A 53,874-nucleotide genomic window follows, 5' to 3' on the forward strand; every position below is an offset into this window, starting at 1 on the left:
CTCGCCGCGCCGCTGGGTCGATCTCGGCTGCGGCACCGGTCATTTCAGCCGGGCCCTGGAACGCCGCTTTGGCGCGGCCGAGGGCCTGGCTGTGGACATCGCCGAAGGCATGCTGCGGCATGCCCGCGCGCGCGGCGGCGCCAGCCATTTCATCGGCGGCGACGCCGAGAGGCTGCCGTTGCGCGACGGCAGTTGCGACCTGCTGTTCTCCAGCCTGGCCATCCAGTGGTGCGCCGACCTCCCGGCGGTGCTGGCCGAGGCGCGGCGGGTCCTGCGGCCGGGCGGCGTGCTGGCGTTCAGCAGCCTGTGCGTCGGTACCCTGGGCGAGTTGCGCGACAGTTGGCGGGTGGTGGACGGCTTCGTCCACGTCAATCGCTTCCGCGCCTTCGCCGACTACCTGCAACACGCGGCCGGCAGCGGTCTGCTGCCGCTGACCCTGCGCCACGAGGACCGGGTCCTGCATTTCCCCGACCTGCGCAGCCTGACCCACGAACTCAAGGCGCTGGGCGCGCATAACCTCAACCCCGGGCGGCCCGACGGCCTGACCGGGCGCCAGCGCATCCGCGCGCTGGTCGCCGCCTACGAGCGTTTCCGCCAGCCCGAGGGGCTGCCCGCTACCTACCGCGTCGTCTTCGGCGTGCTGCGCAAGGATTCCTGAACCATGCCGGCGTTCTTCGTCACCGGTACCGACACCGAGATCGGCAAGACCACCATCGCCGCCGGCCTGCTCCACGCGGCCCGGCGTGCCGGCCTGAGCACCGCCGCGGCGAAGCCGGTGGCCTCCGGCTGCGAGCCCACGGCGCAAGGCCTGCGCAATGGCGACGCGCTGGCGTTGCTCGGCCAGTGTTCGCTGGCGCTGGCCTACGAGCAGGTCAACCCGCTGGCCTTCGCGCCGGCCATCGCCCCGCACCTGGCGGCGCGCGAGGCCGGCGTCGAACTGAGCGCCGCACGCTTGCACGAGGCGGTGCGCGAGGTGCTGGCGCTACAGGCCGATCTCACCTTGGTGGAGGGCGCCGGCGGTTGGCGCGTGCCGTTGCAGGGTCGCGAGAACCTCTCCGACCTGGCGCGCCTGCTGGCGCTGCCGGTGGTGCTGGTGGTCGGCGTGCGCCTGGGCTGTATCAACCATGCGCTGCTCAGCGCCGAGGCGATCCTGGGCGACGGCCTGGCGCTGGCCGGCTGGGTGGCCAACGTCGTCGACCCGGCTACCTCGCGCCTGGAGGAGAACCTGGCGACCCTCGCCGAGCGCCTGCCGGCGCCCTGCCTGGGCCGGGTACCGCGCCTGGAGGAAGCCACTCCCGCGGCCGTGGCCGCGCACCTCGACCTGCGGCCCCTGGGTATCGGGCTATAAACAGCGGGCCGTCCATAACCAACGGGCGGTACCCAGCGCCGGCCAAGTCTGCTTGAATAGAAGCCACTTGCTATCGTAGCGGCGCGTGCGCGTCCCCAGGAGTAGAGGGTGGAAATTTCCGGCAACGCTTTCGTCAGTGGCCTCAATGCGGTGCAGTCGGGTAGCGCCCGCGTCGCCCAGGCCGGCAGCGAGATCGCCCGCAACACCGTGGAGGCCCGTTCGCCCCAGGCCGAGCAGATGGTCGAGCTGACCCGCGGCAAGCTCGAGGCGCAGAGCGGCGCCCGGGTCATCGAGGTAGCCGACGAGACCCTCGGCACCCTGATCGACACCCACGCCTGACTCCCTGGCGGCCGGCAGCGGTCGCCCCCGACTCTTTCTTTTCCGACTGTCACCCGGCGGCCCCTGAAGCCTGCCGGGCGCTTCGCCATGGGCTTTACTGAGAGAGACGAAAGCGCTTTGGATGGTCGTTGCAGCCAGTGATTTCGGGCATGACCGAGCGGTCGGTTCGGATGCTTGACAAGGGATTGGCGTAAACGTATGTTTCAAACGCCTGTTTGAGAGTCGGGACGCATGAGTGCGTCCGGCAAGGCGACCGGGAGCGATCCCGCACTGCGACCGCAGACTCTGGACATCCGTCCGGTCGCCGATTAACCAGAACCCTTCGTAGAGGTTGACTGCTATGCCTGATTACAAGGCCCCCTTGCGTGATATCCGTTTCGTTCGCGACGAGCTGCTGGGCTACGAAGCGCACTACCAGAGCCTGCCGGGCGCCGAAGACGCGACTCCCGACATGGTCAACGCCATCCTCGAGGAAGGTGCGAAGTTCTGCGAACAGGTGATCGCTCCGCTGAACCGCGTCGGCGACCTGGAAGGCTGCACCTGGAGCGCCGACGGCGTGAAGACCCCGACCGGCTTCAAGGAGGCCTACCAGCAGTTCGTCGAAGGCGGCTGGCCGAGCCTGGCCCATGACGTCGAGCACGGCGGCCAGGGGCTGCCGGAATCCCTCGGCCTGGCCATCAGCGAGATGGTCGGCCAGGCCAACTGGTCCTGGGGCATGTACCCGGGCCTGTCCCACGGCGCCATGAACACCCTGCATGCCCACGGCACCGCCGAGCAGCAGGCGACCTACCTGACCAAACTGGTCTCCGGCGAGTGGACCGGCACCATGTGCCTGACCGAGCCGCACTGCGGCACCGACCTGGGCATGCTGCGCACCAAGGCCGAGCCGCAGGCCGACGGCAGCTACAAGGTCACCGGCACCAAGATCTTCATCTCCGCCGGCGAGCACGACATGGCCGACAACATCGTCCATATCGTCCTGGCCCGCCTGCCCGACGCCCCGCAGGGCACCAAGGGCATCTCGCTGTTCATCGTACCGAAGTTCCTGCCCAACGCCGAAGGCAACGCCGGCGAGCGCAACGCGGTTTCCTGCGGTTCCATCGAGCACAAGATGGGCATCCACGGCAACGCCACCTGCGTGATGAACTTCGACGCCGCCACCGGCTTCCTGATCGGCCCGCCGAACAAGGGCCTGAACTGCATGTTCACCTTCATGAACACCGCTCGCCTGGGTACCGCGCTGCAAGGCCTGGCCCATGCCGAAGTCGGTTTCCAGGGCGGCATCGCCTATGCTCGCGAGCGTCTGCAGATGCGCTCGCTGACCGGTCCGAAGGCGCCCGAGAAGCCCGCCGACCCGATCATCGTGCATCCTGACGTGCGCCGCATGCTGCTGACCATGAAGGCCTTCGCCGAAGGCAATCGCGCGATGCTGTACTTCGCCGCCAAGCAGGTCGACATCGTCCAGCGCAGCCAGGACGAAGAGCAGAAGAAAGCCGCCGACTCGATGCTGGCCTTCCTCACGCCGATCGCCAAGGCGTTCATGACCGAAGTCGGCTTCGAGTCCGCCAACCACGGCGTGCAGATCTTCGGTGGCCACGGTTTCATCGCCGAGCACGGCATGGAGCAGAACGTCCGCGACAGCCGCATCTCGATGCTGTACGAAGGCACCACCGGCGTTCAGGCCCTCGACCTGCTGGGTCGCAAGGTGCTGATGACCCAGGGCGAGGCGCTGAAGGGCTTCACCAAGATCGTGCACAAGTTCTGCCAGGCCAACGAAGCCAACGAAGCCGTCAAGGAATTCGTCGCTCCGCTGGCGCAGCTGAACAAGGAGTGGGGCGACCTGACCATGAAGGTCGGCATGGCCGCCATGAAGGATCGCGAGGAAGTCGGCGCCGCTTCGGTGGACTACCTGATGTACTCCGGCTACGCCTGCCTGGCCTACTTCTGGGCCGACATGGCGCGCCTGGCCGCCGAGAAGCTGGCCGCCGGCACCGGCGAGGAAGCCTTCTACAAGGCCAAGCTGCAGACCGCGCGCTTCTACTTCCAGCGCATCCTGCCGCGTACCCGCGCCCACGTCGCCGCCATGCTGTCCGGCGCCAACAACCTGATGGAGATGGCCGAGGAAGATTTCGCCCTCGGTTACTGATGGCACGGGCCGCTGGCGGCCCGTTCCCCAGGTGAGAAAGAGCCCGCCCTTCGGCGGGCTTTTTCATGCCTGCGATCCGCTGCATCCTGGCCTTTCGACCTCGGGGTTATGGCGTTGCATTCAGCGTCCGCAGCGTGATTGTAGGCGCCCGCCCGGCGCAGTAGCTTCGAGGGATTCGCGCCTGTGGGGCGCCCCTGCCGAGGAGAACAGAGATGCCGGAATACAAGGCTCCGCTGCGCGACATGCGCTTCCTGATCGATGAGGTATTCGACTTCCATGGGCGCTACCAGGCGCTCGGCGCCAGCGACGCGACCCCGGACATGGTGGCGGCGATCCTCGATGAAGGGTCGAAATTCTGCGAACAGGTTCTGGCGCCGCTGAACCGCTCCGGCGACGAAGAAGGCTGCCACTTCGACAACGGCGTGGTGACCACGCCCAAGGGCTTCAAGGAAGCCTATGCACAGTACGTCGAGGGTGGCTGGAACGGTGTCGCCAGCGATCCCGCGTACGGCGGCCAGGGCCTGCCGCACTCGCTGGGTCTGCTGCTCAGCGAGATGATCGGCTCCAGCAACGTCTCCTGGGGCATGTACCCGGGCCTGACCCGCGGCGCCATGTCGGCGATCCACGCCCACGGCAGCCAGGCGCAGAAGGACCTCTACCTGGCGCGGATGACCGCCGGCACCTGGACCGGCACCATGTGCCTGACCGAGCCGCACTGCGGCACCGACCTGGGCATCATCAAGACCCGCGCGGTGCCGAACGCCGACGGCAGCCATGCGATCAGCGGGACGAAGATCTTCATCTCCGCCGGCGAGCACGACCTGAGCGAGAACATCGTTCACCTGGTGCTGGCCAAGTTGCCCGATGCGCCGGCCGGGACCAAGGGTATCTCGCTGTTCATCGTGCCGAAGTTCCTCCCCGACGCCGCCGGCGAGGCAGGCGTGCGCAACGCGGTTTCCTGTGGCTCCATCGAGCACAAGATGGGGATCAAGGCCTCGGCCACCTGCGTGATGAACTTCGACGGCGCCACCGGCTACCTGATCGGCGAGCCGAACAAGGGCCTGCACTGCATGTTCACCATGATGAACCACGCCCGCCTGGGCACCGGCATGCAGGGCCTGTGCCTTGGCGAGACCAGCTACCAGGGCGCCGTGCGCTATGCCCGGGAACGCTTGCAGATGCGCTCGCTGACCGGGCCGAAGGCGCCGGACAAGCCGGCCGACCCGATCATCGTGCACCCCGACGTACGGCGCATGCTGCTGACCATGAAGGCGTTCAACGAAGGCAACCGCGCGCTGGCCTACTTCACCGCCCAGTTGCTCGACACCGAGCACCTGTCGCAGGACGCCGCCGAGCGCGAGCGGGCCGCCGACCTGCTGGCCTTCCTGACGCCGATCGGCAAGGCCTTCATGACCGAGACCGGGCAGGAGGTGACCAACCTCGGCATGCAGGTCTACGGCGGCCACGGCTACATCCGCGAGTGGGGCATGGAGCAGTTGGTCCGCGATTGCCGCATCGCACAGATCTACGAAGGCACCAACGGCATCCAGGCCCTCGACCTGCTTGGCCGCAAGGTACTGGGCAGCCAGGGCAAGCTGTTGCGCGGTTTCACCAAACTGGTCCACCAGTTGTGCCAGGCCCAGGCCGAGCATCCGCAACTGAAGGGACAGGTCGCGCAACTGGCGGCGCTGAACGCGCAGTGGGGCGAACTGACCCAGCAGGTGGGCCTGGCGGCGATGAAGAATGCCGACGAAGTGGGCGCCGCCTCGGTGGACTACCTGATGTTCTCCGGCTACGTGACCCTGGCCTATTTCTGGTTGCGCATCGCCCTGGTGGCGCGCGAGAAGCTGGATGCCGGCAGCGGCGAGGCCGCGTTCTACGAAGCCAAGCTGGCCACCGCCGACTTCTACTTCAGTCGCCTGCTGCCGCGCACCGCGGCGCACGCCGCGGCGATCCAGGCCGGCGCGGCGGGCCTGATGAGCCTGTCGGCGGAGCAGTTTTCGCTCTAGCGGCTGCCGGGGCAGGGGCGCGGCGCTTCTTCCCCCGGTTTCTCCCCCACCCGCCGGGCCCGTCGGACTCCCGGCGAACTCGCTCGAGCCCGCGAAAAGCGGGCTTTTTCATGCCTGTCGCATAGAAGACCGATATAGACTTAATGGTCACGACGTGACGCTACAAGTCCGAAATGTTGGTGGTGTAGACTCGGCCGCGGCACGCCTTTCGTGCCTCCATTTTGTTGCCGCTGGCCCCCGGCCGGCGATCGGTACGATCGAGGATTCCCCCACATGGCTGATTACAAAGCTCCGCTGCGCGACATGCGCTTCGTCCTCAATGAGGTGTTCGAGGTCTCCCGGCTCTGGGCGCAACTGCCGGCGCTGGCCGAAGTGGTCGACGCCGAGACCGCCGCGGCGATCCTCGAAGAGGCCGGCAAGGTCACCGCCGGTACCATCGCCCCGCTGAACCGTCCGGGCGACGAGGAAGGCTGCCAGTGGAACGCTGGCGCGGTGAGCACCCCGGCCGGCTTCCCCGAGGCCTACCGGACCTACGCCGAAGGCGGCTGGGTCGGCGTCGGCGGCGATCCGGCCTACGGCGGCATGGGGATGCCCAAGGTGATCTCGGCGCAGGTCGAGGAACTGGTCAACTCGGCCAACCTGTCGTTCGGCCTGTACCCGATGCTGACCGCCGGCGCCTGCCTGGCGCTCAATGCCCATGCCAGCGACGAACTGAAGGACAAGTACCTGCCGAACATGTACGCCGGCACCTGGGCCGGTTCCATGTGTCTGACCGAGCCGCATGCCGGCACCGACCTGGGCATCATCCGCACCAGGGCCGAGCCGCAGGCCGACGGTTCCTACAAGATCAGCGGGACCAAGATCTTCATCACCGGCGGCGAGCATGACCTGACCGAGAACATCATCCACCTGGTGCTGGCCAAGCTGCCCGACGCCCCGGCCGGGCCGAAGGGCATCTCGCTGTTCCTGGTGCCGAAGGTGCTGGTCAACGCCGACGGCTCGCTGGGCGAGAAGAACAGCCTGGGTTGCGGCTCCATCGAGCACAAGATGGGGATCAAGGCCTCGGCCACCTGCGTGATGAACTTCGACGGCGCCACCGGTTGGCTGGTGGGCGAGGTCAACAAGGGCCTGGCGGCGATGTTCACCATGATGAACTACGAGCGCCTTGGCGTCGGCATCCAGGGCCTGGCCACCGGCGAGCGCTCCTACCAGAGCGCCATCGAGTATGCCCGCGAGCGTATCCAGAGCCGCGCGCCGACCGGCCCGGTAGCCAAGGACAAGGCCGCCGACCCGATCATCGTGCACCCCGACGTGCGCCGCATGCTGCTCACCATGAAGGCGCTGAACGAAGGCGGCCGCGCCTTCTCCAGCTACGTCGCGATGCAGCTGGACACCGCCAAGTACAGCGAAGACGCGGTCACCCGCAAGCGTGCGGAAGAGCTGGTGGCGCTGCTGACCCCGGTGGCCAAGGCATTCCTCACCGACATGGGACTGGAAACCACTATCCATGGCCAGCAGATCTTCGGCGGCCACGGCTTCATCCGCGAATGGGGCCAGGAGCAACTGGTGCGCGACTGTCGCATCACGCAGATCTACGAAGGCACCAACGGCATTCAGGCGCTCGACTTGGTGGGACGTAAGGTGATCGGCAACGGCGGCGCCTTCTCCCGTCACTTCACCGACGAGATCAAGGCCTTCGTCGCTTCCGCCGACGAGGCCCTGGGCGAGTTCAGCAAGCCGCTGGCGGCCGCCGTGGAGAACCTGGAAGAGCTGACCGCCTGGCTGCTCGACCGCGCCAAGGGCAACCCCAACGAGATCGGCGCGGCGTCGGTCGAATACCTGCATGTGTTCGGCTACACCGCCTATGCCTACATGTGGGCATTGATGGCGCGCACCGCGCTGGCCAAGCAGGGCGAGGACGACTTCTACGCCAGCAAGCTGGGTACCGCGCGCTTCTACTTCGCCCGCCTGCTGCCGCGCATCCATTCCCTGAGCGCCTCCGTGCGCGCCGGCAGCGAGTCGCTGTACCTGCTGGACGCCGAGCAGTTCTGAGGCCTGGCGCCTGAGACGGAAAGCCCCGCGATGCGGGGCTTTTTTCTGGGCGCCGGGGGCTCGGCGCGCGGGACGGGTGGGGGTGGATATCCGCTTGCGGCTATCCGCCATTCCCAGGGTTTTCTCGGGGCCGTGATGGGACAGGGTGATCGGCGGATAACGCCGTTGGCGTTATGCCCTAGGGCTCCTCGCGCAGGGTGGGCGGTAGGGCGAATAACCGCTTGCGGTTATCCGCCATTCCCGTGGTTTTTCTCGTGCCGTGAGGGGACAGGGTTGTCGCGGTCCGTCGCGGAGGATACGGGGATATCCGTTGATGGCGTCTCGCCCGAGCCTCAGTGCGAGGTTCCCTCCGCATAGCCGATCTTGTTGCCGACGTTGTACTTGCCCGACGGCTTGTTCATCGGCAGTCGCTTCACTTCCTCCAGGCTGTGCGCGTCGTAGACCACCAGCGCGCCGTCGCGGTCCCAGACGCTGAGCAGGGCGTAGCGGCCGTCGCGGGTGAACTCGACGTGGCCGGCCACCTTGCCCGGGCTGGGGCGCAGGCGATGGGCGATTTCCAGGGTCTGCTTGTCGATCAGCAGGATCTCGTCGTGTTTCTTGCCAAGGAAGGTATCGGTCCAGGCGTAGGGCGAGTCGGCATGGCTGCGCATGAAGAAGCCGGGGCCGTCGGTGACGATTTCCTTCAACGGCTTCCAGTTTTGCAGGTCGATCACCGAGATCACCCCGCGGCTGATGTTCGGCGTGGCGAACACCCAGCGCCCGTCGCGCTTCCAGTAGATGCCCGAGCCGAGGTGCGGCATGCCCGACAGCGGGATCGAGGCGACCCGCGCGCCGCTGTCCAGCTCGATCACCTCGCCGCCCCTGGCCTGCCGCGAGCTGCCCAGCAGGTAGCGGTAGTCGGGGCTGAAGGAGAAGTCGTCGAGGTAGTCGGCCACCGCCAACCGTTTCGGCGCGACCGGCTTGCCGTTGGCATAGGGCAGCTCCCACAGCTCGTGGACGTCCTTCAGGGCGACCACGAAGCTGTGCCGCGGCGGTGCCGTGTATACCGCGCTGACCCGCGAGGCCTGGCCCTGGGCGTCGGCCGCCGGGATGACCTGCACCAGGGACAGGTCGCGGGCGTCCAGCAGCACCAGGTTGCCGGGCAGGTAGTTGCCCACCAGGACCCAGCGCCCGTCGTCGCTGACCGCCAGGTTGCGCGTGTTGAGGCCGGCGCGGACCTCGGCGACCACCTTCAGGTTGTACAGGTCGTAGAGGGTCACCCAGCCGTCGCGCGAGGCGAAGTACACCAGGCGCCCGTCCGGGGAGAACTTCGGACCACCGTGCAGGGCGTAGCGCGATGGGAAGCGGGCGATGGGCTCGAAGCGATCGCCGTCGAGGATGGTCACGTGGTGGTCGCCGGATTCCACAACCACGAACAGGTTCAGTGGGTCGGCCTCGAAGCGCGGCCTGGACGGCAGGGTGGCGAGGGGATGCGGCTGAACCTGGCTGGCCCGGATGTCCTCGGCGCTCCACTGCGGTTCGCGCGGCGGCGCCTGGTAGAGATAGGCGACCAGGGCGTCCGCCGCGGCGGCGTCCAATTGACCGGCAAAGCCGGCCATCTGGGTTGCCGGGCGTCCGTGCAGGATCACCTCGCGGGCCTGCGCCGGCTTCAGCCGCGAAAGGCTTTCCGGGAGCAGGGTCGGGCCGCTGCCGCCGAGCCGCCCGGCGCCGTGGCAGGCCTGGCAGTGCTGGCGGTAGAGCGCTTCCCCCGGCGCTTCGCCGGCCTGTGCGAGGGCGCCGAGGAGCAGGCCGAGGGCGAGGCCGATCAGGCGCATGCGACGGCCTCGCGGCTGACCGGCGAGCCGGCGCCCAGGTATGACGGATGCGCCATCGCGCGCTCGGCGAAGAGCGCCACCACCTGGCCGACGACGATCAGCGTCGGCGGCTTCAACTGGTAGCGCCGCGCCAGCGCCGGCAGCTCGGAAAGGGCGCCGCGGGTCACCTGCTGGCCCGCCTGGGTACCCTGGCTGACCAGCGCCGCCGGGGTGTCGCTGGCGAGGCCGTGCTCGACCAGGCGCGCGGCGATCTCGGCGAGGTTGCCCAGGCCCATGTAGAACACCAGGGTCTGCTTGCCGCGCGCCAGGCCGGCCCAGTCGAGGTCGAGGCGGCCGTCGTTCTGCAGGTGGCCGGTGACGAAGGTGCAGGACTGGGCGAGGTCGCGGTGGGTCAGCGGGATGCCGGCGTAGGTACTGCAACCGGAGGCGGCGGTGACGCCGGGGACCACCTGGCAGTCGACGCCGGCCTCGAGCAGGCGCTCCAGCTCCTCGGCGCCGCGACCGAAGATGAACGGGTCGCCGCCTTTCAGGCGGACCACCCGGCGTTGCTGCCGGGCCAGGCGCACCAGCTGCTCGTTGATTTCTTCCTGCGGCAGGCTGTGGTGGCCGCAGCGCTTGCCGACGTAGATGCGCTGGCAGCTTTCCGGCAGAAGGGCGATCAGCTCGCGGGCGACCAGGCGGTCGTAGACCACCACCTCGGCCTGTTGCAGCAGGGCCCAGGCGCGCAGGGTGAGCAGGCCCGGATCGCCGGGGCCGGCGCCGACCAGGGCGACGCTGCCGGCAGGGAAATCGACATCGAGGAGGGACGGCGGAATCACGGTAGTGTTCATGAGGCTTTCCTTAGACGGCGTGCAGCGCGATGCGCTCGAGGCCGATTTCCTGATCGCTGAGGTAGCAGCCGGGGTCTTCGCCCCAGAGTTCTCCGCCGGCCCAGGCGCGGGTGCGGGTGTTGCCGTTGCAGATGTCCAGCCAGCGGCATTGGCTGCAGCGCCCGACCACCGGTCGCGGGCGCTGGCGCAGTTGCAGGAGCAGCGGGTCGGGGCGCTCGAACCAGAAGTCGGCGAAGCGCTGATGGCGGATGTTGCCGACGCTGTGGTGCCACCAGTAGCTGTCCGGATGCACCTCGCCGGTGTTGTCGATGTTGGCGATGCCCTCGCCCGAGGCGTTGCCGCCCCAGTCCAGCAGCAGCTCGCAGAGACGCGCCAGTTGCTGCGGGCGGCGGCGCTTGAGCCAGTCGAGGAGAAGGATCGCGTCGGCGTCGTTGTTGCCGGTGACGAAGTCGCTGTCGCGCCCCTGCCGGATGTCCTCGTCGGCCCGTTCGAAGAGCAGCGCGAGGGCCTCGCGGGTGCGCCGGTGGTGGGCGTCGAGGGCGCGGCTGCGGCGGCCGCGGCCACTGTAGTTGAGGTGCGAGAGGTAGAACTTCTGCACGTCGAGTTCGCGCATCAGGTCGAGCAGTGCCGGTAGTTGCGCGGCGTTCTCCTCGGTCAGGGTGGTGCGCATGCCGACGCGGATATCCGCCTCGCGGCACAGGCGCATGGCCGCCAGCGCGGCGTCGAAGCTGCCCTGCTTCTGGCGGAAGCGGTCGTGGGTCTCGCGCAGGCCGTCGAGGCTGATGCCGACGTAGTCGAAGCGGGCCTCGGCGACGCGCTGGATGTTGCCTTCGTCGATCAGCGTACCGTTGCTCGACAGCGCCACGAACATCCCGGCCTGGCGCGCATGGGCGGCGATCTCGAAGAGGTCCGGGTGCATCAGCGGTTCGCCGCCGGAGAGGATCAGCACGCGCACTCCGGCGGCGCGCAGGTCGTCGATGCCGCGAAGGATTTCCGCGGTCTCCAGCTCGCCACGGAAGTCGCTGTCGGCGGAGGTGGAGTAACAGTGCTTGCAGGTCAGGTTGCAGCGCCGCAGCAGGTTCCAGATCACCACCGGGGCGCGCCTGCCGCCGGCGCGGCGCGGCGTCGGCGCGTCCTCGGCGAGGCTGCGCAGGTAATGGCTGATCCTCAGCATGGACGTTCCTCCTTCTGCGCCAGGCGCAGGCCGGTCTTCTTCAGGATGCGGCTGCTCACCAGCATCTCGTCGGCGCGACAGTCCTCGCCGAGCAGCAGGCGGATCTGCTGGCGGTAGCCTTCGATCTCCGCTTCGCTGCGGCCGTGGACCATGGCGAACAGGTTGTAGCGCCACTGCGGCAGATGGCGCGGGCGCCGGTAGCAATGGCTGACGAAGGACAGCCCGCCTACCAGCCGGCCGAGGCGTTCGATGCGTTCGTCGGCGACGTCCCAGACGGTCATGCCGTTGTGCCGGTAGCCAAGGCGATAGTGATTGGGCACCGCGGCGATGCGCCGGATCACCCCGGCGTCGCGCAGGCGCTTCAGCAGCGCCAGGGTCTCCGCCTCGCTCAGCCGCAGTTGCGCGGCGATCCACGCCCAAGGGTCGGCGACCAGCGGCAGGCCGGCCTGGGTCAGTTCGATCAGGCGGCGGGCGAGCAGGGCGTCAGAGGGGGAAATGCAGGCCGACATGGTAGGTCGCCTCCTTGGGCAGGTCGAGTACCGCCAGCCCGCTCTCGCGCTCCAGCCGTGCAAGGGTCTCGGCGACCTCCGCCGGGCTGTCGCAGGCGACCACCAGCCACATGTTCAGGGCGTGCTCGCGACGGTAGTTGTGGGCGACCTGCGGCCAGCCGGCGAGCAGCGCGGCGATCTCTTCGAAACGCGCCTCCGGCACGCTCATGGCGGCCAGGGTGAAGGCACCGCCGAGGGGCTCGATATCGAACAGCGGACCGAAGCGGGTCAGGGTGCCGTCGTCGAGCAGGTCGTCGAGGCGGCGCAGGATGTCTTCCTCGCGGCAATCCAGCTCGGCGGCGAGCAGCGCGTAGGGATGCGGCTCCAGCGGCAGGCCGTGTTGCAGGCGGTTCAGCAGGCGCCGGTCGAACTCATCCATGGCGGCGCTCCAGGTCGGCCGGCGGCGCGGTGTAGCGGCCGCCGCACTGCTTGTAGGCGCGCAGGCTGAACAGCCAGCGGTGCGGTGTCTGGCGCAGGGCGTGGCGCTCCAGCAGGGCCTCGATCTGGCGTTCCACTTCGCCGCGCTCGCGGCCGTGGATCATGCAAAACAGGTTGTATGGCCACATCGGCAGGCGACGCGGGCGGCGGTAACAGAGCGAGACGATCGTTTCGTGGGCGAGGGCGCGGCCGACGGCGTCGACCTCCGCGTCGGCGACGTCCAGCACCAGCATGGCGTTGGCGGTATAGCCCAGGGCGCGGTGGTGGAGGATCACTCCGAAGCGGCGGAACAGGCCGTCTTCGTCCCAGCGGCGGACCTGTTCCAGCACTTCGTCTTCGCCGGCGCCGATGCGTTCGGCGAGCACCCGGTAGGGCCGGCTGGCCAGCGGCAGGCCCTGTTCCAGCAGGTAGCGCAGGTGTTGCCGCTGCGGCGCGGAGAGGGGTTCGACGGGGTTCATCGGCTGGCCTCCAGGGGAAACGCGAGGTCGATGCAGTAGGCTTCCTGCATCGGCAGGTCGAGGGGTTGCAGGCCGGTGTCGGCGGCGATCTCCGCCAGTACCCGGTCGAGTTGCGCGCGGTCGCCGGCGGTGAGCACGAACCACAGGTTGTAGCGGTGTTCGCGCTGGTAGTTGTGGTTGACCTCGGCGTACTGGCTGATGCGCTCGGCGACCCGTTGCAGACGCTCCTCGGGCACCGCCAGGGCAGCCAGGGTGCTGGCCCCGGCGCGTTGGTGGCGGAGCACCGGGCCGACCCGCGACAACGCGCCGTCGGCTTCCAGGCGACGCAGCCGTTCGAGCACCTCGGCTTCGCTGCAACCCAGGGTCTCGGCCATCCGCCGATAGGGTTCCGCGCAGATCGGCAGGCCTTTCTGGTAGCGGGCGAGGAGGCGGCGGGAGAGGTCGTCCATGGTGCCTCCTAGAGTCCGATGTGCTGGGCGCGGTGGCTGAAGAAGATGCCGCTCGGGCTGCGGGCCGGAAGGCTGCCGATGCGCTTCAGGCGGTACGGGTCCCAGACCTGCAACTGGTCGGCGTCGCGCACCGAGATCCAGACCTGGTCGCCGCGCCCGCTGAATTCCATGTGCAGTACGCCGGGGCCAGGGCGTAGGGTTTCGATCACTTCGTGGGTCTCGCTGTCGATGACCTGCACCTTGTCGTTGTCCGGGTAGGCGAAGTTGACCCAGATCTGCCGGTCGTCCGGTCGAGTCATGACGAACACCGGCTGGCCGGCGACGTCGATGGCGTCGGTCTGCTTCCAGTCGCGCGCGTCGAGCACCAGCACCTGGTGATGGCCGACCGCCGGGACGAAGGCCTGGTCGCTGGCGATGGTCCAGCCCTCCAGGTGCGGCATCTTGTACACCGGCAGCTTGCGTTGGCCGCGGCCGTAGTCGCCGAGTACGCGCCTGACGCCGCGCTCCGGGTGCCAGAGGTCGAGCTGGGCCATGCCGTCCTCGCCGAACAGCCCGGCCATGTAGTAGCGCCCGTCGGGGCTGATGAGGGCGTCGTAGGGTTGCTTGCCGATATCGCGGAAGCGGGTCAGGTGCGGCGTGTCGCCCTGGCTGAAGTCGGCGATCCAGATCTCGCCGCTGTCGAACAGGCTGAACACGAAACGCTGCCCCGGCGCGTCGACCAGGCCGACCACCCGGGAGTTCCTGTCCTGGCCGGGGAGGCGGGTGGCGGGAATCTCGGCGACCAGCTCCAGGGTGCGGCTGTCGAACACCTTGACCCCGCCCGGCTCGTAGTTGGATACCGCGACCAGCCGACCGTCCTGGCTGATCGCTCCGCCGATGCTGTTGCCGCCCTGGATCAGGCGCTTGTCGATGCGCTGGGCCAGCAGGTCGAGCTTGGTCAGGCCGCCGTCGCGACCGAATACGTAGGCGTAGCGCTGGTCGCGGGAGAAAACCAGGGAGGCGTGGGACAGGTCGCCGAGGCCTTCGACCCGCGCCAGCGAGGTCTTCGCCGTGCCGTCGAGGATCTGCACGCTGCCGTCGGCGCGTTCGATCAGCACGCCGAGGTCGCCGCTGCCGCGCAAGGGCGGCTGCTGGCTACAGCCGGCGAGCAGGGCGAGGAAAAGCGGCGCGAGGGGACGCAGGTTCATGGGGCGATCTCTCCTTCGATCAGGCGGTCCACCAGCCAGCCGGCGTCGTCTTCGCTGAGCAGGCCGGCCCAGGGGGGCATCGGGGTTTGCGGACGGCCCATGAGCACGGTGGCGACCAGCGATTCGCGCGGCTTGCCGCGCAGGGCCTCGGGGGTCAGCGCCGGGCCGAGGCCGCCGGTCAGGCGCAGGCCGTGGCAGGAGCCGCAGTCCTGCAACAGCAGGTGACGCAACTGGGCCTGGCGACGGGCATCGGGATGCTCGTCGGCCAGGCCCGGAAGAGGACAGGCGAACGTCAGCGCGAGGGCCAGCCACAAGGCGTGGCTGGCGGCGCGCCGGAAGTCCGGAGGGGCGTTCATTTCTGCGACAGGACCCACTTCGCCAGGGTCTGCGCCTCGTCGTCGCTGACCGCGTTCGGCGGCATCGGGATCGGGCCCCAGACGCCCTGGCTGCCGTTCTTGATCCGCTGCGCGAGTTCCGCTTCGGCGCCGGCCTGGCCGGCGAACTTGGCGGCGACGTCCTTGTAGGCCGGGCCGACCATCTTGGTGTCGATGGCATGGCAGGCCACGCAGCCCTTGTTCTTGAACAGCACTTCGGGGTCTTCGGCCCAGGCGCCCTGGGCGAGCAGGGTGCCGGTGGCGAGCAGCGAAAGCAGTGCGTACGGTTTCATCACGGTTCCTCGTAGGGGGGAGCGTGCGGGGCGTGCCCCGCACGCGGGTCTCAGTACACGTCGTGCTGGGTGTTGTAGACGTTGAACTTGCCGGTCGGGGTGATCAGCCGCGGGTCCTTGACCACGGCCTTGAGCTTCAGGGTCTTGTCGTCCACCACCACCAGCGCGGAGCTGTCGTTCTTGCCGTTCCACACCGAAAACCAGACTTCATCGCCGCGCTTGTTGTACTCGGGCTGCACCACCCGCTTGGCGCCTTCGCCGAGATCGGCCCATTCGGCGATCGGCAGCACCTGGTACTTGGCGTCGAGGTTCTTCAGGTCGAACACCGCGACGCTCTGGCTGATCCTGGCGTCGGGGTTGAAGGTGGTGTCGACGTAGAGGTGCGAGGACTTCGGATGGGTCTTGATGAACAGCGAGCCGCCGCCTTGGCCCTGTAGTTCGGCGACTTTCTTCCAGGCGTACTGCGGATGGTTCTTCGGATCGGTGCCGATCAGCGAGATGCTGCCGTCGCCCAGGTGGCTGGTGCTCCACACCGGGCCGTACTTGGGATGCACGAAGTTGGCGCCACGCCCCGGGTGCGGGGTCTTGCCGACGTCGACCAGGGCCGACAGGCGACGGTCCTTGGAATCGATCACGGCAACCTTGTTGGAGTTGTTGGCGGCGGTCATGAAGTAGCGGTGGCTGCTGTCCCAGCCGCCGTCGTGGAGGAACGGCGCCGCACCGATGCTGGTGACGGTGAGGTTGTCGATATCCTTGTAGTTGACCAGCAGGACCTTGCCGGTCTCCTTCACGTTGACGATGAACTCGGGGTGCTCGTGGGAGGCGATGATCGCCGCCACGCGCGGTTCCGGGTGGTAGGTCTGGGTGTCTACGGTCATGCCGCGGGTGGAGACGATCTGCTTCGGCTCCAGGGTCTCGCCGTCCATGATCGCGAACTGCGGCGGCCAGTAGGCGCCGGCGATGGTGTAGCGGTCCTCGTAGCCCTTGAACTTGGAGCTTTCCACCGAGCGCGCCTCGATGCCGATCTTGATCTCGGCGACCTTGGTCGGCTCCTTGGCCCACAGGTCGATCATGTCGATCCGCGCGTCGCGGCCGATCACCAGCAGATAGCGGCCGGAAGCGGACATCCGCGAGATATGCACGGCATAGCCGGTATCGATGACCTTGACGATCTTCTTGCTGTCGCCGTCGACCAGGGCGATCTGCCCGGCGTCGCGCAGGGTCACCGAGAACAGGTTGGGCAGGTCGAGGTCGTTGAGCTGTTTCTTCGGCCGGTCCTCCGGCTTCACCAGCACCTTCCACGATTCGCGCATCTCCGGCATGCCCCACTCCGGCGGTTGCGGCGGGGTGTGCTGGATGTACTTGGCCATCAGGGTGATCTGGTCCTTGCTCAGCTCGCCGGAGCTGCCCCAGTTCGGCATGCCCAGCGGGGTGCCGTAGGTGATCAGCGCTTCCAGGTATTGCTGGCCGCGTTGCTGGGTGATGTCCGGGGTCAGCGGCTTGCCGGTGGCGCCCTTGCGCAGGACGCCGTGGCAACCGGCGCAGCGTTGGAAGTAGATCTGCTTGGCCTCGTTGAACTCGCTTTCACTCATGTCGGGGGCACCGTTGGTGCGCACCACGTGAGCGGGATCGACGGCGGAAGCGGCACCCTGGTATTGCTCGGCGGCTTTCATGTCGTCCTTGGCGTGAGCGGTGGCCAGGCCCAGCAGCGTCAGCGAGGCGAGCAAGGTGCCCACCAGTGGCTTGCCAAATGGCATGGTCTATCTCCTCAGGAGCCCTGCGAGGCGCTCCCTTAGCAGTGTTTTGGGGGTGGCTGCGTCGGGAACTCCCGGGAATTCATGGCGCGAAAGGATCATAGAAAGCAGGGTCTTTACCCTTGCTTGACCGGAATCAAGATTGCGTTGCTTTGCGCTTGTGGCACCTTCCAACTGTGAATAGCGTGCGGTCCTAATCCCTAGCGCAGGAGTAGGACATGCGGGACGCGACACCCTTCTACGAGGCCACCGGCCATGAGATCGAAGTCTTCGAGCGCGCCTGGCGGCACGGCCTGCCGGTATTGCTCAAGGGCCCCACCGGTTGCGGCAAGACCCGCTTCGTCCAGTACATGGCGCGGCGCCTGGAACTGCCGCTGTACAGCGTCGCCTGCCACGACGACCTGGGCGCCGCCGACCTGCTCGGCCGCCATCTGATCGGCGCCGACGGCACCTGGTGGCAGGACGGCCCGCTGACCCGCGCGGTGCGCGAAGGCGGCATCTGCTACCTGGACGAAGTGGTGGAGGCGCGCCAGGACACCACGGTCGCCATCCACCCGCTGGCCGACGACCGCCGCGAGCTGTACCTGGAGCGCACCGGCGAGACGTTGCAGGCGCCGCCTTCGTTCATGCTGGTGGTGTCCTACAACCCCGGCTACCAGAACCTGCTCAAGGGCCTGAAGCCCAGCACCCGGCAGCGTTTCGTCGCGTTGCGCTTCGACTACCCGGCGGCGCAGCAGGAGGCACGCATCCTGGTCGGCGAGAGCGGTTGTGCCGAGGCCCTGGCGCAGCGCCTGGTGCAGTTGGGCCAGGCGCTGCGGCGGCTGGAGCAGCACGACCTGGAGGAAGTCGCCTCGACCCGCCTGCTGATCTTCGCCGCGCGCCTCATCGGCGACGGCATGGACCCGCGCGAGGCGTGCCGGGTGGCGCTGGCCGAACCGCTCTCGGACGACCCGGCGACGGTGGCGGCGCTGATGGACATCGTCGATCTCCATGTCGCCTGATACCGTCGAGCGGCGCCTGCCCGGCGACCTGGCGATGTGGTTCTTCATCCTCGCCGAACTCAGCGTGTTCAGCCTGCTGCTGCTGGCGTTCGCCGGCGCCCAGGCCTGGCAGCCGGAGCTGTTCCGTGCCGGCCGGGAGCAACTGGATAGCCGCTGGGGCCTGTTGCTGACCGTGGCCCTGCTCAGCTCCGGCTGGCTCGCCGCGCTGGCGGTGCATGCGGTGCGCCGCGGACGGCCGCGCCAGGCGAGCGGCTGGTTGCTGGCGGCGCTGCTGCTGGCGCTGGTCTACGTCGGCCTGAAGCTGCACGAGTACGGGCGGCTCGCCGATCTCGGCCTGGACATCGAGCACGACACTTTCTTCACCCTCTACTGGTGCCTGACCGGCTTCCATTTCCTCCACGTCCTGCTCGGCCTGCTGATCCTCGGCTGGCTGGCGCAGGCCTGCTGGCGCCGGTGTTATACGCCGCAGGCTTGCTCGGGACTGGAGTCGGGAGTGCTCTACTGGCACATGGTCGACCTGGTCTGGGTGCTGCTGTTCCCGCTGGTCTACGTCCTGCAATGAGGTGCCGATGCGAACCCTGACCCTCTGCTGGCTGGCGTTGCTGGCGCTGGCCGTGACCGGTGTGCTGCTGGGCGGCGCCGGCGACTCTCCCTGGCTGTTGGCGGCGGTGCTGGCCTGCGCGGTGGCCAAGGGCTGGCTGATCGGCGAGCGCTTCATGGAGCTGGCCCATGCCCCGGCGCTATGGCGCCGCCTGCTGCTGGCCTGGCCGCTGCTGATGGCCCTGGCGGTGGGCGCTGCGCTGTACCTGGCGCGGATGAATAACTGAGTAAATCGTTCGGGAATCTTGATTGCCATCAAGCGGGTTCGCCGCCGCCGCTTCCTAGAATCGCCGCACCACCCATTCCAGGAGGCCGCATGTCCGAGACCTTTACCAAAGGCATGGCCAGGAACATCTATTTCGGCGGGAGTGTGTTCTTCATCCTGCTGTTCCTGGCCCTGACCTACCACACCGAGAAGACCCTGCCCGAGCGCACCAACGAGGCCGCGATGAGCGCCGCGGTGGTGCGCGGCAAGCTGGTCTGGGAACAGAACAACTGCGTCGGCTGCCACACCCTGCTCGGCGAGGGTGCCTACTTCGCGCCGGAGCTGGGCAACGTGGTCGGACGCCGTGGCGGCGAGGAGGGCTTCAACACCTTCCTCCAGGCCTGGATGAAGATCCAGCCACTGAACGTGCCGGGCCGCCGCGCCATGCCGCAGTTCCATCTCAGCGAAGGGCAGGTCGACGACCTGGCCGAGTTCCTCAAGTGGAGCTCGAAGATCGATACCAACCAATGGCCGCCGAACAAGGAGGGTTGATGATGTCGCCCAATGGCTCCCTGAAATTCGCCTCGCAGGCGGTCGCCAAACCCTACTTCGTGTTCGCCCTGATCCTCTTCGTCGGGCAGATCCTGTTCGGCCTGATCATGGGCCTGCAGTACGTGGTCGGCGACTTCCTGTTCCCGGCGATCCCCTTCAACGTCGCGCGCATGGTGCACACCAACCTGCTGATCGTCTGGCTGCTGTTCGGCTTCATGGGCGCTGCCTACTACCTGGTGCCGGAGGAGAGCGACTGCGAGCTGTACAGCCCGAAGCTGGCCTGGATCCTGTTCTGGGTATTCGCCGCCGCCGGCGTGCTGACCATCCTCGGCTACCTGCTGGTGCCCTACGCCGGCCTGGCCAGGCTCACCGGCAACGAACTGTGGCCGACCATGGGCCGCGAGTTCCTCGAACAGCCGACCATCAGCAAGGCGGGCATCGTGATCGTCGCCCTGGGCTTCCTGTTCAACGTCGGCATGACCGTGCTGCGCGGGCGCAAGACCGCCATCAGCATGGTCCTGATGACCGGCCTGATCGGCCTCGCCCTGCTGTTCCTGTTCTCCTTCTACAACCCGGAAAACCTCACCCGCGACAAGTTCTACTGGTGGTGGGTGGTGCACCTGTGGGTGGAAGGCGTGTGGGAACTGATCATGGGTGCGATCCTCGCCTTCGTGCTGGTGAAGATCACCGGGGTCGACCGCGAGGTGATCGAGAAGTGGCTCTACGTGATCATCGCCATGGCGCTGATCAGCGGCATCATCGGCACCGGCCACCACTACTTCTGGATCGGCGTGCCCGGCTACTGGCTGTGGCTCGGCTCGGTATTCTCGGCGCTGGAGCCGCTGCCGTTCTTCGCCATGGTGCTGTTCGCCTTCAACACCATCAACCGCCGCCGCCGCGACTATCCGAACCGCGCGGTCGCACTGTGGGCCATGGGCACCACGGTGATGGCCTTCCTCGGCGCGGGAGTGTGGGGCTTCATGCATACCCTGGCGCCGGTCAACTACTACACCCACGGCACCCAGCTCACCGCCGCCCACGGCCACATGGCCTTCTATGGCGCCTACGCGATGATCGTGATGACCATCATCTCCTACGCCATGCCGCGCCTGCGCGGGATCGGCGAGGCGATGGACAACCGCTCGCAGGTCCTGGAGATGTGGGGCTTCTGGCTGATGACCGTGGCGATGGTGTTCATCACCCTGTTCCTCTCCGCGGCCGGGGTGCTGCAGGTCTGGCTGCAACGGATGCCGGCGGACGGCGCGGCGATGACCTTCATGGCCACCCAGGACCAGCTGGCGATCTTCTACTGGCTGCGCGAAGGCGCCGGGGTGGTGTTCCTCATCGGCCTGGTCGCCTACCTGCTGAGCTTCCGGCGCGGCAAGGCGGCCGCCTGAGATGGCCTTCGCCGTCGAGCTGGAGGAATGGGTCGGCGCCCACTGGCACCGCTTCATCACCCGCCATGCCAGCGGCGAGTTCGAGGCGGCGCGGGTGACCCTGGAGAGCATGCGGCGTCCGCTCGGCATGCTCTTCCGGGCGCTCGGCGGCGCACCGGGGGTAGCCCTCGAGGCGACCCCGGCGCGCCGCCTGCTGCTACGCCGCACCTGGTTGCAGCGGGTCGCCGGGACCTGCGAGCAGGCCCCGGTGTCCTGGTTCAACGGCGACAGCCTGCGCCTGCCGGAATCCCTCGCGGTCTATCCGCAGGCCGAGCTGAACCGTGAACTGTATCGCTGGCTGGCGCTGCTGGCGGCCAGCGCCGGGCCGCTGCGGCACTGGGCCCAGGACAACCAGCGCTGGGCGCGGCAGTTGCTCGACGCCTATCCGGCGCTGCGCCCGCGCTACGCCCGGCTGGTCGCCGCGCATCTGCGCCAGCGCCCGTCGCTGGACGATTGCCCGGCGGCAGACGCCGAACTGGAAATCGCCCTGCGCCGCGCGCTTGCCGAGCCGGGCAGCGTCGAGCGCTTCCCGCGAGTCGAGCGGGCGCCCTGGCCGGTGCCGCTGTGGCTGTATCCCGGCGAGCGCTGGACGCCTTCCGCCAGCGCGGAGGACGGCGAGGAAGCGGCCGCCGGCGCCGGCAAGCGCCAGGTCGCCCGCAGCGGAGCGCGCAAGCGCGCCGAGCGCGTCGAGGAGCGCGACAGCGAGCGCAACCTGCTGCTGTTCCGCCTGGAAAGCCTGCTCAGTTGGTCGGAGCACCTGGCCCTGGACCGCTGTAGCGACGACGAGGACGACCCGGACGGCGCGCGCGTCGCCGAAGACCTCGACTACCTGTCGCTGTCGCGCCAGCGCACGCAGAAGGGCGGCGGCCTGCGCCTGGATCTCGACCTGCCGGCCGCCGACTACGATGACCTGCCGCTCGGCCCCGGGCTGAAGCTGCCCGAGTGGGACTATCGGCAGCAGCGCCTGCTGAGCGACCACGTGCTGCTGCAACCGATGCGGCCGCGCGGCGCGACCAGCGCCAGCCTGCCGGCGCACCTGGAGAAGACCGCGCTGCATCTGCGCCGCCAGTTCGCCTGCCTGCGCGACGGCCGCCAACGCCTGCGCCAGCAGCCGCAAGGCGACGAGATCGACCTCGATGCCTGGCTCGACTTCCAGGTCGAGCGGCGGCGCGGCGGTTCCACCCAGCCAGGCCTGTTCCTCGAACAGCGGCCGCGCCGGCGCGACCTCGCCTGCCTGTTGCTGGCGGACCTGTCGATGTCCACCGAAGCCTACCTCGACGACCAGCGGCGAGTGATCGACAGCATCGTCGACAGCCTGCTGCTGTTCGGCGAGGCGTTGCAGGCACTGGGCGACCCCTTCGCGCTGTACGGGTTTTCCTCGGTGCGCCGGCAGCAGGTGCGCTGGCAGGTGCTGAAGGACTTCGACGAAGGCTACGGCGGCGAGGTCCGCGGTCGCGTGCTGGCGCTCTCGCCGGGCTACTACACGCGGATGGGCGCGGCGATCCGCCGGGCCAGCCAGGTGCTCGGCGGGCAGCCGCAGAAGCGTCGCCTGCTGTTGCTGTTGAGCGACGGCAAGCCCAACGACCTGGACCGCTACGAGGGCCGCTACGGCATCGAGGACACCCGCCAGGCGGTGATCGAGGCGCGCAGCCAGGGACTGGTGCCGTTCTGCATCACCATCGACAAGGAGGCGGCGGACTACCTGCCCTACCTGTTCGGCGCCGACGGCTTCGCGCTGGTCGAGCGCGCCGGGCAGTTGCCCGAGCGCCTGCTCCAGCTCTATCGGCGCCTGCGCCGCTGAGATGCCTCAGGGAGCATCGCGCGGCAACCAGAGCATCATGCCCAGGCAGAACAGCGCCAGCCCGACGCAGAACCAGGCGAAGCGCCGCTGCCGGCGACCCTGGAGCTGGCGCTGGGAAGCGCTGGGCAGTGGCATGCCGCACTGTTCGCAGGCGCTTTCCGCGCCTTCGGTTTCATGGAGGCAATACAGGCATTGGCGCATGGGCGTTCTCGCGGGCTCGACCCCGCCAGCTTGCCGGTGGACGGGCCGTGGCGCGCTTGACCGCGATCAAGCGGCGGGGCTGTTCACTCGAAGCACTCCAGGCGTTCGCGGTCGAGGATGCTGATTTCGCGGCCGTCGAGGCGGATGATGCCCTCGTCGCCGAGGCGGTGCATGATCCGCGAGAAGGTTTCCGGCTGGATCGACAGGTGACCGGCCACCAGTTGCTTGGCCACCGGGATTTCCACCCGGCAGTTCTCCCCCGGCGCGTGGGCGGCGAGGGTCAGCAGGTAGCGCACCACGCGGTGGGTGGCGTTCTTCAGGGAAAGCGTCTCGATCTCGTCGATGCGCTGGTGCAGGCGGGTGCTGAGCTTGGCCAGCAGGGCCAGGGCCAACGGGGTGTTGTCCTGCAACTGGCGCAGGTAGGCCTTGTTGGAGAAACGGAACAGCTGGCTGGGCACCACGGCCTGGGCGGTGGCCACGTAGTTCGGGGTGTCCATGAACATCATCGCCTCGGCGAAGGTGTTGCGTTCGTTGGTCACTTCGAGAATCTTCTCCTGGCCTTCCGGGGTCAGCCGGTAGATCTTCACGCAGCCGGAAATCAGGTAGTAGAAGGCGTGCGCCGGCTCGCCCTGGCGGAACACGTAGGCGCCCTTGTCGAGGTTGACCAGGTCGCTGCTGGCGAGCAGTTCCTGAAGCTGGACGGGAGAAAGCGGTTCGAACAGGTGGTGGCTTTGCAGCAACTGCTGGTGGACGCGCTGGAATTCCATGCTGGGAAGGCTCGCGATGATGAGGGGACTGGCCACTGTAGCGGGCCCGGCGCAGATCATCTTGACGCACGGCAAGCTCCCGGCGGCTGGGTGTTGCCGTCGGTCCGGCGAGCGGAACTATTACAGCGTGTAAGCCAAGGCTTACAAACGGCGGTGGTTTTGGCTGCTTTCTCCCCCTCGCAGAGATGCGTAATCTTCAAACCGTCAGGACATTGCGCAGGAAGCGCCAAAGACAATACGGAAACTCAGGGAATCCACCATGGATGGTGGCGTAGCACGGATGTCAGGATAGAGGTCTGCAAAACCCCGCCCAAAAGGCGGGGTTTTTTATTGCCCGAGGAAAACCGCGTCGCTCAGACCACGCCTTCCAGCAGCGAGCGCAGCAGCTCGACGCTGGCGTGCTGGCGTTGCGCGTCGCGGTAGACCAGGCCGACCTTCAGCGGGATGCGCGGTTCGCTGAGCGGTTTCCACAGCAGCCGCTGGTTCGAGTGCATCTGCCGTGCCTTGCCCGGTAGAACGGTGGCGAAGCGGGTCTGCGGCAGGCTGTCGAGAATCCCGCTCATGTGGTTCAGTTCCGCCTGCACCCGCGGCCGCCGGCCGATCGCGGCGAGTTGCTCCTGCCAGATCTGGCGCGCGCGGAACTCTTCGCCGAGCAGCAGCATCGGCAACTCCGCGGCCTGGGCCAGGGACACCTTTCTGAACTCCTTCAACGGGTGTTCCTCGGGGATCACCAGCTGCAATTCGTCCTCGTACAGCTCGACGCTGTGCAAGCCCGGCTGGCGCGGCGGCAGGAAGCCGATGCCGATATCCAGGTTGCCGGTGAGCAGGCGCCGCTCGATGTCGATTCCCGACAGTTCGTAGATCTGCACCCGCAGGTGCGGCTGCGCGGCGTGCAGGCGTTCGACCATGTACGGCACCAGGCTGGCGTTGACCGTCTGCAGTACGCCGATCGCCAGGCTGCGCGGGGTCTGCCCGCGGAATACGCGCATCGCCTCGCGGGCCCTTTCCAATCCCTCCAGCAGCGGTACCGCATGGTTGTACAGGGTGTGGGCGGCGACGGTCGGCAGCAGGCGCTTGCCGCTGCGCTGGAACAGCGAGACGTCGAGGTTCTGCTCCAACTGGCGGATCTGCTGCGAGAGGGCCGGTTGCGACAGGGCCAGGCGTTCGGCGGCGCGGCCGACGTGGCCTTCCTCGTAGAGCGCGACGAAATAGCGGAGTTGGCGAAAATCCATAAGCTGTTCTTATCGATAAAACTGGAAAATCGAAATGGAGTGGGTCCCGCGTGAGGCACTAGTCTAGCTGCATTGGCGGTACATCGGGTGGTCGCGGAGCAATGGAGCAGATAGTCGTAAACGGTGTTTTCATAGGTAAAGTCGAAGAAACCTGGGGCGGATTGGTCAGCGCGATCGACAAGCTGCCGGTCGAGCAGGAGTTCTGGCTGGGCCACGATGGCCTGCCCGGCGACGAACAGGCCGACATCCGCCACCACGGCGGCCTCGAGCGCGCTCTTCATCACTATCCCGCCGAGCACTACCGCTACTGGCGCAAGCGCCACCCGCTGAACCGCTGGCAACTGCCGGCGTTCGGCGAGAACATCTCGACCTACGGCATCACCGAAGCCGAGGTCTGCATCGGCGACCAGTTCCATTGGGGCGATGCCCTGCTGGAAGTCAGCCAGCCGCGTTCGCCCTGCTATCGCCAGGGCCAGCGCTGGAATCTTCCCGAGCTGCCCGACGAATTGCAGAGCGGCGGCCGCTGCGGCTGGTTCTATCGGGTCCTGCGCAGCGGCATGGTGACTCCCGGGGACCAGCTGAAGCTGGTCCAGCGGCATTACCCTGAACTGACCGTCGCCCGCCTGTTGCAGTGGTATTTCGGCGATCCCCTGGAGCCTCTCGGGTTGCGCCAGATGATGGCCTGCGACGCGCTATCCCAGCGTTGGCGCAAGACAGCGGCGAAACGCCTGTCCAGCGGCGTGGTGGAAGACTGGGGGCCGCGCCTGCACGGGCCGTCGGATTACCGGGAGCATGCCTCTTGAGCGACTACCTGATCACCTTGAGCCAGTCCGGCCGGCTGTTGGCCAGCATGACGGTGAGCGCCGCGCGCTTTGCCGAGGTGCGCGAGCTGATGCGCCAGCGCTTCCCCGCCGGCGACGGCTTCGAACTGCGCTTCGAAACGCGCCGGGAAAAGCGTCGGCTGCTGGAGCAGGGGCCACAGGGCGTGCGCCTGCTGGCGGTGGAGTACATGACCGAGGAACTGAAAGATGGCTGATGCGCTGGATAGCCTGCGCCTGATGCGCACCCAGGAACGGCCCGCGCAGGTGTTCGTCCGTGGCCAGGGCTCGTGGCTGTGGGACAGCGACGGACGCGCCTTCCTCGACTTCACCCAGGGCCTGGCGGTGAACTGCCTCGGCCACAGTCCCAGCGTGCTGGTCCAGGCCCTGGCCCGGCAGGCGCGGGAACTGGTCAGCGCCGGCCCCGGCCTGCTCAACCGGCCGGTGCTGGCATTGGCGCAGCGCCTGTGCCTGGCGACCGGCAGCGACCAGGCCTACTTCCTCACCAGCGGCGCCGAGGCCAACGAAGCGGCCATCGCCCTGGCGCGCAAGTGGGGCCGCCTGCATCGCGGCGGCGCGCAACGGATCGTCAGCACCGTCAACAGCATCCATGGACGCACCCCGGGCACCCTGACGGCTTGTGGCAAGCCGGCGCAGCATGGCCTGGAGGGATTCGCCAGGGTGCCGTTCAACGACCTCGACGCCATGGCCGCGGCCATCGACGAAGAGACGGTGGCGGTGATGCTGGAGCCGGTGCAGGGCGATGCCGGGGTGATCCCGGCGACCCTCGACTACCTGCGTGGCATCGAGCGGCTGTGCCGGCAGCGTGGCGTCCTGTTGATCCTCGACGAGGTGCAGACCGGCATCGGCCGCTGCGGCGCGCTGCTGGCGGAGGAACTGTACGGGGTACGCGCCGACATCGTTACCCTCGGCAAGGGCCTCGGCGCCGGGGTGCCGCTGTCGGCGCTGCTGGCGCGTGGCAACGCCTGTTGCTTCGAACCGGGCGACCAGCTTGGCACCCACCATGGCAACGCGTTGATGACCGCTGCCGGGCTGGCGGTACTGAATACCGTGCTGGAGCCGGGTTTCCTGGAGCAGGTGCGCGAGCAGGGCACTCACCTGCGCGATGGCCTGGCCCGTGTCGCGCGTCGCTATGGGCATGGTCCGCTGCGCGGCCAGGGACTGTTCTGGGGGCTGCCGCTGATCGGCCAGCGCGCGCCGGCGGTGGTTCGCGCGGCGTTCGGCGAAGGCCTGCTGATCAACGCGCCGCAGCCGCATTGCCTGCGTTTTTCCCCGGCGCTGACGGTGAGCCGGGCCAACGTCGATGAAATGCTGCGGCGACTGGAGCGGGCCCTGGCCCGGGTCGCCAACCGACACGAGGAGGTGGCCTGATGCGCGCCCTGGTATTGCAACACGTTCCCTTCGAAGGCAGCGCGCGGATCGGCGACTGGATCGGCCGCCACAGCGAGCACGAGCACGTCTGCTACCTCTACGCCGACGCCCACCTGCCTGCGCTGGACAGCTTCGACCTGCTGGTGGTGATGGGCGGGCCGATGAGCGTCCACGACGAAGCGCAATATCCCTGGCTGGTGGCGGAGAAGCGTTTGATCCGCGCGGCGCTGGATGCCGGCAAGAAGGTCCTCGGCATCTGCCTCGGCGCGCAGCTGCTGGCCCAGGCGCTGGGGGCTGCGGTACGCCCGGGACGCCAGGCGGAGATCGGCTGGTGGCCGCTGCACAGGTACAGCCAGGCGCTGGGCTCGCCGCTGGGCGAGCGCCTGCCGGAACGGCTGATGGCGTTCCACTGGCACGGCGAGACCTTCGACCTGCCAGCCGGCAGCGTGCCGCTCTATGGTTCGGCTGCCTGCGCCAACCAGGGCTTCATCTGGAACGAGCAGGCTATCGGCCTGCAATGTCACCTGGAAAGCACCGCGGAGAGCATCGAGGCGCTGCTCGATGCCTGCCCGCAGGACCTGCAACGGGAAGGGGCGGTGCAGAGCGCCGGGAGGATCCGCCAGGGTGTCGCGCATTGCCGCGAGGTGGCGCCGGTGCTGTTCCTGTTGCTCGATTACCTGGCGCATCGGCCGGCGGAGATCGCACGCCGGGCCTGATCGCCAGAAAGATTCCTCTGTCCTCGCATGCGCCTCCGGACGTCGTTTTGGTCCTGTGGGGCGCTTTTTTTATTCTAGGCTGCGTGCTTTCCCAACCAGGGCTCCAGTAGTGCCAGGTCGCGACGCAGGCTTTCGGCGAACAGGTGCAGGCGGGTGGGGTTGTCCAGCTCGCCGGGCTGGATGCCGACGAAGGTGAAGGTTTCGTCGTGCTCTCGGGCGGCGACATTGATACTGACGGTGCCGTCGTAGTGCATCCGGCACTGGCAGTCGTAGCCTTCCAGCGCCTGGTTCAGGCTGCGCTGGATCTCGCCGAGATCGGGGTGCTTGTTCTTGCTCATCGCATCGCTCATGCAAGGGGATGGGGCTTTCTTCTCGTGCAGGGCGAGTCGGGTGGATGCGTCGACGACCTCGGGACCGAGGGGCGGCGTAGCCTCCCGGCCGGCGCGGCGTCTGGGCTTCCCGCCCGGACATTGCTTCCTGTATCGCCAGGGTAGGGGTGCCTCCGCTATCGTTTCGCGATGCAAATGCACTAGCACCGCTAGTGCAATCGTCACGCGTGCGCGGTCAGGGCGGGCGGGCATCCTTGCTGCCCCCGGAAAATCGCTCCATCCAAGAGGAACAGCATGAACGACCAGGTACTGCGTACCCAGACCGACCGCCGCCAGTTGCAGCAGATCATCGCCGGCCTTACCGAAGGGGTGATCCTGATCGAGCCGGACCAGCGCATCCTCTGGGCCAACGAGGCGGCCCTGGCGATGCACGGCGTCGATTCGCTGCAAGGCCTGGGCGCCGATACCGGCGAGTATCGCGAGCGCTTTCGCCTGCGCTACCGCAACAATCATCCGCTGCAGGAGGGCCAGTACCCGGCCGAGCGCCTGGTGGCTGGCGAGTGCTTCAGCGACGTGGTGGTGGAAGTGTTTCCCGCCGCCGACGAGGACACCCGCTGGGTGCACCGCGTGCGCGGGTTGGTGCTGACCACCCCCGAGGACAAGCCCGACTGCCTGGTGCTGATCCTCCATGACGCCACCGAGTGGGCCAGCGCCGAGCAGCGCTTCGAGAAGACCTTCAATGCCAATCCGGCGCCGGCGGTGATCTGCCGGCTCAGCGACTACCGCTACGTGAAGGTCAATGTCGGCTTCCTGGAAATGACCGGCTATGCCCGCGACCAGGTGATCGGCCGTTCGGTGTACGAGCTGGACGTACTCGACCAGGCCGAGCGCCGCGAACTGGCGGTGGAGCGCCTGGGCGCCGGCGAGACCATCCCGCAGATGGAGGCGAGCCTGCGGGTGGCGGAGGGCGGACGCAAGTGCGTGGTGGTCGCCGGGCAGCCGATAGAGGTCGGCGAGGAGGCCTGCATGCTCTTCACTTTCACCGATCTCGAACCGCGGAAGAGGGCCGAGGAGGCCTTGCGCAAGAGCGAGGAGCGCTTCGCCAAGGCCTTCCGCATGGCACCGGTGCCGAGCCTGGTGCTGTGCGGCGACGACCTGCAGGCGCTGGATATCAACCAGGCCTTCAGCGAAACCTTCGGCTACCAGGCCGAGGAACTGCTCGGCGAGTCCACCGTCGCCTGCGGGCTGTGGCAGGACGGCGGCGCCGAGCGCCTGGGCGAGCTGCTGGCGCAGAGCGGCAGCGTGCGCAACGTCCAGCTGCGCCTGCAGCACAAGGATCGCAACGGCCTGGACTGCCTGGTCTCGGCCGAGGCGGTGAGCCTCAACGAGCAGGACTGCGTGCTGGTGGCCTTGCTGGACATCAGCGACCGGCGGCGCACCGAGATGGAGCTGGTGCACGCCATCGAGACGGTGATGCAGGACGCTTCCTGGTTCAGCCGCACCCTGATCGAAAAGCTCGCCAACGTGCGCCGCGCCAACGCGCCGGGCACCGGCGCCGAACTGGCCGACCTGACCGCGCGCGAGCGCGAGGTGTTCGACCTCATCTGCCAGGGCCTGGCGGACAAGGAGATCGCCAAGGAACTGGGCCTGGCGCCGAACACCGTGCGCAACCACGTGGCGACCATCTACGCCAAGCTCGATGTCCACAGCCGTGGCGAGGCCATCGTCTGGGCACGCGAACGCGGATTCGCGCCGGAGCCGCGCAACGGCAACGGGCGCAAATAAACGAAGAGGGTACGAATGCACCAGGGCGGCTGGTGCATTCGTACCTGTCGCCCGCTCCCGTCGGCGCCGACACTGGCGCAGCACGCCCGGCATGCCCCCGCCCGTGGTCGTGCACCTTTTCTCCGCGGTGCGAGCCGCGCCGTCCGCACGTCTGTTCCCCTCGCCAGTTTCGCTCTGGCGGGGGGCTTCCCGCCTCCTTTCGAATATTTGCCCCTCTGCCTCTGCTGGTGCGCGACGGCATTCTGCCGGCCGTTTGCGAATGCTCGGGACTGGTGTCGTGAAATTTTAAATGTTATTTTTCATGAAAAATAACCAATATAATTTCACGGAGGTCGCGATGTTCCTGCAATCCAACGAGCATGTCGGCACTTACTACGCCGCCGTCAATCCCGAACTGATCCAGCCGCGCCAGGCCCTGGAGGGCGACCTCGACTGCGAGGTGCTGGTGGTCGGCGCCGGTTTCAGCGGCTTGCACACGGCGCTGCGGCTGGTCGAAGGCGGACGCCAGGTATGCGTCATCGAAGCCAGCCGGATCGCCTGGGCGGCCTCCGGGCGCAACGGCGGGCAGGCGCTGCCCGGCTGGTCCAGCGACCTGCCGCCGCTGGAGGCCGACCTCGGCTACGAAGGCGCACGCCGTCTCTGGGACGGCATGCTCTGGGCGGCCGGCGAGATGCGCGAGTTGCCGCAGCGACATGGCTTCGACTGCGACTACCGGGTCGGCCACCTATGGACGGCGATCCTGCCGCGCCGGGTCGGCCTGCTCTACGACTGGCAGGCCGAGGCCAACCGTCGCTGGGGCTACGAGGGGCTACGCTTCGTGGCGAAGGACGAGTTGCCCGAATGGATCGCCAGCGAGCGCTATCTTGCCGGTCTCTACGATCCCCACGCCGCACACCTGAATCCGCTCAAGCTGGCGTTCGGCCTGGCCGCCGCCATCGAGCGCGCCGGCGGGCGTATCCACGAGCGGACCCGGGCCCTGAACTATCGCGAGGAGGGCGACGGCTACCGGGTCCGTACCGAGCACGGCGAGATCCGCTGCGCGGCGCTGGTGCTGGCCTGCAACGCCTACATCGACGGGCTGGACAGCGAGCTGTCGCAACGGATGCTGCCGGTGGGCACCTATCAGGTCGCCACTGAGCCGCTCGGCGAGGAACGGGCGAAGTCGTTGCTGCCGCGCAACTGCTGCGTGACCGACAACCAGTTCGTCCTCGACTACTTCCGCCTGACCCCGGACCACCGCCTGCTGTTCGGCGGCGGCTGCACCTACCTGGGCGGCATGCCCAGCGACATCCGCGCCGCCACCCGGCCCTATCTCGAACGGGTGTTCCCGCAGTTGCGCGGGGTGGCGCTGGAATACGCCTGGGGCGGGCATATCGACTGCAGCATGCGGCGCACCCCGGACATCGGCCGGCAGGGCAACCGCTACTGGCTGCAAGGCTACTCCGGCCACGGCGTGCTGCCGAGTCTGGCGGCGGCCAGGGCGGTCAGCGACGCGCTGCTCGGCGACGACGAGACCCTGGCGCTCTACCAGCGTCTGCGCAATCCGAAGTTTCCCGGTGGCCAGCGCTTCGCCGCGCCGCTGGAAGCCCTGGGCAAAGCGTATTACCGTTTGCGCGACCTGTTCTGAGAGGGCCCGGAGCCGAGATGAGCGAAGTAGCCGACGACCTGGCGGAGATCGCCAGCCTGGTGCGCGAATTGCGCAAGCGCAAGGGCATCACCCTGCAGGCGCTGGCCGACGGCATTCGCCGTTCGGTGGGCTTCGTCTCCCAGGTCGAGCGCGGCCTGTCGCGGCCGGCGGTGGACGACCTGGTCGCCATCAGCCAGGTGCTCGGGGTGCCGGCGACCTACTTCTTCTGCTCGCCGAAGACCCAGGCCTCGCCCTGGGTGACCCGTCCGGGCGAGCGTCGGACCCTGGCCTACGCTCGTGGCGCCAGCGACAACCTGGTGTCGCCGCGTCTTGGCGGCGCCTTCTTCATGCTCGAAACCTGCCTTGAAGCGGGTGCCGACAGCGGCGAGCGCGACCTGCTGGACAGCTCGGAGCAGGGCGGCTACGTGCTCGAAGGCGAGCTGACCCTGTGGCTGGAGGACGAGGAGCTGCGCCTGCAGGCCGGCGACGGTTTCCAGATTCCCAGCCATATGCGCAGCCGCTATGCCAACCGCAGCCAGGCGCCGGTCAGGGTGCTCTGGGTATACGCCTGACGAGGCGCGTTACCCTGTCGTTTGCCGGATAGCGGCGAAGACTTCCGGCATCGGCGAGAACCGTCGCCGACCGATGAAAAAAGCCCGAGGCACAGGCCTCGGGCTTTTCGTCACCAGCGTCCGGAGGCGCCGCCGCCGCCGCTGGAGCCGCCGCCACCGCGGAAGATGCCGCCACCGCCGCTGCCGCCTCCCCCACCGCCGCCGCGACTATTGAGGATGGCGCTGAGAATGGCCATCAGCACTTCGCCGGGAAGCAGGAACAGGGCGTAGATGAACAGGGTCGGGGCCAGTACGCCGAGACTGTCGTCCGCCGCGCGGTCGACGTTCTGCCACAGGCCCATGCTCAACAGCCAGGCCAGGCCGGCGACCGCCGCGCTGCAAAGCAGGAAGCGGCCGATGCTGCGCCGCCGCATCCACTGCAACGGCAGCAGGCGTCCGAGCAGGGCCACGGCGAGCAGGACCGCCACATAGACACCGAGGTAGACCGGGTTGCCCCAGAGCTGTCCGCTCAGGCCGCTCTTCTTCTTCGGCTCCGGCGGGGCGCTGTCATACACCTCACCCTCGTCGACCGGCGCCGGCAGGGCCCGCGGCGGCGTGGCCTCGGGAACCGCCGGCAAGGCGTCGACGGGAGCGCTGGCGGTAGCGCTGTCCGGGTTCTTCTCGGCATCGATCAGTTGCACCAGGCTGTCCACGCCGGCCTGGATGCCGCCATAGAAGTTGCCCTGGCGGAACTGCGGCGTGATCTGCTCGCTGATGATCCGTCCGGCCTGGACGTCGGTGATGGCCCCTTCCAGGCCGTAGCCGACCTCGATGCGCAGGGTGCGGTCGTTCTTCGCCACCAGCAGCAGGACGCCGTCGTCGACCTTCTTCTGGCCCAGCTTCCATTTCTCGAAGGTACGCACCGCGTACTCCTCGATGGAATCGTCGCCGGTGGTCGGGACCAGCAGCACCGCGAGCTGCGCGCCGCTCTTGGCTTCCAGGGCGGCGAGCTGTTGCTCCAGGTGCTGGCGCTGGTCGCCGGAAAGGGTCGCGGTGAGGTCGGTGACCCGCGCCGTCAGCGCGGGTATCGGTGGCACATCGGCCCAGGCGACCAGGCTGGCGAGCAGCAGCCCGGCGCCCAGTAGCAGCCGGCGCATGGCTTACTGCGCCGGTTGCGGGTTGCCGAAATCGACTTTCGGCGCGGTGGAGATGGCCGCTTCGTTTTCCACGCTGAAGTTCGCCTTGGGCTTGTAGCCGAACAGCTTGGCGGTGATCACGCCGGGGAACTGGCGCAGCAGCACGTTGTATTCCTGTACCGACTTGACGTAGCGGCCGCGAGCGACGGCGATGCGGTTCTCGGTGCCTTCCAGTTGGGTCAGCAGGTCCTTGAACAGGCCGTCGGCCTTCAGTTGCGGGTAGTTCTCGGTGACTACCAGCAGGCGCGAAAGCGCCGAGCTCAGTTCGCCCTGGGCCTTCTGGAAGCGCTGCACGGCCTGCTCGTCGTCCAGTTGGTCGGCGTTCAGCTGCACGCTGCCGACCTTGGCCCGGGCCTCGGTGACCTGGGTCAGGACCGACGCCTCATGGGAGGCATAGCCCTTCACCGTGCTGACCAGGTTGGGTACCAGGTCGGCGCGCCGCTGGTACTGGTTGAGCACTTCCGACCAGGCGGCTTTCACCTGTTCGTCGCCGGCCTGCATGGCGTTGTAGCCGCAGCCGCTGAGCAGCAGGGCGAGGACGGGAAGGAGGGCATTTCTGAGGAATCGAGGCATGGTGGTACTCATCCGGGTTGAGAAAGCTCGATTGTAGACCAGCCAATGGCCAGCACGTTCCTTGTGCCGGCACGGATATCGGCGCTGTCAGGCGGTGCGGCGGCCGAACGCCAGCTTGGCCGCCAGGGCCAGCAGGCAGAACACGAACAGCGCCAGCGACCAGACCGCCATGGACTGGCCGAGCAGGGTCCAGACCACTTCGCCGCACAGCCCCTCGGGCTGGAAGACCTGCGGCAGCCAGGTGTCCAGCGGTATCCATTCGGGGAAGCCCATGAACATCTTGCAACTGCCCATGCCCTGGGCAGCCAGTCTCTCTTCCGCGACCAGCGACCAGGCGTGGTAGATCCCGCCCAGGCTGGCGGCGAGCATGCCCAGCGCGGCGATGCCGCCGGCGATCCGCGAACGCGGGGCGAGGCTGCCGACGATCCCGGCGAGCACCAGGCCGAGCACGTCCAGGCGAATGAAGATGCACAGCGAGCAGGGCGCGAAGCCGCGCACGTGCTGGAGGTAGAGTACGAAAGCGAGGATCAGCAGGCCGCCGATGGCGACCGCGGGCCAGAACAAGCGGTTGTCGAGGGGCTTGAGGAGAGCGCTCAAGGCAGGGATTCCTGTGTCGTTGATAAGGGAGGCCGGGCCGGCACTGTGCGGCGCTGGCCGATGGTAGTCCATCAGGATTGCCCGAAGATTAAGCCGTTTGACGTAACGATGTCTGCTGCATGTTTCTCCGCTTTCGTAGGAGCTTTCAGGGAAAAACGCCGCAACGGGGTGAGCATCTGGAGGCTCCGCCGGGATAGACTATCTTGGTCTATACCAAAAGGACCATCATGCTAGCCACCAGCCTGGTGCTGTGCGCCGCCGTTCTCCACGCCACCTGGAACACCCTGGTCAAGTTCAGCAGCGACCGCTTGCTGGTCGTCGCCTGCATGGACGTGGTCGGCGTGCTCTGCGCCATCCTGCTGTTGCCCTTCGTCAGCCTGCCGCCGGCCGAAGTCTGGCCCTGGCTGCTCGGCGCCACCGTCCTGCAACTGCTCTACCGGGTACTGCTGATCGAGGCCTACAAGGTCGGCGACCTGGGCCTGGTCTATCCGCTGATGCGCGGGCTGTCGCCGCTGGTGGTGCTGGGCCTGACCCTGGCGTTCGGCGGCGAGCAGCTCAGCGGCCGGCAGATCCTCGGCATCCTGTTGATCCCCTTCGGCATGCTTTGCCTGCTCTGGGGCGGCGGCGGTTCGCGCCTGCCCTGGCGGACCCTGCCGGTGGTGCTGCTGATCGGCCTGTGCATCGGCGGCTACACCTGGAGCGACGGCAACGCCCTGAAGCGCTGGCCGTTGGTGCTGGACTACCTGGTCTGGCTGACGCTGCTCTCCGGCCTGCCGTTCCCGCTGATCGCAGCCGGCGCGCGAACCCGCGCCTTCGCCCGCTTCTGGGCGCTGGAGTGGAAGCTCGGCCTGGCGGTCGGGGTCTGCGTGTTGGCCAGCTACGGCCTGGTGCTGTGGGCCATGCAGCTGGGGTCGATCGCCGAAGCGGCAGCGTTGCGCGAGACCAGCGTGCTGCTGGCGGTGCTGTTCGGCATGCGCTTCCTCAACGAGCCGTTCGGACTGCCACGCCTGCTGGCGTGCGGCCTGGTGCTGGCCGGAATGCTGCTGATGAAGCTCTGAAGGAGCTGTGCCTTTACAGAACGAGCGGCGCCAGCTTGAGTTGCAGTTCCACAACTACAAGGAACTGCCATGACCATCGCTTTCTGGTGCGTGCTGATCGCGATCTTCCTGCCTTACGTCTGTACCTCCATCGCCAAGTTCGGCGGGGAGGGCTACGGCGGTCGGGCCAACGCCGACCCGCGGGCGTTCCTCGGTTCGCTCGAAGGCTTTCGCCGGCGTGCCAACAACGCCCAGTTGAACGCTTTCGAAGTGACCCCGGCGTTCGCCGCGGCGGTGATCATCGCCCATCTGGTCGGCAACGCTTCGCAGGCGACCCTGGATAGCCTGGCCATTGCCTGGATCACCAGTCGCCTGCTCTACGTCATCTGCTACCTCGCCGACTGGGGGCCGTTGCGCTCGCTGGTCTGGTTCGTCGGCATGCTGCTCATCGCCGCGTTCTTCGTGGTTTCCGCCTGAGCAGCCCGCTGCGGCCTATGGCCGCAGTGCGGGCGCGCGGCTCTGGATCAATCGGCGGTGGCGGCGGATAATCCGCCGCTTCCGTGATCGACCCTGAAAAAAAGAGCCTTGCCATGAAGCTGAAGTCCCTGCTCGTCGTGCTGCTGGCCGGCGTCGCCCTGAGCGGCTGTCACCGTATGGATCCCAACTCGCCCGAGGCCAAGCGCCAGGCGATCTTCAAGGAAATGCTACGGACCAGCGAGGACATGGGCGGGATGCTCCGCGGACGCCTGCCCTTCGACGCGGAGAAGTTCCGCGCCGGATCGGCGAAGTTGCACCAACTGGCCGACCAGCCCTGGCAGTACTTCCCCAGTCCCAAGGCCGGCGAGGAGGGCGAGGACACCCGCGCCAAGGACGAGGTCTGGCAGCGCCAGCAGGAGTTCAAGGCCGCCACCCAGGTCTTCATCGACGCGATGAACCGTCTCCAGGACAACACTCGCCAGGCCACGCCGACCCCGGATGGCGTGCGCAAGGACTTCGCCGCGGTGGAAGACGCCTGCGAAGCCTGCCACAAGAAATTCCGCGCGCTCTGAGGCCGGACCGGGCGTCATACGCCCTGCCTGGAAGGCGCGAGGGGTAGGGCGAATGAGCGCTGGCGCTCATTCGCCGTTGCGGCAGCGCTGGGCGGCACCTGGTGTCCCGCTGCGGCGCGGATGGCGGGTAACGCCGTGGGCGTCATACGCCTTACGTGGGAGGCGCGAGGCGTAGGGCGGTACCTGGTGTCCTACTGTGCCTGGGCCTGTTCCAGGCCTTTCTTGGCCTCTTCCAGTTCGGCGCGGGCCTCGGCCAGCTTGGCCTTGCGTTTCTCGATCTTCTCCGGATCGCCCTTGCCCATGGCCTTGCGCAAATCCTTCTCGCGTTCGCTGACCTCGCGCTCGCTGTCGATCACCTTCTGCTTGTTCTCCCTCAGCAGGCCGGCTTCGGTGCAGTGCTCCTTGACCTCGGAGAGGGCCTTTTCCAAGCCGGCCACCTGGCCTTCGTTGGCGAACGAGCGGGCCGTTTCCAGCTTCGCCTCGATGGCGGCCTGCTTGGCGGCGCAACCGCTGAGCGGGGCGCCTTTGGTGGTGCCCGGCTGGGCGGCGGAGAGCGGCAGGGAGACGGCGAGCAGCAGCCCGGCCAGCGGCAGTGAAGGGCGAATGGACATCGGTTGGCTCCTTGATCGAACGGCCGGTGCGGTTGCCGGACGACGGCTCGGCCGAGCGTCCTGGCAGGCGGATGAGGCAGGCGGCAGCCGGCGTGACAAAGGCGCAAGTGTGCCAGCAAACGGCACGGTTGTGGTTGTCCGGGAGCAAAGTACGCCGCCCCGGGGTCTCTGGAGAAGGGCCATGGTTCGGGCATTCCGGCGCAACCCGGCCTAACGTTGTTCGAAGACGCCGAGAACGGGAGAACCGCGATGCGTACGCTGATCCGCCTGGTTCGCACGCTTATCCTGCTGCTGGTCCTGGCGCTGCTCGCCGGCGCCTGGTGGTGGCTGCAGGACGAGGCCCTGCGCACCCCCGCGCTGGCCGGCCACAGCGAGGACTCGAGCCTGAAGGTCGCGGGCCTGCGCCGGCATTACCTGCTCTACGTGCCGCCGGGCGTGACCGAGGGAGCGCCGTTGCTGGTGGTGCTGCACGGCTCACGGGGCGACGGCGCGCAGATGCGCCGCATCAGCGGCTACGGCTTCGACCGGCTGGCGGCGCAAGAAGGTTTCCTGGTGGCCTACCCGGACGGCTTCGAGGGCCACTGGAACGATTGCCGCAAGGCCGCCAGCTATTCGGCGCGGCTGCGTGACGTCGATGACGTGGCTTTCCTCCGCGCGCTGGTGGCGCGGCTGGCCCAGGAATACCGCGTCGATCCGCAGCGGGTATATGTCGCCGGCTACTCCAATGGCGGCCAGATGGCTTTCCGCCTGGCCGCCGAAGCACCGGGGTTGCCGGCGGCGATCGCAACGGTGGCGGCGAGCCTGCCGACCACGGAGAACGATGCCTGTCGGCCGGTCGAGCGGCCGACCGCGGCGTTGCTGATCAACGGCACGCGCGATCCGATCAATCCCTATCTCGGCGGCAAGGTCAGCCTGTTCGGCTTCGGCGACCGGGGCGCGGTACGCTCGACCCTGGACTCGGCACGCTGGTGGGCCGGCCTGAACGGCATCGCCGCGCCGCCGGACGTGGCGCCGCTGACCCGTCCCGGCACGGTCTGGACCGAGCGCCAGCGCTGGCAGGAAGACGGCCATCCGCCGGTGGAGCTGCTCAGCGTGCATGGCGGCGGCCACGTGCTGGCGCAGCCGGACTATCGCTTCCCGCGGATTCTCGGTAAGAGCGACCCGGAACTGGACGCCCCAGCGGAAATCTGGCGCTTCTTCAGCCAGTTGCCGCGCTGAGGCTCAGACCTCGAAGACGAATTCCGGACGGAACCCGCCTTTCTCGTGGGGATAGCCGCCCGGATTGGCCAGCACCCGTGCCCGGCCGATGCGGTAGTCGAGGGCATCGTGAACGTGACCGTGCAGCCAGTAGTCGGCCTGCGCCACCAGTTCGTCGAGGTTGGAAGCGAAGGCTGGCGAGAGCGGGTTGCCGACGAACTGCGGCGGGATCGACAGCGCACTGGGCGCGTGGTGGCTGACCACCAGCGTCGGGCCGTCGTGGGGCCGCGCCAGCTGTTCGGCGAGCCAGTCGCGCGAGGCTCGGTGCAGGGCGATGCTCTGCTCGGGGGTGAAGTCGCCGCCGAACCAGTCGATGCAGCTGAAGTCCGGCATCGATTGCAGGGCCAGCTCATGGGCGGGCGCATAGCCGTCCGCGCCATAGAGCTGGAAGTCGGTCCACAGGGTGGCGCCGAGGAAGCGCGCCGGGCCGATCCGCGCTTCGTCGTTTTCCAGGAAGTGGATATCCAGCGCCCGGGCGATATTGCGCATCGCCTGGGTCAGGTCGGTCATTTCCGAGGAGTAGAACTCATGGTTGCCGGCGACGTAGACGATCTCGCTGTCGGCGAAGGTCTCGCGGGCCCAGTGCAGGCCTTCCAGGTGGCTGTGGATATCGCCGGCCAGCACCACCACGTCGGCCTCGACCTCTGGCAGTTGGCGTCGCCCGTCGAAATGTTCGTGGTGGAGGTCGGACAGCAGGCGGATCTTCATGGCACGGCTCGGCGGTAGGCGCGGCGGACCAGCATAGCTCCGCCCACCCCGGGGTTGAAGGCCGACAACGATTGACGCAGGTCATGGCTGTGCGGGAAAACCTCGCTGGCCTCGCTAATTCCCCCATGAAGTTAAGGGACAATTAAGACTGGACGCGCAGGGTTCATTCCAGCGATTCGCGCGTTCTGTCGGGGAGTGGTGCCAATGAAACTGTTATGGGGAGTTCTCGCCGCCGCGCTGGCGGCCTGGGGCCTGACGCTGGCCGTCGATCCGCCGGCGAGCCTGGATATCTGGGTGGTGCGCAAGCAGGCGATCCTGCTTACCGGGGTAGCGTCCTTCGCCCTGATGTCGTTGATCATGCTGCTGGCGGTGCGTCCGGTCTGGCTGGAGAAGCCGCTGGACGGGCTCGACCGCATGTACCGCCTGCACAAGTGGGCGGGCATCCTGGCCATCGTCCTCGGCCTGTTGCACTACCTGCTGGAGTTGGCCGGCCCCTGGCTGGCGGGTATCGTCGGCAAACCGGTGAAAGGCCCGCGGGTGGAAACCTTCCTCGACGTCTTCCGTGGCTCGGCCAAGGAGTTGGGTGAATGGTCGGCGTGGATTCTCGGCGGGATGCTGCTGATCACTCTCTGGCAGCGCTTCCCGTATCACCTCTGGCGTTATGTGCACAAGGCGTTGGCCCTGGTCTACCTGGTACTGGCCTTCCATTCCGTGGTGCTCGCCCCGGCCAGCTACTGGAGCCAGCCGGCCGGTTGGCTGGTGGCGGCCTGCGCTCTGCTCGGTTCGGCCTGCGCACTGTTGTCTCTGAGCGGGCGGATCGGTCGCGCGCGCCGCCATGCGGGCGTGGTCACCGCCGTCGAGCGGCACGGCGAAAGCCTGCTCGAGGTGACCTGCCGGCTGCAGGGCGACTGGTCGCACAGGGCCGGGCAGTTCGCCTTTCTCACCTGCGACCGCCTGGAGGGTGCCCATCCGTTCACCATCGCCAGCGCCGACCGCGGCTGCGGCGAGGTGCGCTTCAGCATCAAGGCGTTGGGCGACTACACCCGGCGCCTGCAGGACAACCTGGAGGTCGGCGCCAGGGTCGAGGTGGAGGGGCCATACGGCTGCTTCGACTTCCGCCGTGGCCTGGCCGGGCGGCAGGTCTGGGTCGCCGCCGGGATCGGCGTGACGCCGTTCATCGCCTGGCTGGAGTCGCTGCAGGCCGCGCCGGAAAGCGCGCCGTCGGTGGAGCTGCACTATTGCGTGCGCAATTCCCAGGAAGCGCTGTTCGCCGGGCGCTTGCGCGAGCTTTGCGAACGCTTGCCCAGCGTGATCCTGCACATCCGCTATAGCGACGAGCAGGGCAAGCCGCAGGCGGCGCAACTGGGCGTGCTGAAGAGCGCCGAAGGACGCTGGCCGAGCGTCTGGTTCTGCGGTCCGCAGGGGCTGGCCGACAGCCTGCGCCGCGATCTGCGCCGGCAGGGCATGCCGCTGCGGCTGTTCCACCAGGAAGCCTTCCGCATGCGCTGAGCCTGCCGGAAACGAAAAAGCCCCGCCGAAGCGGGGCTTTTTCATCGCGCGGTCGCTCAGAGGCCGGCGGCGTCGCGCAGGAGAGCGGCCTTGTCGGTCTTCTCCCAGGTGAACGCGGTGAAGGTATCGCCGTCCACGGTCAGCTCGAACGGATGACGACCGAAGTGGCCGTAGGCCGCGGTCGGCTGGTACATCGGGTGGAGTAGGTCGAGCATCTTGGTGATCGCGTACGGGCGCAGGTCGAAGTGCTCGCGGACCAGTTGCACGATCTTCTCGTCGCTGACCTTGCCGGTGCCGAAGGTGTTGATCGAGATCGAGGTCGGCTGGGCCACGCCGATGGCGTAGGAAACCTGGATCTCGCAACGCTCGGCGAGGCCGGCGGCGACGATGTTCTTCGCCACGTAGCGGCCGGCGTAGGCGGCGGAGCGGTCGACCTTGGACGGGTCCTTGCCGGAGAACGCGCCGCCGCCGTGGCGGGCCATGCCGCCGTAGGAGTCGACGATGATCTTGCGTCCGGTCAGGCCGCAGTCGCCGACCGGGCCGCCGATCACGAAGTTGCCGGTCGGGTTGATGTGGAACTGGGTGTCCTTGTGCAGCAGCTCGGCCGGCAGCACCTGCTTGATGATCAGCTCCATCACGCCGTCGCGCAGGTCGTTATAGGAGACTTCCGGGTTGTGCTGGGTGGACAGCACCACCGCATCGATGCCGACCACCTTGCCGCCTTCGTAGCGGCAGGTCACCTGGGACTTGGCGTCCGGGCGCAGCCATGGCAGCAGGCCGGACTTGCGCGCCTCGGCCTGGCGCTCGACCAGGCGGTGGGAGAAGCAGATCGGCGCCGGCATCAGCACGTCGGTCTCGTTGCTGGCGTAGCCGAACATCAGGCCCTGGTCGCCGGCGCCCTGGTCTTCCGGCTTGGCCCGGTCGACGCCCTGGTTGATGTCCACCGACTGCTTGCCGATGATGTTCAGCACGCCGCAGGTGGCGCCATCGAAGCCGACGTCGGAGCTGTCGTAGCCGATGTCGATGATGACCTTGCGCACCAGCTCTTCCAGGTCGACCCAGGCGGAGGTGGTGACTTCACCGGCGATGATCGCCACGCCGGTCTTGACCAGGGTTTCGCATGCCACGCGAGCGTACTTGTCCTTGGCGATGATGGCGTCCAGCACCGCGTCGGAGATCTGGTCCGCGATCTTGTCCGGATGGCCTTCGGACACGGACTCGGAGGTGAAAACGGAATATTCGCTCATCAATCGGTTCCTACATTACCGGTGGGTGAGGCGGCTTTCGGATGCATCCCTGGCGAAGTGCCGGACCTGGATCTGGAAGCCATTGCGTAAACCAATGTAAAGACTCTCGCCGGGCGTGAGCCCTGCGGCGTCGGCCCACTGGGCCAGGTCCTCCTGTTCGAAACCCAACCAGAGGTCGCCGCAGGCCTCCCTGGCCCAGCCCTGGTTGTGCCGGCACAAGTCCGTCACCAGCAGGCTGCCGCCCGGATGGACCAGGCGGGCCAACTGTTTCAGCGCCTCCGCCGGCGCGGCGAAGTGGTGCAGGACCATGTTCAGCACCACGCAATCGGCCGGTTCGGCGGCGTCCTGCAGGGCATCGGCCAATTCCAGGCGGACGTTGCCCAATCCTTCTTCCTTGCAGCGCTGGCGCGCCAGTTCCAGCATCGCCGCGCTGTTGTCCAGCGCCGTGACCTGGCGGAAACGCCTGGCGAGTTCCGGCAGGAACCCGCCGTCCCCCGGGCCGACCTCCAGCGCCGTGGCGCCGGGGGCGAAGGCCAGTGCGTCGAGCAAGGCCAACACGCTCTCACGGTATTGCGGCAGTCCTGCGATCAGGTCCTGCTGGGCCTGGAACTTGTCCGCCGCGCGGGCGAAGAAGTCCTGGCTGACCGCCGCGCGCTGGGCGTGCACGGCATCGATCCGCGCCCGCACGTCGTCGGGTAGCGCCCGTTCGTCCACTTCCTCCAGCAGCGCCGCGTGCAGCGCGCCGCCGGTGCGTTCGGCCAGGGGCAGCGAACGTCGGTAGAAGATCGCGTTGCCTTCGCGGCGCGTCGCCACCAGCCCGGCCTGGGCCAGCACCTTGAGGTGGTGGCTCATGCCCGACTGGCCGATGGCGAAGATCTGCGCCAGCTCCAGCACGCCGAACGAATCGTTGGCCAGGGCGCGCAACACGTTCAGTCGCAGCGAGTCGCCAGCCGCCTTGCACAGCGCGGCGAGCGGGTCGTAGTCGTCTGGTCGTATCGAAGGCACGCGAAGGCTCATGGAGGCGCAGTCTAGTACCGGGTCCGAACCCCGGCAATGCCTGTATCAAAAATTTTTGATATTGATGACGGGTGGCCGTCGCGCAATTGCAATCCGGCTGCGCCAGGCTTCTGGCAAAACCGGTCGGCAGCGACATACTGTCCCCCTGCCGATCTGTCATTGCCCCTTGGGCCTTCGGTGGGCGAAAATGGCGCCCTTTTTTTCACTCCTGGTCTTCCGACCAGCAACCCCCGTAGGAGAATTGCGATGCCCAGCCGTCGTGAGCGAGCCAATGCCATCCGTGCACTGAGCATGGATGCCGTGCAGAAAGCCAACAGCGGCCACCCGGGCGCCCCGATGGGCATGGCCGATATCGCCGAGGTCCTCTGGCGCGACTACATGCAGCACAACCCGAGCAACCCGCAGTGGGCCAACCGCGACCGCTTCGTGCTGTCCAACGGCCACGGCTCGATGCTGATCTACTCCCTGCTGCACCTCACCGGGTACGACCTCGGCATCGAGGACCTGAAGAACTTCCGCCAGCTCAACTCGCGCACCCCGGGCCACCCGGAGTACGGCTACACCGCCGGCGTCGAGACCACCACCGGTCCGCTCGGCCAGGGCATCGCCAATGCGGTGGGCATGGCGCTGGCGGAGAAGGTCCTGGCCGCCCAGTTCAACCGCGACGGCCACGCGGTGGTTGACCACTACACCTACGCCTTCCTCGGCGACGGCTGCATGATGGAAGGCATTTCCCATGAGGTCGCCTCGCTGGCCGGCACCCTGCGCCTGAACAAGCTGATCGCCTTCTACGACGACAACGGCATTTCCATCGACGGCGAGGTCCACGGCTGGTTCACCGACGACACCCCGAAGCGCTTCGAGGCCTATGGCTGGCAAGTGATCCGCAACGTCGACGGGCATGACGCCGACGAGATCAAGACCGCCATCGATACCGCGCGCAAGAGCGACCAGCCGACCCTGATCTGCTGCAAGACCGTGATCGGTTTCGGCTCGCCGAACAAGCAGGGCAAGGAAGAGTGCCACGGCGCGCCGCTGGGCGCCGACGAGATCGCCGCGACCCGCGCCGCGCTGGGCTGGGAGCACGCTCCGTTCGAGATCCCGGCGCAGATCTACGCCGAGTGGGACGCCAAGGAATCCGGCGCCGCCCAGGAAGCCGAGTGGAACAAGCGTTTCGCCGCCTACCAGGCTGCCCATCCGGAACTGGCCGCCGAATTGCTGCGCCGCCTGAAGGGCGAGCTGCCGGCCGACTTCGCCGAGAAGGCCGCGGCCTACGTCGCCGATGTTGCCAACAAGGGTGAGACCATCGCCAGCCGCAAGGCCAGCCAGAACGCGCTGAACGCCTTCGGCCCGCTGCTGCCGGAGCTGCTCGGCGGTTCCGCCGACCTGGCCGGCTCCAACCTGACCCTGTGGAAGGGCTGCAAGGGCGTCAGCGCCGACGACGCCGCCGGCAACTACGTGTTCTACGGCGTGCGCGAATTCGGCATGAGCGCGATCATGAATGGCGTCGCCCTGCACGGCGGTTTCATTCCCTACGGTGCGACCTTCCTGATCTTCATGGAATACGCGCGCAACGCCGTGCGCATGTCCGCACTGATGAAGCAGCGCGTGCTCTACGTGTTCACCCACGACTCCATCGGCCTCGGCGAGGACGGCCCGACCCACCAGCCGATCGAACAACTGGCCAGCCTGCGCCTGACCCCGAACCTGGACACCTGGCGCCCGGCCGACGCGGTCGAGTCGGCGGTGGCCTGGAAGCATGCCATCGAGCGTGCCGACGGTCCGTCCGCGCTGATCTTCTCCCGCCAGAACCTGCCGCACCAGGCGCGCGACGTCGCCCAGGTGGCCGATATCGCCCGCGGCGGCTACGTGCTGAAGGACTGCGAAGGCGAGCCGGAACTGATCCTGATCGCCACCGGTTCGGAAGTCGGCCTGGCCGTGCAGGCCTACGACAAGCTCAGCGAGCAGGGCCGCAAGGTCCGCGTGGTATCGATGCCGTGCACCAGCGTCTACGAGCAGCAGGACGAGTCCTACAAGCAGTCCGTGCTGCCGGTGGAAGTCGGCGCGCGCATCGCCATCGAGGCCGCCCATGCCGACTACTGGTACAAGTACGTCGGTCTCGACGGGCGCATCATCGGCATGACCAGCTTCGGCGAGTCGGCGCCGGCCCCGGCGCTGTTCGAGCACTTCGGCTTCACCCTGGACAACGTCCTGGCGGTGGCCGAGGAGCTGCTGGAAGACTGATGCACACGCTCTACTGGCGGGACCTCGAAAGCCCCGCCAATGGCGAATGGCTGGGCCTCGCGGTCCAGGTGGAGGGCGCCCATCGGGCGCCCTCTTTCCTTCATCTGCAATCCGGCGGCCAGGCCCGCATTCGCCTGATGCGTGGCGATCAGCCGCTGCTCTGGGCCACCCAGTTGCCGTACCACGATGGCATCTGGCTAGTGAAGAGCCTGGTCGCGGCGAGCCCGGCGCAGGCCAGCGTGCCGCCCATCGACTCGCCGACTCTGGAAGCGTTGCGCGGCCTGCGCGGCGAGGCCCGCTACAAGGCCTGGAGCCGCTATTTCGTCGAGACCCTGCGTACCAGCCCGGGCAGTTGCCTGGAGGCCGGGCGCTGGTTGCTGCGCCTGTCGCTCGCCGAGCAGGTGCCCGCCTGGCAGCCACCGCAGAGCCACGATCCGCGCGAACGGGTGCTGGAACGCTGGCGCTACCGCAGCGTCGGGCGCGACGCACTGTTGCCGGACTGGCGCTTCTACAGCCTGGAGAAGGTCCTCGACGACGACTGGGTGCAGTGGCTCGACTGGTGGGGGCGCGACAACGACGCCCTGATCGCCCTGCGCCGGGTCGAGGATGACGAGGGGCGGGTCAAGTGGTGGCGCAAGAAGGCCCGCGAAGGCGAGCTGCCGCCGGTGCTGGCGCTGCGCCTGAACTGCCTGGATGCCTGCGTGATCCTCGATGGCCACTGCCGGCTGCGCGCCGGCCTGCTGGAGAACGTCGCGCCGGAGATCCTGGTGCTCTGCGCCTACGACGAGCAGCCGATGCCGGTGGATACGGCACAGCGCGAACGGGTGCTGCAATCGCTGGCGCAGCGGGTCGACGCGCCGGTGCGCCGTGGACGCCGGCCGCTGGATAGCGAACAGCTCAACCAGGTGCTGCTGCGCCTGTTCGACGACCGTCCCTGGCCGCGAGTGCTGACCCGTGCACGCGCGGTGCTGAAGGAAGAACAGTGGTGCGCGGAAGTGCGCGACTGGCTGGCCGCCCGCGAGCGCCTGGACGCGCTGGAGCCGATCATCCGTCGCGTCGAGTAGCGCGCCAGCGCCGCAGCCATTCCAGGCCTGCCGAGGTGTCGCCGCGCGGACGGTACTCGCAGCCGATCCAGCCCTGGTAGCCGAGCCGGTCGAGTAGCTCGAACAGGTAGGGGTAGTTCACTTCGTTGTCGTCATCCGGCTCGTGGCGGTCGGGTACCCCGGCGATCTGGACATGGCCGATATTGCCGATGTCGCGACGCAGGGTGGTGGCCAGGTCGCCCTCGACGATCTGGCAGTGGTAGCAGTCGAACTGCACCTGCAGGTTGTCCGCGCCGACCTCGCGGCAGATGGCCTGGGCGTCGTCCTGGCGGGTGAGGAAGAAGCCCGGCATGTCGCGGTTGTTGATCGGCTCTATGAGCACCGTCAGCCCGGCGCCGGCGGCCTCGCGGGCGGCATGGGCGAGGTTGTCGAGGTAGGTCTCGCGGTGGCGGATGCGGTCGGCGCCGGCCGGCAGCAGTCCGGCCATGACATGGATGTGGCGGTTGCCGAGGACCTGGGCATAGTCGATGGCCTGGGCGATGGCGCGGCGGAATTCGGCCTCGCGCCCCGGCAGGCTGGCCAGGCCGCGCTCGCCCTTGTCCCAGTCGCCGGGTGCGGCATTGAACAGCACCTGGCGCAAGCCGTGGTCGTCCAGCCGGGCCTTCAGTTCGGCCGCAGGATAGGCATAGGGGAACAGGTACTCCACGCCCTCGAAGCCGTCCGCCGCGGCGGCGGCGAAGCGTTCGAGGAAGTCGTGGCGGGGGTAGAGCATGCTGAGGTTGGCGGCGAAGCGGGGCATCTGGCGCTCCTGGCGGTCGGTGGATGCGGGCGAGCCTTGCACAGCGGAACGCGGTCGCGCCAGCCAGGTGTCGCATGAATCGTTTCAGCGCCAGCGCGCGAGCCGTCGCCGCGGCGCATGCCGCGCCGCGCGGGTCGCGGACGGTTCCCAGGCGGGCCCATCCCCCGCATAATTGGCGCCTTTCACTGGCCCCTTGCCGGAGCTCTCCCTGCCGATGTCCACCCCGCCTTTTCGCGTCGCGCTCAATGGCTATGGCCGTATCGGCCGCTGCGTCCTGCGCGCGCTGCACGAGCGCCCGGAGCAACTGGGCTTCGAGATCGTCGCGCTGAACGACCTGGCCGACCAGGCCAGCGTCGAGTACCTGACCCGCTTCGACTCCACCCATGGCCGCTTTCCCGGCGAAGTGAAGGTCGACGGCGACTGCCTGCACATCAACGGCGATTGCGTGAAGGTGCTGCGCAGCCCGACTCCGGAAGCCATCGACTGGCAGGCGCTGCGGGTCGACCTGGTGCTGGAGTGCTCCGGCCAGTACACCAACCGCGCCCAGGCCGAACGTTTCCTCCGCGCCGGCGCGCCGCGGGTGCTGTTCTCGCAGCCGATGGCGAGCGAGGCGGACATCGACGCCACCATCGTCTATGGGGTCAACCAGCAGGACCTCAGCGGCCGCGAAACGCTGGTGTCCAACGCCTCCTGCACGACCAATTGCGGGGTGCCGCTGCTCAAGCTGCTGAACGAGGCGATCGGCCTGGAATACGTGTCGATCACCACCATCCACTCGGCGATGAACGACCAGCCGGTGATCGACGCCTACCACCATGAGGACCTGCGCCGTACCCGTTCGGCGTTCCAGTCGGTGATCCCGGTGTCCACCGGTCTGGCGCGCGGCATCGAACGCCTGTTGCCGGAACTTGCCGGGCGCATCCAGGCCAAAGCCATACGCGTGCCCACGGTGAACGTCTCGGCGCTGGACATCACCCTGCAGACTTCCCGCGACACCTCCGCCGCCGAGATCAACCGGGTGCTTCGCGAGGCCGCCGAAAGCGGCCCGCTGCGCGGACTGCTGGCTTATACCGAGCTGCCGCACGCCAGTTGCGATTTCAACCACGACCCCCATTCGGCCATCGTCGATGGCAGCCAGACCCGCGTTTCCGGGCCTCGCCTGGTCAACCTGCTGGCCTGGTTCGACAACGAATGGGGATTCGCCAACCGTATGCTCGACGTCGCCGGACACTACCTGCGCGCCGCCGTGCCTGATCAACAAGTACCCAAGGACTGATTGTCATGACCGTGTTGAAGATGACTGACCTCGACCTCAAAGGTAAGCGCGTGCTGATCCGCGAGGACCTCAACGTGCCCGTGAAGGACGGCCAGGTGCAGAGCGATGCACGGATCAAGGCCGCCCTGCCGACCCTCAAGCTGGCCCTGGAGAAGGGCGCGGCGGTGATGGTCTGCTCGCACCTGGGCCGTCCGACCGAGGGCGAGTTCTCCGCCGAGAACAGCCTGAAGCCGGTGGCCGAGTACCTGTCCAAGGCCCTGGGCCGCGAAGTGCCGCTGCTGGCCGACTACCTCGACGGCGTCGAGGTCAAGGCGGGCGACCTGGTGCTGTTCGAGAACGTGCGCTTCAACAAGGGCGAGAAGAAGAACGCTGACGAGCTGGCGCAGAAGTACGCTGCGCTGTGCGACGTGTTCGTGATGGATGCCTTCGGTACCGCCCACCGCGCCGAGGGGTCGACCCACGGCGTGGCCAGGTTCGCCAAGGTCGCCGCCGCCGGCCCGCTGCTGGCCGCCGAACTGGACGCGCTGGGCAAGGCGCTGGGCAACCCGGCGCGGCCGATGGCGGCGATCGTCGCCGGCTCCAAGGTTTCCACCAAGCTCGACGTGCTGAACAGCCTGGCCGGCATCTGCGACCAGCTGATCGTCGGCGGCGGCATCGCCAACACCTTCCTCGCCGCGGCCGGACACAAGGTCGGCAAGTCACTGTACGAGGCCGACCTGGTCGAGACCGCCAAGGCCATCGCCGCCAAGGTCAAGGTGCCGCTGCCGGTGGACGTGGTGGTGGCCAAGGAATTCGCCGAGAGCGCCGTGGCGACCGTCAAGGCCATCGCCGAGGTCGCCGACGACGACATGATCCTCGACATCGGCCCGCAGACCGCCGCGCAGTTCGCCGAGCTGCTGAAGACCTCGAAGACCATCCTATGGAACGGTCCGGTCGGGGTGTTCGAGTTCGACCAGTTCGGCGAGGGCACCCGTACCTTGGCCAACGCCATCGCCGATAGCGCGGCGTTCTCCATCGCCGGCGGCGGCGATACCCTGGCGGCGATCGACAAGTACGGCATCGCCGAGCGGATCTCCTATATTTCCACCGGTGGCGGCGCGTTCCTCGAGTTCGTCGAGGGCAAGGTCCTGCCGGCCGTGGAAATCCTGGAGCAGCGCGCCAAGGGCTGACGCAGACGGGGCAAACCATTCGCCGTCCTCGGGGGTCACACCTTTGAGGACGACGAAAAAAGGAGGTGCCCCATGCGTTCCGTAACCTTGCCACTCCTGATGTTCTGCCTGGGCCTGGCCGCCTGTAGCGGCGATGGCGGTCGACGCCCGAGCACCTGCGAGGTGATCAGTCCGCCGGACGTGATGGTGCCGACCGAGCAGAACCGCCAGCGGGTCGAGCAGCAGAGCAGCGGCGATCCGACCGCCGGACAAAAGCCGGTGGAATGCCCGTAGTGCTTTTCTGCCAGTTTCTACGGAAAGGGCTGGGGATTCGCCAGCGTACGCAGTAGCATTGCGCCTTTCCTGTGACAGGCAAGGCCAGCCGGCCGCCGCGCGGGCCGCTTGCGGCCCGGCGAGGTGCGGCGGAGCGTTCCGCACGGATGGAGGATGGACATGAACTACTCGCGTATCGCCCTGCTCGGCGGCCTCGCCGCCGCGGCCCTGCTGGCCGGCTGCTCCGGCTCCTCGGGCAAGCCCGGTGGCAAGGACTGGACCCGCTGGACCTGCGACAGCAAGGCGGTGATCGAATGGCGCTATATCGACGGCAGCAAGAACATCGTCGACCTGCGCCTGAAGGACGAGGACGACGTGGTCCACCATCTGGAGCAGGAACCTGCGGCCGTCGGCGCTTTCTATAGCGACGGACGCCTGGGCTTCCACCTGGAGAACGACGAAGGCCTGGTGTACTGGGTCGAAACCGACGACCTCATCGGTCGCGGTTGCAAGGCGCGCTGAGTGGCGCCGGCAGGGGCGCGGCGCCGCGACCGCTCCTCGCAAGGAACTTGAACCGGGCCTGCCCCTGCGGCAGGCTTCTGAATCACTGAACGACCCCGCGATTGGGAGATACGAGAACCATGGCACTCATCAGCATGCGCCAGATGCTGGATCACGCCGCCGAATTCGGCTACGGCGTGCCGGCCTTCAACGTCAACAACCTCGAGCAGATGCGCGCCATCATGGAAGCGGCCGACAAGACCGATTCGCCCGTGATCGTCCAGGCTTCCGCCGGTGCTCGCAAATACGCCGGCGCGCCCTTCCTGCGCCACCTGATCCTCGCCGCGATCGAAGAATTCCCGCACATCCCGGTGGTCATGCACCAGGATCACGGCACCAGTCCCGACGTCTGCCAGCGTTCCATCCAGCTGGGCTTCAGCTCGGTGATGATGGACGGCTCCCTGCGTGAAGACGGCAAGACCCCTGCCGACTACGACTACAACGTCCGCGTGACCCAGCAGACCGTGGCGTTCGCCCATGCCTGCGGCGTGTCCGTGGAAGGCGAGCTGGGCTGCCTGGGTTCCCTGGAAACCGGCATGGCCGGCGAGGAAGACGGCGTCGGCGCGGAAGGCGTGCTGGACCACAGCCAGTTGCTGACCGATCCGGAAGAAGCCGCCGACTTCGTGAAGAAGACCAAGGTCGACGCCCTGGCCATCGCCATCGGCACCAGCCACGGCGCCTACAAGTTCACCAAGCCGCCGACCGGGGACACCCTGTCGATCCAGCGCATCAAGGAAATCCACGCGCGCATCCCGGACACCCACCTGGTGATGCACGGCTCTTCCTCGGTACCGCAGGACTGGCTGGCGATCATCAACGAGTACGGCGGCGAGATCAAAGAGACCTACGGCGTGCCGGTCGAGGAAATCGTCGAGGGCATCAAGTACGGCGTGCGCAAGGTGAACATCGACACCGACCTGCGCCTGGCTTCCACCGGTGCCATCCGCCGCTTCCTGGCGCAGAACCCGAGCGAGTTCGACCCGCGCAAGTACTTCTCCAAGACCGTCGAGGCCATGCGCGACATCTGCATCGCTCGCTACGAAGCCTTCGGCACCGCCGGCAACGCTTCCAAGATCAAGCCGATCTCCCTGGAAGGCATGTTCCAGCGCTACGCTCGCGGCGAGCTGGATCCGAAGGTCAACTAAGCGCCTTCGTTCGAACGGGAGCCCCGCTGGTCGGGGCTCTTGCACATCCGTCCCGGGGAAATCCGATGCGCCGCTGGCTCCTGACCCTGCCGTTCCTGCTGCTGGCCGGTTGCGCTGGCCTGCACGCGCCATCCCGCGACGTCGAGGAGGCCGCGTCGCCGAGCGTAGCGCGTGATCCCGCCGATCCGCAGGATTGCCTGGCGCGTAGCGACTGCACGACCAAGACTTCGCGCACCCTGCTGTTCGTCTTCGACTATGCAGAGGCCGGCGGCGAACTGGTGGTGCGCGACGGTCGCCGACTGGAAACCCCGCCGGCGCCGCAACGCTCCACCTGGCCGGCGTTGCGCATCCAGCTGGCCGAGCCGGTCAACGGTCGCTTCGAGTTCGAGAGCCCCTGCCTGCGCAAGAGCGGCAAGGGCTGCCGCTACAGCCAGGCTACGCTGCTGAAGGTCTACCGCAGCTACCTGGTCGGCAAGCCTTGCTCGCTGCTCAGCCCTCGCGCAGTGAAACGCTGCGGCGACCCGGCGACGACCGCCGCGCGGCGCTGAGTCAGGGCTGCAGGTCGAACAGCGCCTTGCCGTCCATGTCGAACGGCGCCGAGAAATGCTCGTGGATCACCTTCCAGCCGTCGCCTTGCTTGCGGTAGCCGGCGCTGACCCGCATCCACGAGGAGTGCGGCTGGCCGTCCGGGCCGGTGCCGCCGCAGTGGCAGAGGTAGTGGGCGAAGGCGACCTGCTGGTCGGCATGGATCTGCAGTTCGGCGATATCGAAGGTCATCGGTCCTTTGCACATCTCGGTGCAGGCCTGCCAGTGCTTCTGGTAGGCGTCGCGCCCCTTGAATTGCAATTGCAGGATGGCGTCGAAGGCGACGATGTCCTCCGCGTAGTACGAGACGATGCGCGGAACGTCGCTGGCGCGGACGGCGGCTCGCCAGTCTTCGATCAATTGGCGGATGGCGCTGACTTCGCTGCTCATGGCTGACTCCTGGTTGTGGCGGGGGATGCCGGTGTGTGCCGGAATGCTTTTACCCTGGTCGTCGGTTGGGCCTTCGGATCGACAATAGCCTCTTCCCCGAGAGGTCCACGAAGCCCCTGACCAATGGCTGCGAGCCACGCCGCGCAAGGCTTTGAACCGTTCGTCTGGAATTCGGAGGAAAACCGCTGTGCTATACCTCGGGCTTTCCCTGCCGCCCAGGAGGTCCCTCATGTCGTCCGTACACAGCGCCGCCCAGCAAGGTTTCAGCGCCGAGGCCCAGCGTTACGCCCAGGGCCGGCCCGAGTACCCGGAAGCGCTCTCCGACTGGCTGCGCGATGCCCTTGGCCTGCGTCCGCAGACCGTCGCGGTGGACCTCGGCGCCGGCACCGGCAAGTTCACCCGCCTGCTGGCCCGTACCGGCGCGCGAGTGGTCGCGGTGGAACCGGTGGATGCGATGCGCGCCCAGCTTGCCGGAGCCTTGCCGCAGGTCCAGGCGCTGGCCGGTAGCGCCCAGTCGATTCCGCTGGCCAACGGCTTCGCCGACGCCCTGGTGTGCGCACAGGCCTTTCATTGGTTCGCCACCGTGGAGGCGCTGGAGGAAATGCGCCGCGTGCTGACGGCGGAAGGCAGGCTGGGGCTGGTGTGGAACGTGCGTGACGAGTCGCTGGATTGGGTCGCCGAGATCACCCGCATCATCACCCCCTACGAAGGCGATGCGCCGCGTTTCTACAAGGGCGACTGGCGTCGGCCGTTCGAGCGTGCGCCCTTCGGACCGCTGCGACTTTCCACCTTCGCCTACGAGCATGTCGGCCCGCCGGAGCAGGTGATCGTCTCGCGCTTCCTTTCGGTGAGCTTCATCGCCGCCTTGCCGGAGACGGAAAAGAACGCCGTGGCGGCGCAATTGCGCGAGCTGGTCGCCAGCCACCCGGCGCTCAAGGGGAAGGAGCAGGTAGCGCTGCCCTATCGCACCGAGGCCTATCTGGCCGAGGCGCGCTAGGCGTACTGTCCCGCCGCATAACCCGAGGCCCAGGCCCACTGGAAGTTGAAGCCGCCGAGGTGGCCGCTGACGTCCAGTACTTCGCCGACGAAATACAGCCCCGGCGAGCGCTGCGACTCCATGGTCTTCGACGACACTTCGTCGGTGCTCACCCCGCCCAGGGTCACTTCCGCGGTGCGGTAGCCCTCGGTGCCCGAGGGCGTGACCCGCCAGGCCGAAAGCTGCCCGGCGATACCCGCCAGTTCGGTCGGGGTGTACTGTTTCATCGGCTTGGAGACGAACCAGCGGTCGGCCAGCAGTCCGGCGAGCTTCTTGGTGAACAACTCGGCGAGCAGGGTCTTCAGCTCGCTGTTGGGACGCTCGCGCTGTTGCTGCGCCAGCCATTC

At 67.7% G+C, this 53,874-nt stretch carries 58 protein-coding genes (2 of these 58 cut by a window edge); 33 read left to right on the plus strand and 25 right to left on the minus strand.

The annotated features are described in order from the left end of the window. From bioC to M6E97_RS27630, 6 genes are all read left to right on the plus strand, one after another. A protein-coding gene (bioC, locus tag M6E97_RS27605) for a malonyl-ACP O-methyltransferase BioC (RefSeq protein ID WP_003084830.1) crosses the window boundary here: on the plus strand, positions 1–658 show its 3' portion. Its footprint begins 167 nt before the window's first position; the window shows 658 of its 825 coding nt (coding positions 168–825); its start codon lies beyond the left edge, outside the window; the stop codon is at positions 656–658. Between the two features lie 3 nt (positions 659–661). After that, positions 662–1,348 (plus strand): dethiobiotin synthase, encoded by a 687-nt coding sequence (bioD, locus tag M6E97_RS27610; RefSeq protein ID WP_003111241.1) that lies wholly within the window; start codon positions 662–664, stop codon positions 1,346–1,348. Between the two features lie 108 nt (positions 1,349–1,456). Continuing rightward, positions 1,457–1,687: a hypothetical protein gene (locus tag M6E97_RS27615; protein ID WP_003103338.1), complete on the plus strand. Its 231-nt coding sequence runs from the start codon at positions 1,457–1,459 to the stop codon at positions 1,685–1,687. Positions 1,688–2,027: 340 nt separating this feature from the next. Then, positions 2,028–3,833, plus strand: a complete 1,806-nt coding sequence (locus M6E97_RS27620) for a phenylacyl-CoA dehydrogenase (RefSeq protein WP_003084842.1) — start codon at positions 2,028–2,030, stop codon at positions 3,831–3,833. Positions 3,834–4,045: 212 nt separating this feature from the next. Further along, positions 4,046–5,842: an acyl-CoA dehydrogenase C-terminal domain-containing protein gene (locus M6E97_RS27625; RefSeq protein WP_058187952.1), complete on the plus strand. Its 1,797-nt coding sequence runs from the start codon at positions 4,046–4,048 to the stop codon at positions 5,840–5,842. 273 nt (positions 5,843–6,115) lie between these two features. Beyond that, on the plus strand, positions 6,116–7,894 hold the full coding sequence (locus tag M6E97_RS27630; RefSeq protein WP_034005231.1) for an acyl-CoA dehydrogenase C-terminal domain-containing protein: 1,779 nt from the start codon (positions 6,116–6,118) through the stop codon (positions 7,892–7,894). Between the two features lie 332 nt (positions 7,895–8,226). On the opposite strand, the gene nirN is transcribed toward M6E97_RS27630, so the two are convergent. From nirN to nirS, 11 genes are read right to left on the minus strand one after another with little or no spacing between them, the layout of a single operon-like run. Beyond that, positions 8,227–9,708, minus strand: coding sequence for a dihydro-heme d1 dehydrogenase (nirN, locus tag M6E97_RS27635; RefSeq protein ID WP_033941623.1), 1,482 nt, complete (start codon positions 9,706–9,708; stop codon positions 8,227–8,229). After that, positions 9,699–10,538: a uroporphyrinogen-III C-methyltransferase gene (gene cobA / locus M6E97_RS27640; RefSeq protein WP_034005232.1), complete on the minus strand. Its 840-nt coding sequence runs from the start codon at positions 10,536–10,538 to the stop codon at positions 9,699–9,701. Before cobA ends, nirN begins: the two co-directional genes overlap by 10 nt. Positions 10,539–10,548: 10 nt before the next feature. Then, entirely contained in the window at positions 10,549–11,712 is a 1,164-nt protein-coding gene (gene nirJ / locus M6E97_RS27645; protein ID WP_003106109.1) for a heme d1 biosynthesis radical SAM protein NirJ, read from the minus strand. Further along, a complete protein-coding gene (locus tag M6E97_RS27650; protein WP_003084858.1) occupies positions 11,706–12,221 on the minus strand; it encodes an Lrp/AsnC family transcriptional regulator in 516 nt (171 codons plus the stop codon). The genes nirJ and M6E97_RS27650 overlap by 7 nt, the downstream gene beginning before the upstream one ends. Continuing rightward, a complete protein-coding gene (locus M6E97_RS27655) occupies positions 12,196–12,639 on the minus strand; it encodes an Lrp/AsnC family transcriptional regulator (protein ID WP_003084860.1) in 444 nt (147 codons plus the stop codon). Before M6E97_RS27655 ends, M6E97_RS27650 begins: the two co-directional genes overlap by 26 nt. Beyond that, positions 12,632–13,156 carry an Lrp/AsnC family transcriptional regulator gene (locus M6E97_RS27660; RefSeq protein WP_034005233.1) on the minus strand — a complete coding sequence of 175 codons (525 nt, stop codon included), beginning with the start codon at positions 13,154–13,156 and terminating at the stop codon, positions 12,632–12,634. Before M6E97_RS27660 ends, M6E97_RS27655 begins: the two co-directional genes overlap by 8 nt. Then, on the minus strand, positions 13,153–13,605 hold the full coding sequence (locus tag M6E97_RS27665; protein WP_003084864.1) for an AsnC family transcriptional regulator: 453 nt from the start codon (positions 13,603–13,605) through the stop codon (positions 13,153–13,155). Before M6E97_RS27665 ends, M6E97_RS27660 begins: the two co-directional genes overlap by 4 nt. An 8-nt stretch (positions 13,606–13,613) precedes the next feature. Beyond that, positions 13,614–14,792 carry a heme d1 biosynthesis protein NirF gene (gene nirF, locus M6E97_RS27670; protein ID WP_003084866.1) on the minus strand — a complete coding sequence of 393 codons (1,179 nt, stop codon included), beginning with the start codon at positions 14,790–14,792 and terminating at the stop codon, positions 13,614–13,616. Beyond that, positions 14,789–15,148 carry a cytochrome c55X gene (gene nirC / locus M6E97_RS27675; RefSeq protein ID WP_003084870.1) on the minus strand — a complete coding sequence of 120 codons (360 nt, stop codon included), beginning with the start codon at positions 15,146–15,148 and terminating at the stop codon, positions 14,789–14,791. The genes nirF and nirC overlap by 4 nt, the downstream gene beginning before the upstream one ends. Then, positions 15,145–15,459, minus strand: coding sequence for a cytochrome C-551 (nirM, locus tag M6E97_RS27680; protein ID WP_003084872.1), 315 nt, complete (start codon positions 15,457–15,459; stop codon positions 15,145–15,147). The genes nirC and nirM overlap by 4 nt, the downstream gene beginning before the upstream one ends. A gap of 50 nt (positions 15,460–15,509) precedes the next feature. After that, on the minus strand, positions 15,510–17,216 hold the full coding sequence (gene nirS, locus M6E97_RS27685; protein ID WP_021263084.1) for a nitrite reductase: 1,707 nt from the start codon (positions 17,214–17,216) through the stop codon (positions 15,510–15,512). Positions 17,217–17,431: 215 nt separating this feature from the next. On the opposite strand from nirS, the gene nirQ reads away from it, so the two are divergent. The 6 genes from nirQ (at position 17,432) to M6E97_RS27715 (ending at position 22,808) form a co-directional block, all read left to right on the plus strand. Further along, a complete protein-coding gene (nirQ, locus tag M6E97_RS27690; RefSeq protein ID WP_003084875.1) occupies positions 17,432–18,214 on the plus strand; it encodes a transcriptional regulator NirQ in 783 nt (260 codons plus the stop codon). Positions 18,215–18,248: 34 nt separating this feature from the next. Then, complete coding sequence (locus M6E97_RS27695; RefSeq protein ID WP_003118864.1) at positions 18,249–18,776, plus strand: cytochrome c oxidase subunit 3; 528 nt, start codon at positions 18,249–18,251, stop codon at positions 18,774–18,776. Positions 18,777–18,783: 7 nt separating this feature from the next. Next, positions 18,784–19,041 carry a cytochrome C oxidase subunit IV family protein gene (locus tag M6E97_RS27700; RefSeq protein ID WP_003113239.1) on the plus strand — a complete coding sequence of 86 codons (258 nt, stop codon included), beginning with the start codon at positions 18,784–18,786 and terminating at the stop codon, positions 19,039–19,041. 89 nt (positions 19,042–19,130) lie between these two features. Further along, positions 19,131–19,571, plus strand: coding sequence for a nitric oxide reductase subunit NorC (gene norC / locus M6E97_RS27705; protein ID WP_003084881.1), 441 nt, complete (start codon positions 19,131–19,133; stop codon positions 19,569–19,571). Next, positions 19,571–20,968: a nitric-oxide reductase subunit NorB gene (gene norB / locus M6E97_RS27710; protein ID WP_003084883.1), complete on the plus strand. Its 1,398-nt coding sequence runs from the start codon at positions 19,571–19,573 to the stop codon at positions 20,966–20,968. Before norC ends, norB begins: the two co-directional genes overlap by 1 nt. A 1-nt stretch (position 20,969) precedes the next feature. After that, on the plus strand, positions 20,970–22,808 hold the full coding sequence (locus M6E97_RS27715) for a nitric oxide reductase activation protein NorD (protein WP_003117939.1): 1,839 nt from the start codon (positions 20,970–20,972) through the stop codon (positions 22,806–22,808). 6 nt (positions 22,809–22,814) lie between these two features. Here M6E97_RS27715 and M6E97_RS27720 read toward each other — a convergent pair whose 3' ends face one another. The 3 genes from M6E97_RS27720 to M6E97_RS27730 form a co-directional block, all read right to left on the minus strand. Then, positions 22,815–23,009: a hypothetical protein gene (locus M6E97_RS27720; protein WP_003101553.1), complete on the minus strand. Its 195-nt coding sequence runs from the start codon at positions 23,007–23,009 to the stop codon at positions 22,815–22,817. A gap of 83 nt (positions 23,010–23,092) precedes the next feature. Beyond that, complete coding sequence (dnr, locus tag M6E97_RS27725) at positions 23,093–23,776, minus strand: transcriptional regulator Dnr (RefSeq protein ID WP_003084891.1); 684 nt, start codon at positions 23,774–23,776, stop codon at positions 23,093–23,095. A gap of 353 nt (positions 23,777–24,129) precedes the next feature. Beyond that, the gene (locus tag M6E97_RS27730; protein WP_003084893.1) at positions 24,130–25,008 is read right to left on the minus strand and encodes a LysR family transcriptional regulator; all 879 of its coding nucleotides are present in this window, start codon (positions 25,006–25,008) and stop codon (positions 24,130–24,132) included. A gap of 101 nt (positions 25,009–25,109) precedes the next feature. Between M6E97_RS27730 and M6E97_RS27735 the strand changes: the two genes are divergently transcribed. Genes M6E97_RS27735 through M6E97_RS27750 form a run of 4 tightly spaced genes read left to right on the plus strand, consistent with a single transcriptional unit; the run spans position 25,110 to position 27,934 of the window. Beyond that, positions 25,110–25,811 (plus strand): MOSC domain-containing protein, encoded by a 702-nt coding sequence (locus M6E97_RS27735; protein WP_003129147.1) that lies wholly within the window; start codon positions 25,110–25,112, stop codon positions 25,809–25,811. Continuing rightward, positions 25,808–26,044, plus strand: a complete 237-nt coding sequence (locus tag M6E97_RS27740) for a hypothetical protein (protein ID WP_003113233.1) — start codon at positions 25,808–25,810, stop codon at positions 26,042–26,044. The genes M6E97_RS27735 and M6E97_RS27740 overlap by 4 nt, the downstream gene beginning before the upstream one ends. Continuing rightward, complete coding sequence (locus tag M6E97_RS27745) at positions 26,037–27,218, plus strand: aspartate aminotransferase family protein (RefSeq protein WP_003084899.1); 1,182 nt, start codon at positions 26,037–26,039, stop codon at positions 27,216–27,218. Before M6E97_RS27740 ends, M6E97_RS27745 begins: the two co-directional genes overlap by 8 nt. Continuing rightward, positions 27,218–27,934 (plus strand): type 1 glutamine amidotransferase, encoded by a 717-nt coding sequence (locus M6E97_RS27750; protein WP_033938472.1) that lies wholly within the window; start codon positions 27,218–27,220, stop codon positions 27,932–27,934. Before M6E97_RS27745 ends, M6E97_RS27750 begins: the two co-directional genes overlap by 1 nt. A 74-nt stretch (positions 27,935–28,008) precedes the next feature. Here the strand turns inward: M6E97_RS27750 and M6E97_RS27755 are convergent, their stop codons facing one another. After that, on the minus strand, positions 28,009–28,272 hold the full coding sequence (locus tag M6E97_RS27755) for a hypothetical protein (protein ID WP_003084903.1): 264 nt from the start codon (positions 28,270–28,272) through the stop codon (positions 28,009–28,011). Positions 28,273–28,557: 285 nt separating this feature from the next. Between M6E97_RS27755 and M6E97_RS27760 the strand changes: the two genes are divergently transcribed. The 3 genes from M6E97_RS27760 to M6E97_RS27770 all read left to right on the plus strand — a co-directional run bounded on the left by M6E97_RS27760 (position 28,558) and on the right by M6E97_RS27770 (position 32,247). Next, positions 28,558–30,048 (plus strand): helix-turn-helix transcriptional regulator, encoded by a 1,491-nt coding sequence (locus M6E97_RS27760; protein WP_033938473.1) that lies wholly within the window; start codon positions 28,558–28,560, stop codon positions 30,046–30,048. 337 nt (positions 30,049–30,385) lie between these two features. Further along, the gene (locus M6E97_RS27765) at positions 30,386–31,675 is read left to right on the plus strand and encodes an NAD(P)/FAD-dependent oxidoreductase (protein WP_003101571.1); all 1,290 of its coding nucleotides are present in this window, start codon (positions 30,386–30,388) and stop codon (positions 31,673–31,675) included. A gap of 17 nt (positions 31,676–31,692) precedes the next feature. Next, positions 31,693–32,247 (plus strand): helix-turn-helix domain-containing protein, encoded by a 555-nt coding sequence (locus M6E97_RS27770; protein ID WP_003084911.1) that lies wholly within the window; start codon positions 31,693–31,695, stop codon positions 32,245–32,247. Positions 32,248–32,357: 110 nt separating this feature from the next. Here M6E97_RS27770 and M6E97_RS27775 read toward each other — a convergent pair whose 3' ends face one another. The 3 genes from M6E97_RS27775 to M6E97_RS27785 all read right to left on the minus strand — a co-directional run bounded on the left by M6E97_RS27775 (position 32,358) and on the right by M6E97_RS27785 (position 34,592). Then, entirely contained in the window at positions 32,358–33,383 is a 1,026-nt protein-coding gene (locus M6E97_RS27775; RefSeq protein WP_003084914.1) for a TPM domain-containing protein, read from the minus strand. Positions 33,384–33,386: 3 nt separating this feature from the next. After that, entirely contained in the window at positions 33,387–33,995 is a 609-nt protein-coding gene (locus M6E97_RS27780) for a LemA family protein (protein ID WP_003084923.1), read from the minus strand. 87 nt (positions 33,996–34,082) lie between these two features. Then, positions 34,083–34,592 (minus strand): disulfide bond formation protein B, encoded by a 510-nt coding sequence (locus M6E97_RS27785; RefSeq protein WP_003084926.1) that lies wholly within the window; start codon positions 34,590–34,592, stop codon positions 34,083–34,085. Between the two features lie 227 nt (positions 34,593–34,819). On the opposite strand from M6E97_RS27785, the gene M6E97_RS27790 reads away from it, so the two are divergent. From M6E97_RS27790 to M6E97_RS27800, 3 genes are all read left to right on the plus strand, one after another. Next, entirely contained in the window at positions 34,820–35,650 is an 831-nt protein-coding gene (locus M6E97_RS27790) for a DMT family transporter (protein WP_033938474.1), read from the plus strand. Positions 35,651–35,719: 69 nt separating this feature from the next. Then, positions 35,720–36,106: an MAPEG family protein gene (locus M6E97_RS27795; protein WP_003101585.1), complete on the plus strand. Its 387-nt coding sequence runs from the start codon at positions 35,720–35,722 to the stop codon at positions 36,104–36,106. A gap of 113 nt (positions 36,107–36,219) precedes the next feature. Further along, the gene (locus M6E97_RS27800; protein WP_003110213.1) at positions 36,220–36,678 is read left to right on the plus strand and encodes a c-type cytochrome; all 459 of its coding nucleotides are present in this window, start codon (positions 36,220–36,222) and stop codon (positions 36,676–36,678) included. A 191-nt stretch (positions 36,679–36,869) separates the two neighbouring features. Here the strand turns inward: M6E97_RS27800 and M6E97_RS27805 are convergent, their stop codons facing one another. Beyond that, complete coding sequence (locus tag M6E97_RS27805; protein ID WP_003084937.1) at positions 36,870–37,289, minus strand: DUF1090 domain-containing protein; 420 nt, start codon at positions 37,287–37,289, stop codon at positions 36,870–36,872. Between the two features lie 249 nt (positions 37,290–37,538). Between M6E97_RS27805 and M6E97_RS27810 the strand changes: the two genes are divergently transcribed. Then, on the plus strand, positions 37,539–38,507 hold the full coding sequence (locus tag M6E97_RS27810; RefSeq protein WP_033938475.1) for an alpha/beta hydrolase family esterase: 969 nt from the start codon (positions 37,539–37,541) through the stop codon (positions 38,505–38,507). Positions 38,508–38,510: 3 nt separating this feature from the next. On the opposite strand, the gene M6E97_RS27815 is transcribed toward M6E97_RS27810, so the two are convergent. Next, positions 38,511–39,254 carry a metallophosphoesterase gene (locus tag M6E97_RS27815; protein WP_033938476.1) on the minus strand — a complete coding sequence of 248 codons (744 nt, stop codon included), beginning with the start codon at positions 39,252–39,254 and terminating at the stop codon, positions 38,511–38,513. Positions 39,255–39,458: 204 nt separating this feature from the next. Between M6E97_RS27815 and M6E97_RS27820 the strand changes: the two genes are divergently transcribed. Then, a complete protein-coding gene (locus M6E97_RS27820; protein WP_003129156.1) occupies positions 39,459–40,763 on the plus strand; it encodes a ferric reductase-like transmembrane domain-containing protein in 1,305 nt (434 codons plus the stop codon). 56 nt (positions 40,764–40,819) lie between these two features. Here M6E97_RS27820 and metK read toward each other — a convergent pair whose 3' ends face one another. Next, on the minus strand, positions 40,820–42,010 hold the full coding sequence (metK, locus tag M6E97_RS27825; protein ID WP_003084948.1) for a methionine adenosyltransferase: 1,191 nt from the start codon (positions 42,008–42,010) through the stop codon (positions 40,820–40,822). Positions 42,011–42,025: 15 nt separating this feature from the next. Next, positions 42,026–43,027, minus strand: coding sequence for an ArsR/SmtB family transcription factor (locus M6E97_RS27830; RefSeq protein WP_003113231.1), 1,002 nt, complete (start codon positions 43,025–43,027; stop codon positions 42,026–42,028). A 246-nt stretch (positions 43,028–43,273) separates the two neighbouring features. Between M6E97_RS27830 and tkt the strand changes: the two genes are divergently transcribed. Further along, complete coding sequence (gene tkt / locus M6E97_RS27835; protein WP_003101598.1) at positions 43,274–45,271, plus strand: transketolase; 1,998 nt, start codon at positions 43,274–43,276, stop codon at positions 45,269–45,271. Next, positions 45,271–46,335, plus strand: coding sequence for a hypothetical protein (locus M6E97_RS27840; RefSeq protein WP_003101600.1), 1,065 nt, complete (start codon positions 45,271–45,273; stop codon positions 46,333–46,335). Before tkt ends, M6E97_RS27840 begins: the two co-directional genes overlap by 1 nt. On the opposite strand, the gene otnI is transcribed toward M6E97_RS27840, so the two are convergent. Next, positions 46,316–47,113, minus strand: a complete 798-nt coding sequence (gene otnI, locus M6E97_RS27845) for a 2-oxo-tetronate isomerase (protein ID WP_003113230.1) — start codon at positions 47,111–47,113, stop codon at positions 46,316–46,318. The two genes, M6E97_RS27840 and otnI, sit on opposite strands and share 20 nt — an antisense overlap. Before the next feature lie 214 nt (positions 47,114–47,327). On the opposite strand from otnI, the gene epd reads away from it, so the two are divergent. The 6 genes from epd to M6E97_RS27875 all read left to right on the plus strand — a co-directional run bounded on the left by epd (position 47,328) and on the right by M6E97_RS27875 (position 52,064). Beyond that, on the plus strand, positions 47,328–48,389 hold the full coding sequence (gene epd, locus M6E97_RS27850; protein ID WP_003084958.1) for an erythrose-4-phosphate dehydrogenase: 1,062 nt from the start codon (positions 47,328–47,330) through the stop codon (positions 48,387–48,389). 5 nt (positions 48,390–48,394) lie between these two features. Further along, the gene (locus tag M6E97_RS27855) at positions 48,395–49,558 is read left to right on the plus strand and encodes a phosphoglycerate kinase (protein WP_003084960.1); all 1,164 of its coding nucleotides are present in this window, start codon (positions 48,395–48,397) and stop codon (positions 49,556–49,558) included. 72 nt (positions 49,559–49,630) lie between these two features. Next, the gene (locus M6E97_RS27860) at positions 49,631–49,831 is read left to right on the plus strand and encodes a hypothetical protein (protein ID WP_003084961.1); all 201 of its coding nucleotides are present in this window, start codon (positions 49,631–49,633) and stop codon (positions 49,829–49,831) included. 159 nt (positions 49,832–49,990) lie between these two features. Beyond that, the gene (locus M6E97_RS27865; RefSeq protein WP_003084963.1) at positions 49,991–50,332 is read left to right on the plus strand and encodes an MliC family protein; all 342 of its coding nucleotides are present in this window, start codon (positions 49,991–49,993) and stop codon (positions 50,330–50,332) included. 119 nt (positions 50,333–50,451) lie between these two features. Beyond that, the gene (gene fba, locus M6E97_RS27870; RefSeq protein WP_003084964.1) at positions 50,452–51,516 is read left to right on the plus strand and encodes a class II fructose-bisphosphate aldolase; all 1,065 of its coding nucleotides are present in this window, start codon (positions 50,452–50,454) and stop codon (positions 51,514–51,516) included. Between the two features lie 65 nt (positions 51,517–51,581). Further along, entirely contained in the window at positions 51,582–52,064 is a 483-nt protein-coding gene (locus M6E97_RS27875) for a hypothetical protein (protein WP_016252914.1), read from the plus strand. A gap of 1 nt (position 52,065) precedes the next feature. Here M6E97_RS27875 and M6E97_RS27880 read toward each other — a convergent pair whose 3' ends face one another. Next, positions 52,066–52,491, minus strand: a complete 426-nt coding sequence (locus M6E97_RS27880) for a YybH family protein (RefSeq protein ID WP_003110219.1) — start codon at positions 52,489–52,491, stop codon at positions 52,066–52,068. Between the two features lie 229 nt (positions 52,492–52,720). Between M6E97_RS27880 and M6E97_RS27885 the strand changes: the two genes are divergently transcribed. Beyond that, positions 52,721–53,488, plus strand: coding sequence for a class I SAM-dependent methyltransferase (locus M6E97_RS27885; protein WP_033938479.1), 768 nt, complete (start codon positions 52,721–52,723; stop codon positions 53,486–53,488). On the opposite strand, the gene M6E97_RS27890 is transcribed toward M6E97_RS27885, so the two are convergent. Beyond that, positions 53,485–53,874: the end of an NAD(P)/FAD-dependent oxidoreductase gene (locus M6E97_RS27890; protein WP_033938481.1), read on the minus strand. Its footprint extends 789 nt past the window's final position; 390 of the gene's 1,179 nt are visible here — the last part of the coding sequence; the start codon falls outside the window, past its right edge — the gene reads right to left on this strand; the stop codon is at positions 53,485–53,487. The two genes, M6E97_RS27885 and M6E97_RS27890, sit on opposite strands and share 4 nt — an antisense overlap.

Origin of the sequence: Pseudomonas sp. B111 (genome assembly GCF_026428275.1) — a bacterium.
GTDB classification, from domain to species: Bacteria; Pseudomonadota; Gammaproteobacteria; order Pseudomonadales; family Pseudomonadaceae; genus Pseudomonas; species Pseudomonas aeruginosa.

Bases quoted from the DNA above. Each gene is read 5' to 3' on its own strand.
- bioD (WP_003111241.1), top strand. From the start codon at position 662: ATGCCGGCGTTCTTCGTCACCGGTACCGACACCGAGATCGGCAAGACC.
- M6E97_RS27620 (WP_003084842.1), top strand. From the start codon at position 2,028: ATGCCTGATTACAAGGCCCCCTTGCGTGATATCCGTTTCGTTCGCGAC.
- M6E97_RS27625 (WP_058187952.1), top strand. From the start codon at position 4,046: ATGCCGGAATACAAGGCTCCGCTGCGCGACATGCGCTTCCTGATCGAT.
- M6E97_RS27630 (WP_034005231.1), top strand. From the start codon at position 6,116: ATGGCTGATTACAAAGCTCCGCTGCGCGACATGCGCTTCGTCCTCAAT.
- nirN (WP_033941623.1), bottom strand. From the start codon at position 9,708: ATGCGCCTGATCGGCCTCGCCCTCGGCCTGCTCCTCGGCGCCCTCGCA.
- cobA (WP_034005232.1), bottom strand. From the start codon at position 10,538: ATGAACACTACCGTGATTCCGCCGTCCCTCCTCGATGTCGATTTCCCT.
- nirJ (WP_003106109.1), bottom strand. From the start codon at position 11,712: ATGCTGAGGATCAGCCATTACCTGCGCAGCCTCGCCGAGGACGCGCCG.
- M6E97_RS27650 (WP_003084858.1), bottom strand. From the start codon at position 12,221: ATGTCGGCCTGCATTTCCCCCTCTGACGCCCTGCTCGCCCGCCGCCTG.
- M6E97_RS27655 (WP_003084860.1), bottom strand. From the start codon at position 12,639: ATGGATGAGTTCGACCGGCGCCTGCTGAACCGCCTGCAACACGGCCTG.
- M6E97_RS27660 (WP_034005233.1), bottom strand. From the start codon at position 13,156: ATGAACCCCGTCGAACCCCTCTCCGCGCCGCAGCGGCAACACCTGCGC.
- M6E97_RS27665 (WP_003084864.1), bottom strand. From the start codon at position 13,605: ATGGACGACCTCTCCCGCCGCCTCCTCGCCCGCTACCAGAAAGGCCTG.
- nirF (WP_003084866.1), bottom strand. From the start codon at position 14,792: ATGAACCTGCGTCCCCTCGCGCCGCTTTTCCTCGCCCTGCTCGCCGGC.
- nirC (WP_003084870.1), bottom strand. From the start codon at position 15,148: ATGAACGCCCCTCCGGACTTCCGGCGCGCCGCCAGCCACGCCTTGTGG.
- nirM (WP_003084872.1), bottom strand. From the start codon at position 15,459: ATGAAACCGTACGCACTGCTTTCGCTGCTCGCCACCGGCACCCTGCTC.
- nirS (WP_021263084.1), bottom strand. From the start codon at position 17,216: ATGCCATTTGGCAAGCCACTGGTGGGCACCTTGCTCGCCTCGCTGACG.
- nirQ (WP_003084875.1), top strand. From the start codon at position 17,432: ATGCGGGACGCGACACCCTTCTACGAGGCCACCGGCCATGAGATCGAA.
- M6E97_RS27695 (WP_003118864.1), top strand. From the start codon at position 18,249: ATGTGGTTCTTCATCCTCGCCGAACTCAGCGTGTTCAGCCTGCTGCTG.
- M6E97_RS27700 (WP_003113239.1), top strand. From the start codon at position 18,784: ATGCGAACCCTGACCCTCTGCTGGCTGGCGTTGCTGGCGCTGGCCGTG.
- norC (WP_003084881.1), top strand. From the start codon at position 19,131: ATGTCCGAGACCTTTACCAAAGGCATGGCCAGGAACATCTATTTCGGC.
- norB (WP_003084883.1), top strand. From the start codon at position 19,571: ATGATGTCGCCCAATGGCTCCCTGAAATTCGCCTCGCAGGCGGTCGCC.
- M6E97_RS27715 (WP_003117939.1), top strand. From the start codon at position 20,970: ATGGCCTTCGCCGTCGAGCTGGAGGAATGGGTCGGCGCCCACTGGCAC.
- M6E97_RS27720 (WP_003101553.1), bottom strand. From the start codon at position 23,009: ATGCGCCAATGCCTGTATTGCCTCCATGAAACCGAAGGCGCGGAAAGC.
- dnr (WP_003084891.1), bottom strand. From the start codon at position 23,776: ATGGAATTCCAGCGCGTCCACCAGCAGTTGCTGCAAAGCCACCACCTG.
- M6E97_RS27730 (WP_003084893.1), bottom strand. From the start codon at position 25,008: ATGGATTTTCGCCAACTCCGCTATTTCGTCGCGCTCTACGAGGAAGGC.
- M6E97_RS27735 (WP_003129147.1), top strand. From the start codon at position 25,110: ATGGAGCAGATAGTCGTAAACGGTGTTTTCATAGGTAAAGTCGAAGAA.
- M6E97_RS27745 (WP_003084899.1), top strand. From the start codon at position 26,037: ATGGCTGATGCGCTGGATAGCCTGCGCCTGATGCGCACCCAGGAACGG.
- M6E97_RS27750 (WP_033938472.1), top strand. From the start codon at position 27,218: ATGCGCGCCCTGGTATTGCAACACGTTCCCTTCGAAGGCAGCGCGCGG.
- M6E97_RS27755 (WP_003084903.1), bottom strand. From the start codon at position 28,272: ATGAGCAAGAACAAGCACCCCGATCTCGGCGAGATCCAGCGCAGCCTG.
- M6E97_RS27760 (WP_033938473.1), top strand. From the start codon at position 28,558: ATGAACGACCAGGTACTGCGTACCCAGACCGACCGCCGCCAGTTGCAG.
- M6E97_RS27765 (WP_003101571.1), top strand. From the start codon at position 30,386: ATGTTCCTGCAATCCAACGAGCATGTCGGCACTTACTACGCCGCCGTC.
- M6E97_RS27770 (WP_003084911.1), top strand. From the start codon at position 31,693: ATGAGCGAAGTAGCCGACGACCTGGCGGAGATCGCCAGCCTGGTGCGC.
- M6E97_RS27775 (WP_003084914.1), bottom strand. From the start codon at position 33,383: ATGCGCCGGCTGCTACTGGGCGCCGGGCTGCTGCTCGCCAGCCTGGTC.
- M6E97_RS27780 (WP_003084923.1), bottom strand. From the start codon at position 33,995: ATGCCTCGATTCCTCAGAAATGCCCTCCTTCCCGTCCTCGCCCTGCTG.
- M6E97_RS27790 (WP_033938474.1), top strand. From the start codon at position 34,820: ATGCTAGCCACCAGCCTGGTGCTGTGCGCCGCCGTTCTCCACGCCACC.
- M6E97_RS27795 (WP_003101585.1), top strand. From the start codon at position 35,720: ATGACCATCGCTTTCTGGTGCGTGCTGATCGCGATCTTCCTGCCTTAC.
- M6E97_RS27800 (WP_003110213.1), top strand. From the start codon at position 36,220: ATGAAGCTGAAGTCCCTGCTCGTCGTGCTGCTGGCCGGCGTCGCCCTG.
- M6E97_RS27805 (WP_003084937.1), bottom strand. From the start codon at position 37,289: ATGTCCATTCGCCCTTCACTGCCGCTGGCCGGGCTGCTGCTCGCCGTC.
- M6E97_RS27810 (WP_033938475.1), top strand. From the start codon at position 37,539: ATGCGTACGCTGATCCGCCTGGTTCGCACGCTTATCCTGCTGCTGGTC.
- M6E97_RS27815 (WP_033938476.1), bottom strand. From the start codon at position 39,254: ATGAAGATCCGCCTGCTGTCCGACCTCCACCACGAACATTTCGACGGG.
- M6E97_RS27820 (WP_003129156.1), top strand. From the start codon at position 39,459: ATGAAACTGTTATGGGGAGTTCTCGCCGCCGCGCTGGCGGCCTGGGGC.
- metK (WP_003084948.1), bottom strand. From the start codon at position 42,010: ATGAGCGAATATTCCGTTTTCACCTCCGAGTCCGTGTCCGAAGGCCAT.
- M6E97_RS27830 (WP_003113231.1), bottom strand. From the start codon at position 43,027: ATGAGCCTTCGCGTGCCTTCGATACGACCAGACGACTACGACCCGCTC.
- tkt (WP_003101598.1), top strand. From the start codon at position 43,274: ATGCCCAGCCGTCGTGAGCGAGCCAATGCCATCCGTGCACTGAGCATG.
- M6E97_RS27840 (WP_003101600.1), top strand. From the start codon at position 45,271: ATGCACACGCTCTACTGGCGGGACCTCGAAAGCCCCGCCAATGGCGAA.
- otnI (WP_003113230.1), bottom strand. From the start codon at position 47,113: ATGCCCCGCTTCGCCGCCAACCTCAGCATGCTCTACCCCCGCCACGAC.
- epd (WP_003084958.1), top strand. From the start codon at position 47,328: ATGTCCACCCCGCCTTTTCGCGTCGCGCTCAATGGCTATGGCCGTATC.
- M6E97_RS27855 (WP_003084960.1), top strand. From the start codon at position 48,395: ATGACCGTGTTGAAGATGACTGACCTCGACCTCAAAGGTAAGCGCGTG.
- M6E97_RS27860 (WP_003084961.1), top strand. From the start codon at position 49,631: ATGCGTTCCGTAACCTTGCCACTCCTGATGTTCTGCCTGGGCCTGGCC.
- M6E97_RS27865 (WP_003084963.1), top strand. From the start codon at position 49,991: ATGAACTACTCGCGTATCGCCCTGCTCGGCGGCCTCGCCGCCGCGGCC.
- fba (WP_003084964.1), top strand. From the start codon at position 50,452: ATGGCACTCATCAGCATGCGCCAGATGCTGGATCACGCCGCCGAATTC.
- M6E97_RS27875 (WP_016252914.1), top strand. From the start codon at position 51,582: ATGCGCCGCTGGCTCCTGACCCTGCCGTTCCTGCTGCTGGCCGGTTGC.
- M6E97_RS27880 (WP_003110219.1), bottom strand. From the start codon at position 52,491: ATGAGCAGCGAAGTCAGCGCCATCCGCCAATTGATCGAAGACTGGCGA.
- M6E97_RS27885 (WP_033938479.1), top strand. From the start codon at position 52,721: ATGTCGTCCGTACACAGCGCCGCCCAGCAAGGTTTCAGCGCCGAGGCC.